Here is a 57,671-nt window from a genome sequence, read left to right as displayed (position 1 = left end):
TGCTGAGTAAGCATGGGCTAGACTTCTCAGTTCTAGCTAAGCTAACACTTTCACCCTCTTTTAACTCTCCAGAAATAACCTTATAACCTATTTCCTCCCAAAGACCATAATGCTCAAACATCTGAATCATTGGCCTTCTGTAAATCCCAAAACCTAGAGCATGAGCAGCGCTAAGAACTGGCCCAGGGTTCCTATAACAAGTATCTAGAATCAAATCTTGGGATGATTCTTTAAATGAAACTATAGGATTAGAGTTTTCATCCAGACCCCAGATATCCTCAGGCGAAGGCATAGAGCTGTCACCTAAGTTCTGAAGTTCATCATACGCATAAATTAAACGTTTTGGGTGATCAAGTAATGAGTAACATAACCGAAGAAAATCTGGTGAAAAGTCTTGAGCTTCATCTATTAAAATCAAATCAAACAACTTTTTGTCTTGTTCAATTTCCTCATTTAATTTTTGACATACAAAGTCAAAAGCTTCACCACCCGAACCACACTGATTTCTAGCTGCATTGAAGTCCAAGTATTCTGCATTATGAAGTTTACACGCTTCGTAATACATACCATGGTTTTTAGGGCTACCCCAAGCATGTATAATTTGGACTTGTTTCTCTAAATCTGGCTTTTCTCCGTTTGCATCTTCATAAAAAACACTAATAAGTCTTTCTAATTGCTTCTTTAGCGAGCGAGAGTTAAATGTTACTGCAATTTTCCAGCTAGGGTTTTGAGCATGCAAATGAGCGATTTTTCTGGCTAAAACGACCGTTTTCCCTGAGCCTGCTAGCCCTCTTATACGTTGAACACCAGAAACAGTCTCTAAAACAGCGTTGGTTTGACTATCATCTAGAGTAGCAAGCTTATTTTCTAATGCTTTTAAAACTGAACCTTTAGAGTCATCACGTTCAACATAACCACGTTGTCGTCTCTTTTTTAAGGAAGTTAAGGATTGTAAACGCGAGAGGACTATATTAAGTAATTCTGGGTTATTCCATTTTTCCAAAGAAATATTCTGAAAAACATCTTGCTCTGTTCTGGATAACAAAAGTGCTGTTTCTAATTCATTTCCATACTTGTTTGAAGGTATTGATGGTGCAAATACTATAGAATTAACTGGTACAGCCAGTTTTCTTCTGATCGCTAATTCCGGTAACTCTTGAAGTTTTGCAACCACCTTTAAATGAACTTCATCCACAATAGACCTGAAGTCTGAATGTATATCTTTTCCCTCTATAAAGTGAAAAATTATCACTCCGTGCTCTTCACAACATAAAACGCTATCCAGTGTTATAGTTTGCTCTGAAGTTGAAAGAATTGGAAAGCCTCTGTAAAGGTATCCTGTAAGGTAATTGCTTTTTTTCAATATGGCTTCAAGAATCCCAGCTACAACTTGACCTTCTTTCCGAGCACCCAAAAATTTTATCATCATAGTCACTTTATTTTAATAGTATGAATTAACACGTATAAAGTATGCACCAGAAAAAGTGTACATATTTAACACTTTACCATATATAAAAGCTTGTCATACAGTGAAATGCCATTGCCAGCAAATATTTTAGGTAACTTTTGAAGAGTAAGAAGTTGCGTTTGTGAGTTTATGTTCCCACATTACTAAAGCCCTTCTTCTCTTTTCCATATATTCCTGCATATTATAAACGCCCTGCACCCCTTGTAGTTGATGGTTAAGTATTTTTTCAATTACTATCGGGTCTGTACCGATATCATCATCACCCAACCTTGTAGAAACGGTTCTACGTAAATCATGAGGTACAAACTTTGGTACACCCAATTGCTCTTGTTTACGACTGATAGAGCGTGATAGTGAATGCCTATCAATAGGCTGCTCACCTGGACCTGATTTATTGGTTGTTGTGCTCGGGAATACATATTTAGAGTTGAGATAGCCAAATGCTGCGCGTAACTCATCAAGCAAAATAACCATATTTTGAGTAATCGGTACTTTATGAGTTCTTTCGCCATTTTTATTTTGCTTAACGCGCTCGGCTGGGATTGTCCATATCATTTTATCAAAATCAAACTCTTGCCACTGTGCGCCTGTGACTTCTATTGGCCTACAACCAGTTAAAGTAATACACTTCAATGCGTAAATAACTTGCTGGCTGATACCTAGCTTTGGTAGGCGCTCAAAAACTTGAATAACTTCTTCAAATTCGAGCGCTCTGGTTCGCGACTTTTCTAAGCCACCCACGCTTTTCTTTTTCACTGTGCTAATGGGATTACCTTGGATTAAATCTCGCTCAACACCAAAATTAAACATTTGCTTTAGAATGGATAGTGTTTTATTCGCCTGCGTTTTAGCACCTCTATCAGTTATTGGATCAAGCACCTTTTCAAAAATTTCACGGCGGGTTATTTCTTTAAGTTTGTAATTACCAATAAAGGGCAAAATGTCTTTATCAAACATTCTAATAACAGGGTCTACATCTTTACGGTTAGCTTTAATATCTCTTTCAATAAACTCATTCGCAAGCACAGCAATTGTCGGTGAGGCGCTTTCTTGCTTTTCAATAAGCGCTGCTTTCTTATTTTGTAAAAAAACATCAATACCACGCGACACATCACCAATATATTGCTTAGCAAGCTGCCTGGCCTCACTCACTGTTATTACCGATGAGCTGCCTAAGGCTAATCTTCTTTCTCTTGAACCTCGGCCTCCAAGGCGGTAATACAGATAATATACTTGTGAGCGTTTACCCTCCTTATTTGGTCTTCCAACATTGAGATAAAAACCGGAGATCTCAGTGTCATTAATTTTGGTAATTTCCAAAGGAATATTTTTGAGTATTGATTCAGTTAATTTTACTTTAATTGACGCCATTTTTCGCACACCTAGAGTTAACCCAAAATTTTTGTCGCACATTTATCGCACGAGTTGATTTTAGTTCACTAAACTTCACGTTCATTCACTAGGTATAATTTAAAAGCACAATCCTTTCAATAGCAATAAGTTACAATAACTTTGAATACTTCACGATAGGACACGTTAAGCCACTTTTGTACACTAAAGAACACAGGTAATTTTTATGGGGTGGCAGGGGTCGAGAGTTCGAATCTCTCCATACCGACCAATTCATAACTCCCTCCTGTTTCTATAATTAACCTTCAAAAAAGTATTAACCTGAAAAATAAATTTACTTAGAGATTACTTAAATCAGCGGTTAAATGACTACAAATTGCGCCTAAAAAACAGTGCCTATCAATTGGTCCTTACTTAGTATGCAGCAATATCTTAAAACCATCCTTTCGTGTCGACATTTCACCAGGTGCTGATTATTAACTTAATAAAACAACAAAGTAACAAAACCCTTTTTAGTTTTTAAAAGCACATGAAGGCGCTAAATATACTTTAAGTATATTGTTATTCGCTTAAGCATAATCTGGATGAAATATAACAAGCACGGCTAACGATACACGTTTAATTCGCAGAAAATCCCAACAAAACTTTTCATTATAGTAAAGAAAACAAATAAGTCTGCACACTTATTGAGCATTTTATTTAATTAACATATGATAGGGTTTTATTTTTACGGTGTTGAACATGGACTTTTCAGCTGAAGAATTAAACTTTATCTCTGACTTATTTAAGCCAGAAGTTCAGGAAGTAAAACCAAATCATAAGCTTACTTTACAAAGTAGTGTACCCGCAGGCATTGCGCACCTATTAAGTAATGCAAGCTTAACGCTATTAGCAAAAGTTGCGCACTATCAATTGTGGTTTCCGCTTGATTTAGAAATAGATCCCTCTGGGGTTATTAACCCAACACTCAGTGCGCCTGAAGTTATTGATACTAAAGGCACACAGCGCAGTTGGCGTTGGAGCCAGCTCAATATAAAAAGCGAAGGTTTTTATATTGAGTCTATATCTAGCACAGGGATATTTTTAAAACCTCTAAAAGATAACAGCCGACTGGGTAATATGAAAAACGTGCAGTTTACATTACCAAACGAAGAGTGTATTTCAATTGATATAGAGCCTATTAGGCAAAATAAATCAGGAATGGCTGCAAAAATTACGCGTATTAATACTGGAAAAGAGCAGTTAAGAACTTACCTATTTGAAGAGCATAAACGCCAATACTCGGCATTATATGAAAATGGTCAATTAGTAAACGAAATACGTTAATATGCGAGTTATGCAGTAAAGTCTTCATTTATTTAGCCTAAATCGGTTTTTTACCTTTTATATTTCTTAGCCTTGCTTGATGTTTTAACTCATTTTAAATTTTGCAAAAAAAAGCGCTAAACAGCGCTTATTGATTTATATGTAACTAGTGTTTGGGCTTTACACCGTTACGAACCATATCTTGCCCATTAGTATATACATCTTCGGTGATACCGCGGGCCAATAATAACTGCTGTTTATCATCAAATACGGCAATAAAACGGGTACCGTCTGAGTTTTTAGTGGCCATACCAACGCCAGATACCCCTTTTAACCCATAGCCGCCACTTTCAACTTCCAGTAAAAAAGCCTCTAAGTCAGCTAAGTTATCGATTACATCACTTTCATTATTCATTTTAAAACTCTTTTAATTTCTCTGCTTTATGCAAAGTGGTTATACGTAATGCTGGTTATTTTATCGAGCTGGTACTTAAAATCCAAATAATTACGCCTTAAACTTAAAACGACTCGACCACCAGCGATAAATTACTCACAGCACAACCAAATGGTTTGGTGTTTATTCGGTCATAGCGTGTATCAGCATTTGTATTCAGGCTAATTAAAAATTTATCTTGCTGAGCAACCGCACTTTGCTCTTGAGCAAGGCACATAGCTTGTGTCAAAGAGCGTAATTTAGCATCCGTCAATATGCTACCAAAACGCTGAACTGGCAATGGCGGAATTTTTATTGAGGGCAATGTTTTCCCCAATGTGCGCTCGCTCAAAGTAAATGAGTTATTGCTCACATCAATTACACTGCCAGAAGGCCAATAAGAATAGCGGTATTTTTGAGGTTTTGAATTTGTCTTTTGCTCAGGGGGATGCACAGCAATGTTTGTTGCCCCGGGAGTTAAATGGACCACACCATTTTCACCTACGACCGTCATTAAATTACCTTCTGGCGATTTTATGACAACCAAGGCGGTATTCTCGTCTACACCAAAACCATACTGTGATGTAGCTTTACCGTTGCTTAAAGTGTCAATCATCATGGCCAATTTAAAAGTTTGGTTTTGCTCACTAAAGTGCGTACTTAACACACCATAATTAAACGTTGCTAAGCCCTTTTTAGTGGTCAGGGTTTCCCCTTTTAGTATATTTGTACTTGTTACGTTTTTATTTGTAATTAAGCTATTACCTTGTATGGCGCTCCCCTCACCTATTCCCACAATAACCGGGCTTGTTATAAGTGAATTTGTCCATGGGTAAGGCTCGTTTTCATCATTAAATAAAACGCTATGCAATAACGCAGTATCGCCACTATGAAACATAACGCCGGTACTGTTTTTTATTAATGTGGTTAATGCAACTACTCCACTTTTACACAAGCCGTATTCGGTTTGAGTTTGCGAAGGATAAATTGACTCTCGGTTATACACTTGCATAGCGCTGTTTCTTTGTGAAGGCAGTTGATCGCACCGACCCGTGGTTATTGCCTTTGCAAGTGCAGGCGTTAATGCAAGCCACTTGGTACTTATTTGTGATTCTGCTAAAAGAGATGTTGCCGCTTCAGCATACGCGTAGGGATCACGACGCGCTGCAGTAATAACAAGCATGGTCGGTTTAGCGCTATTTACTTTTAGGCTACCAGTAATAAATTGTAAAATATCATTATTTTCATAGCGTGAAGTATTAATTGCTTTGCTATTTATTTTTTTATCATTCTTACTTTCTGACACTTCGAGCATATCAAGCACATAATTGTATTCGTGCACCGATAAGCTTTCTAATTGCAAATTATCTACGTCACGCCACTGCCACAGTAAATTTTGCTTTGACAAATGCTTAGGTTCATTCTTTTGTAATTGCTTTAGCACATCTAGTGTCGCATCTTTATTAGAAAGGCTACTGGTTGGCCAGTTTTTTGCTATGAGCTTTATTTTATTAATAGTAGGTGAGTATAATTTTTGGGTTAAATTTTCAACCTTTTCACTCCTAGTACACGAACTCTCAGCGCACATGCGTGGCTCTGATCCTAATAAAACTAATGTTTGGCTTTGTTGTTGCGCGGCTAAATTAACCGAAAATACAGTACTTACTAGTGTAAAAATCGCTGTTAATAGCATGTATTTATTAAATAAAATTTGATTGCTCATAGTAATAGTCTTAAAAGTGGCAAAATGCGCTGCAAGCTTATCAGTTTAGTGGCTTGGGCTAAATACCTCGCTTACATAACTAACGGTGTATTTAATTCAATTTTCTTTATTACAGCTTTGGATTAGTTTTTTAAGAAGTAACTCAATTATATCGATACATCGCATTAAGTTGCGGGCTATTTTAGTCAGCGTTAAGCTAGCGCTTTATTTCATTAAATATTGATATACCAAGGCTTTATAATGACTGACAACACATACCCAATTGGCACACCCGGTACTAAATGGAACGACGACGATAAAGCTCAATGGCTTGCGAGCCAAGTTATAAAGCGGAGCTACCAAGATGAAGTGTTAACGTTAATTAACGAGCTTAAAGGCACATTAACGGTTGAGCAATATGGTGAGCTTAATTACAACGATGGCTGTTATCCATTATATGCCCTGCAAACACCTAATTTTGATGATACCAAACCAACGGTTTTAATTACCGGTGGCGTGCATGGCTACGAAACCAGTGGTGTACATGGAGCGCTTAGATTTGCAAAAACCTCTGCTTTAAATCATTCAAAACACTTTAATATAATTATTACTCCCTGTATTAGCCCTTGGGGGTATGAAACAATTAACCGCTGGAACCCAAGCGCAATAGATCCTAACCGCTCCTTTTACGAAAATAGCCCAGCACACGAGTCGGCTGCGGTAATGGCCTATGTAAAATCATTAAATATTGATCTACTAGCACATATTGATTTACACGAGACAACAGACTCCGATAACAGTGAATTCAGGCCAGCGCTTGCAGCACGTGAAGGCACAACTAATACAAACTGGAATATTCCTGATGGGTTTTACTTAGTTGCTGACAGTACAAAGCCAGAGCCAGAATTTCAAAAAGTGATTATTGAGGGCGTTGCAAAGGTTACGCATATTGCACCAAGCGATGAAAACAATGCATTAATAGGCGTACCGCAGGAACAATTTGGCGTTATAAATTACGCAGCACGCAAATTAGGTTTATGTATGGGCTTTACTGATGCTCCTTTTGTAACAACAACAGAGGTTTACCCAGATAGCCCTTCAGCCAATAGTGAACAATGTATATTAGCGCAAGTTGCTGTTATTGATAGTGCTTTAAATTATTTACGAAATGAAGGCTAAATTACTAGTTGCTACGTTTATTATAAGTGTGTTTTATTAAACGTAGTAACAAGTCTGTAATATAAATAGAGAGAAAGCCTTGCAAGTAGATAAAAATGAGCATTATGATTTTTCATTAAAAAATGACTATGGCAACGTTAATTTTTATGTAGATAACAACATAATTGTTGCTGAATTTTCAGGTAGCATCGATACCGATATTCTAAGTGTGTATGGTGAAAAGCTCATTAATACTACTGCACAATTTAACGGCAACCCCTGGGGCTATATTAGCGACTCACGAAAGGTATTAGCAGCGACGCCTGAAGCCGAGTTATTGCTCACTAAAATTGGCAAAAAAATGCAAGCTGCAAATTGCTTTATCAGCGCGTATGTAATGACATCGGCCATCGCAATCAGTCAAATGTCGCGGGTTTTAAATAGCGTTGGCAGAGACGGCACTAAATGTATATTTAGTGAGGTTGAAAGTGCCAAGCAATACGTTATTAAGCACCTTAAAAACAGCCAAGCGGATTAATTATTTAATCAACTTGGCGTTTAACTACTTAGTTTTTATAAAACTGACTGTCCTTGGTGATGGTAATACTCGCATCTTCCTGCGCGGTAACTACAAATCTTAATTTACTTACTTTTTGTTTAATATCGTAACCATCAGCGGTAACCGTAACCGGTATTTTTTTCATTAAACCAGGTTGTACGAGTGTTGCCTTTGGACTTTTAAGCGTTGCCCCAGGTAACCCCTCAATAGCGATTGTGTAGTGCATTGATTGCTGTGTTTTGTTAATAATGGTTAGTGTGTATGGGTTTTCAACTAGGCCCTCATAATTTACTCTGTAGAGTGCGTTTCTATCACGAAGCACTGAAGCCTCTATGGGTGTACGCTGCATCATCCATGCAAACATCGATAGGATAAGTAAGGCAGTTAACGCACCATAGCCAACAAGCTTTAATCTAAATGGGTTGGTTTTTTTACCTTCCATCTGTTTTTCACTCGCGTATTTAATTAAGCCTTTGTCGTAGCCAAACTTATTCATTGTGTCATCGCAGGCATCAATACATAAACCACAGTTTATGCACTCATATTGCAAGCCATTTCTTATATCAATACCCGCAGGGCATACCTCCACACATAAATTACAGTCTACACAATCGCCTAGGTTTAATGACTTTGGATCAGCTTTACGCTTACGTGGGCCACGGTTTTCTCCTCGTTCAGCATCATAAGTAACAACTAAGGTATCTTTATCAAACATCACTGACTGAAAACGAGAATACGGGCATGCAATGGTGCACATTTTTTCTCTTAAAAAACCAGCATTACCGTACGTACACCCAGCAAAAAAAAGCACCCAAAATGTGGTAATGCCAGACCAATCAAACGAAAGCATGTTTAAGTATAAATTTTTAGCCGGAATAAAATACGCCATAAATGAGGTCGCTGTTAAAACCGAAATAACTATCCACACGCTGTGTTTAGCTATTTTTTTACGCCACGTGCTAAATGTCCATTTTGACTTATCTAATTTAATGCGCTGATTGCGTGTACCTTCTATTCGTTGCTCAACCCATGTAAACATCAACATCCATATTGTTTGTGGGCACGTGTAACCGCACCAAACTCGGCCAAGCCAATTAGTAACAAAAAATAACGCAAAGGCTCCCACCATAAAAAGCATGGCTAAAATCATAAAGTCTTGAGGAAGAAGTGTTAATCCAAAAATAGTAAAGGTTTGTGTTGCGACATCTAACAGTACAGCCTGCTGACCGTTATATTGAATCCATGGAATGGCAATAAACGTTAACATTAGCAACCAGCCTAAATTACGGCGTATACGTTGAAAAAAGCCTTTTTGCTCGCGAATATAAATTGGCCCTGAGTTATAGGGCTTAATGATCATGTCTTGCTCTTTAATATCAAACTTCATGTTACTTACTTAATTAGAACGGATGTTGTTTAAGTATTTGCAACTTTCAGACCAAACTGAAACTTTATTTAATCTATTGATATTAAATAACTTTATAATTCACGCGCTTTTTATAATCGTGATATATAACGAAAGCCGTTATATATCGCGATTATTTACTAATTCCTAGCTTTCTCATTTTTGAGCGAAGTGTACTTTCAGGTAATCCTAACTTAAGTGCAGCACCTTTACTTCCAGAAATTTGCCCGTTACAAAGTGTTAAAACACGGCTTATATGCAGCCTTTGCGCCTCATCGAGGGTAAGAGACTCGTCAACATTTTGCGTAGTGTCACCATTGAGTGGTTGATTGAGCTGTAAAACAGATTGTTTGGACAAAATGGCTTCTCGCTCCAGTACATTTTGCAGCTCTCTTATGTTACCAGGCCAATCGTAGGCTTGAAGCTTAGTAACTGCTTTTTTACTTAGCCCTTTTAACTGCTTCCCTAAGCGTTTATTTAATTGCTGTATGAGGTTGCTGCATAAGTAAGGAATATCTTCTTTTCGCTCTCTGAGGGCTGGCACTTTAATAGGAAATACATTAAGTCGATAATATAAATCTATTCTAAAACTGCCCTTTTGCACCATTTGCCACAAATCGCGGTTTGTAGCCGCTATAACTCGAATGTTTACACTCAAAGTTTGGCTACCACCAACCCGTTCAAATTCTTGCTCTTGTAGCACTCTTAGTAGCTTACTTTGTGATTCTAGAGGTAATTCGGCTATTTCATCTAAAAAAAGTGTGCCTTTATCGGCCAGTTCAAATCGGCCTTTACGACGTTCGTTAGCCCCCGTAAAAGCGCCTTTCTCATGCCCAAACAGCTCAGACTCCAATAAACTTGGTGTAAAAGCTGCACAATTTACTTTAATAAAGGCATGCTTGCTGCGTTTGCTTAACCTATATAAATTGCGTGCTACTAGCTCTTTACCTGTGCCATTTTCTCCCAGAATAAGCACGGTAGTGTCGGTTTCACTCACTAATTTGATTTGCTCTAACATGGTTTGGAACACATGGCTTTGCCCTACAAGCCCAGAGTCTTGCCAGTCCTGATTTAACTCTGCTATTAAATAGCTATTCTCGTCTTTTAACTGCTCACTCAGCTGCTTTATTTTTTTAAGTGCGTTTTGTAAATCATTTTGGGTTTGTTGCTGCTGCGATATATCACGAAAAATAGCAACGGCACCAATAAGTTGATTTTTTCGATACACTGGGGTGGATGTATATTCAACAGCAAACGAGCTACCGTCTTTGCGCCAAAACACTTCATTGTTAACTTCACGGCGTTTACCATCAAACATGGTACAGTAAATTTGACACTCATCTGCAGGGTAAGGCGTGCCATCGGCACGAGTATGGTGATGATATTGATGTATTTTTTTTCCTAGTAGCTCCTCTGCCTTCCACCCTGTCATGCGCTCTGCTGCTGGGTTTACAAATACAGCGTTTCCAGACAAGTCGAATCCGTAAATTCCCTCACCCACGGCATTAAGTAATAACTTTGGATCGTTTAAAAATTGCTTTATCATAACTACGCCTCGCGAAATATCACGAGTATTATGACAACTTTAACACATTACTGCACCAGTAACTTTGTATCGATATTAGCTCAGCATTTATGCGAAATGACTAAAAAGCGCACGCACATCAATTTTTGCCCCCAAACGAGCAGCTATTAAATACAAACCGGCTAGTTTTCGGTGTATAAACAACGCATCGACGGGTGGAGTGTGCCACTGCTGTGATTGAGCACTAAGTGCAAGCCCAGCATCCTTAATTTTAAGTGCTAACTGGCTATGTTTAAAATCAAATTCACCATCATGCCTGAGCGGTTCGCACGCCATTAAAAACAAGTCGATTACGTTATTTTTATAATTATCCATAATGTCATCTTTAAAATAACCAATTTGCGATGCTGCTTTTAATACGCCCTCTCGGCTGTTATCGCTACCTGCTTTAAATAGTGCCAAATACGCTGAACTCAACTCGGTTGATATTTCTCGCGTTGCACCAAAATCAAATAAAACGATTTTTTGTGTCTCTGTTTGATAATGAAAATTAGCAAAGTTAGGATCCGTTTGAATGAGTTTAAATTCAAACATTTCTTTAAAAAATAAATTAATAAGCTGCTCAGCAACAAAACTTCGCTGGCTTTGTGGCTGCTCTGTGATGCTCTCTATGGGTTCAGCATTAACATATTCCATTGTAAGCACTTGCTGCGTACTGTGCGAAGTGTAAACATCAGGCACTTTAAAGTGAGCATTGCCGTTGAGTGCATTTTTGTAACGTATTAAATAATCTGCTTCTCGCAGGTAATCTGCTTCTGCAAGTAATTGTGCCTTAGCCTCATTCACAAGGGGTTTAATGTCGAGATCTTTAGGTAATAGGCGCGATAGGGTTAACAGCGTAATCACGTTATCTACGTCGCTCTCAACACTCTTTGCAATACCCGGGTACTGAACTTTAACTGCGAGCTTATCGCCATTTTCTTGATACGCTAAATGCACTTGCCCAATAGAAGCCGCTGCAAAAGGTCTGAGTTCAATATGAGAAAAACGAGAAAGCCAGTCGTCCCCCCATTGTTCTTTTAAAACTTCAACCAGCTGCTTATGCGGCATTGGATTTGCGTCAGAGCGCAACAAAGCGAGTAACTGGGCAAGCTCAGGACTGAGCAAATCACCAGCATCCATAGATAGAAGCTGGCCTAATTTCATTGCTGCTCCGCGTAAGTGGGAGAGCTGCACAGCAAGTTTTTCAATATTTTTAGGTTGCAGAAGTAAGCGTTTGTTATCCCACCCTTTACCTGTTAGTGCACTTTTAGCGCCATCAACCAGCATATTACCCGCAACGCCTGTTGCTAATGAGCCTAATTTTGCAAAACGAGAAAGTCTCGATGTGGGCACGTTACGCGGTGCTGCCATAATATAATGAACCTAATTAGCTTATAGTTAGGTTATTTAATACGATTAATTAAGGCAGGCCGATCTGATTAGCCTGGTTATTTATAATCTAGGAACCAGTTTAATTGCACCTTGCGATACTTTCATGTCGAGTGGTAATTTGCTCAATAGCATCATTTTAGGATCGTTCATGTTTAACGTATATACAGGGTTGTTAGCCAAAAAGGTATTGATTACACCCATTGCTTGATCGTCAAGCGCGCCAATGTTGCCTCTAAAGCCACCAGCATCAACGCTTGAGCCCAGTAGTTTAATATTACGCAAAAACACTGCTTTTTTCTCGCTATCGTAAAATGGGCTGCCCTCTATTTGAAGCTTTAAACGAATTGGGTATTTAAGTGCAAAAGCGTTGATCTCTGCGCTAGAGTCAGCGCCAAGTAAAACAACATCACGATTATCTGGCCCTATATCAACACTTAAATCATTAACGTTAAGCTGAACAGGTAATCCCATTAGCTTTACTTTTTCGCTTAACTTTGGCAACTCTTTAGCTAATACGCTTTCTACTTCAGCATTTGTAAATGAATATACCGATACACCTTGCGTGCTATTACAGGCAGTTAAAAAAAGCGTAGTAATAAGTAATAAAAATCTCATGGTAAATCCTTTGTTTGGTTGATATAAAAAGCCGCTATTTAAGCGGCCTTTTAAAGTTTTAATCAACATTTAAAGTAATGTTAATGATTAAGCTGCAAGTGTCGTCTTTAATCGAGCTAGTGTGTCAGGTTCAACTGAACCGTTACTGAGCGCGAGCAACTGTTTTAAATAATAATTTAAATCAGCATGATCGCCACGGTGTTTATCATCAAGCATAGCAACTTGCTCTGCCATTCTAAGTGATGCATTTGGCGAACTCACATTTGCTAAAATTTCCATACGCGTTACAAGTTGCTCTTCGTTAAGCGTTGTTTTTAGCGGTGCTTGATACTGAGCAGGTACTTCTTCATTATTTTGAAGCGCATTAAGTAAGGCATCTAAGTTAGCCTGCTCTGATTTAGTGATAAGCAATGACACTTTTTCATCTATGGCTTTAAGCAAAGTAGTCACTTTTGGCGCAAGCGTTCTGAATTGTGCATAACCCTTTACCTTCGTTTCTAGGTCATGAAGTTGCGCACGTTGTTCAACCGCCTCTAGTACCGCTTCTAATTCAGCAAGCTCTGCAGCGGCTTGCTTGTCTGACTCATTCTGTTCAAGCTTTTGTTGCTCAAATTCAGTGCTGCGCTTACTAAATGCTTCATCGTTATATTGACGAAACTTTTGCCACAACGCATTTTCAGCTTTCAAGCCCGCAAAGCCAATTGTTTGCCATTGCTGCTGCATTTGCTTTAACGTCTGGCAAGCACTTGCTAAGTCGTCACTTTGTGATAGTTGCTGTGCTTGTTCTACTAAATCATTTTTAAGCGCAGCATTACCTTTATGAAACGCATTTAATAAACCAAGCACCTGTTGTTGCTCATTTTTATAGCGTTCATTTAAAACTCGATATGTTTTAGGGTCAACTTTTCCTACACTGCGCCATGCTTTATTTAGCCTATTGTATTGGCTTTCAAACTGTTTCCAATCAAAGCCTTCTTCGCTAGTAGGCTCTGTGCTAAGCACGTGCATATCAGTAATGATGCTTTCACGTTGCAACTTAGCTGCATCGCGGTTTTTTTCTTGCTCGGCAAAGTAACTACGACAAGGTGCAAACAACAATTCAATATGTTCGTCAAACTGAACACCTTGTTGTTTTTCTTCATCTGTATCTAAACGGCCAAGCTCATTCCAACGTGTGCGAAACATTTTTACTTGTTCTGCACGTTGTTGCGGGTCGGTACATTCTTGCTCGGTTAACGCGGCTACTTCTTCAAGTAACGCAACACGCTTTGGTGCAGCGGCGTATTTTTGCCAATCTTTTGCGTCAGCAAGCTGCTGCTCTAGCTCTGCTTTAATATTTTCAAGTGGTTGCTGGTAGCGTGCTGTTAATGTATTAAATAGCTCTTCAAAACCTTTAAATACACCAAATGCCACATTGAACCGGCCTTCTTCAATTAAGCGCTTAACATCACGAGCTTTTCGCTTTGCTTGGCTTTGATTTTTTTCAAGCGGTTTAACTAACTCATTCATTGGTACTAAAAACTGCTTTTTATGCGCGTTTAACTCAGTTTTAAACTTGCCTTGCAGTGCGCTGTCTAACATAGCTATATGCCCACGCGTTTCTTTAAACGCTTGATTAAACGCTGAAATAATATCGTCATATTGCTCAATGCTTTGCGCTGGTTCAATTTTTTGTAAGGCGTTCAATGCCTCTTTATATTGAGCAATTACCGTTGTTAGTTCGGGTAATTTAGCCACTTGTGAAAATAAAGTCTCAAGCCTTGTTATTACCGCTTTAGACTGTGCGCTATTTTCAAGCTCAGTCTCTGTGATCGCTTGTTTTGCTTGGGCTACTTTAGCGTCAAGCCAATCTTGTTGAATTTGCTCTGGGGTTTCTAAACCTAATTGAAGCGCATTTTCAATTTCATCACTTAATGCTTCAAGCGTTGCTAAAGCCAATAATTGACGCTGTTTTAATGCTAAACGTTGCTGTTCTTTGTCGTGCTCAGCTTTAAGTTGCGCTATATGAGTATCAAGCTTGCTGGTAATAGCTATGTACTTTTCATCTAGCGATTTTATACGCTCTGCTGATAGCCATTTAAGCTCTAATGCTTGCCATTGAGCCATTAATTCAGCAGCTTGTGGGTTTACCAACGCAAAGTCTGTTTTTTCACGTAACGCATTAAGTTTTGCTAAAATAACGCGCGTTGAATTTTCAACTTCTTGTGGCATTTCTTTGGCCAGACGCTCATTTTCAATATGCGTATCAAGGGTGCTTTTCGCTTCCCCTCTAGCATGTTTAGCAAGTGGTTTGGTAAGCTGGTGGTTAATAACTAACTCCACTAGCTGCTTTTGTAATTCTTCACTGCCTTCTTTAAAAGCTTTTTCTACTAATTTTGGGTTTGCTAAACGCTTAAGTAGTTTAACGCGAACTTTTAGTTCTTTCTCTGCAAACGCTAGTTTTTCTAATGTTTTTACAGGCGCAAAGCGTTCTATATATTCACTTTTAATTTGCGGTGTTAGTGTGCTTTCACTGTTTAAAACCGCGTTAGATATTTGCTGCTCAGCTATATCCTTCAACGCTTGGTCTTGCTTATAGGCTTTCCACCAAAGTGGTAAATCATTTACCTTTTGAAGCGCTTTTCGGCGTATTTCTGCAGAGCTGTCTTCTAATGCAAGTGTATTTAAAATACTTGCATCGCGCTGCGTATCTAGCTTTTCAATTGCATCAAGACGTACCTGTTGCTTAGGGTGTTTCCATTTTGGCGTAAAAAGGTGCTTAAAGATCATGTTCACTAAACCTAGCTATTTCGTTGTCTGATTTGAATTCTTTTTGTAGTTGCGCTTTTGTCTTTTGGATCATTTCACCATTAGCACCAATCGTAAATTGCTCGTTCGATTGAGCCACCTTTGCTTGATACAACATAACCAACTGCACTGTTTGTTGCTTTTGCTCATCTGATAACACAGTGCCATCTGGCCATTTGCCAGTGGATGCACCATATTGCAGGCGTTCAAATAATTCTGGAGTAATATTTTCTACGAGTTTATCGATATTCATGTCATCTTTTCTTTTTAAGAGTCACTAAAATAATACGGTTAATAAGATACCAAATGCACCCTACGCCAATGGCGATGGTGTAAGCATACCACTCAAGGGTTTCTTTTTGCGGTTGTAAAAAATATAAACAGAAAAAACCACCCAAAAATAAAATAAGTGCTAGGAAAGAGTGATTTATAAACATCTGCTTTTTTTTAATTTGCTGTTCGCGCTGAAGTTGTTGAACCTGCTCGTCATTTAGCTCTGAAATGTTACTTTCGCAATGCGGACATTGCTTGTATTTATCTGAAATTGATTTTGCACATTTTGGGCAACGAATAATCGCCATACATCTCTCCATACTACGCATAAAAAAAGCGCCTTGCGGCGCCTTTATTGTACTTGTTTTATTTGTTGTTGTCTTTTTTGAATTTAAAGCAATAACAGATAATGTAACTTTCTTTTTATTGGTTTAAACCCGTTTATCCAATCAAACTTGCAAGTACACTGTGTATTAAATTACTCAGGATCCTTAGATTGTTTTTCAAGGCGTTTTTCCCAGAAAGTAGCGTTTTTTATACCTAACTTAATTGGGTCAAAGGTAATTTTACCGCCTTTTTTCTTTTGCTCTTCGTAATCGCTTAAACATAACAGTGCCGGTTTTGCGACAAAGAAAATAGCTAAAATGCCTAAGATGTTGATCCACGCCATTAAGCCTACACCTATGTCACCAATGCTCCAAATATACCCAGAGCTATTAACCATTCCGTACGCCACCATAAACATGATCACAAACTTCACAATAACCAGTGGAATACTTCCTTTAAAGTAACGATTTAAGTAAGCAATGTTTGTTTCCGCAATGAAGTAGTAAGCTAAAATAGTAGTGAACGCAAAGAAGAATAACGCAATACCTACAAATGCCTCACCAAAACCGCCAAATACGCTAAACAAAGCCATTTGCGTAAATGCTGCAGAGCCTACTTCAGTTGCTGCGTCAACATTTTGTACAATAAATTGACCAGCTGGTAGCTCGCCAACAATGTTGTATTGTTGTGTTAACAAAATCATCAGTGCAGTTGCTGTACATACGAAGATGGTATCTACGTACACTGAAAAAGCCTGAACTAAACCTTGTTGCGCTGGGTGGTCTACTTCTGCCGCAGACGCTGCATGAGGACCTGTACCTTGACCCGCTTCATTTGAATATATTCCGCGTTTTACACCCCAGCCAATTGCAGCTCCAAATCCGGCTTGAGCTGTAAAGGCGTCGCTTATTATCATAGCAAAAATATCAGGCACTCTATCGATATGTAAAAACACAACGATTAAGGCAAGTACTATGTAGCCCAAAGCCATAAATGGCACAACAATTTGAGTAAAGTTGGCAATACGTTTTATACCACCAAAAATGATAAAGGCTAAAACGATAAGAATAATAGCCAGCGCAACTAGCTTAAAGCTGCCTACATCGCCAAAGCTGGTCGAAACCATAGTACCGTCGCCAAATACTTGAGTAAATGCGTTACCTACCGCATTTGCTTGTACACCTGGTAGGAAAACACCACACGCAACAACGGCAGAAATAGCAAACAAGATAGCTAACCATTTTTGCTTTAAACAACGGTCAAAGTAATACGCTGGACCACCACGATATTGACCGTTTTCTTCTTCTTTATAAATTTGACCAAGAGTTGATTCAGCGAAGGCTGTACTTGCACCTAAAAATGCAACAACCCACATCCAGAAAATAGCCCCTGGGCCACCAAAACCGATAGCAGCAGCAACACCAGCAATGTTACCAACACCGACTCGCCCCGATAGAGACACTGCAAGTGCTTGAAAAGAAGAAATACCTTTTTCAGATGTGTTAGGACTAAAAAGTAATTTACACATTTCTTTAAAATGTCTGACTTGGGCAAATCGAGTTAATACAGAATAAAACAAGCCCGCGCCAAGGCATAAGTAAATAAGGGCATTACTCCAAACAACATCATTAACAGCGCTTACAAAAGCTTCCATGGATATCCTCTATAGTTATATTTTTTATTATGAATTACGAGACTCTGTTTTAGCTACTCAGAATGCGCGACACAAAACGATTAAAAATCGGGCTTAAATACGCCTACCTTTAATTCGATTGTTATTGATATTAACTTAAGTGAGCTAACTTTGTTAACACTTAATTTTCATATTTACAGATAAAACGTGCGCTTCGACGTATTATTTGAGGGTTATTTAACCAGCAATTAGTTTGTTTGAATATAATGGAGGTTTATAGAAAGTAATTTAAATAGACTGCTGGTTGAGGGGTTTATAAAACGATTTTATATATTAACTAATTTTAAATTTGTGTATAAAAAAGGCATCAATAATTGATGCCTTTTATCAGTACTCTATCTTAGCGTATCAACCACATTAACAATGGCTGCTAACGTGTCTTGACCAAACTGATACGAGCGACGATCTGACCAGCCATAGTCAGGATCTGGTAAATCGTTATTGTCTTTAAATGGCATTTCAATCGTGTATGTAAGCGCTTTAAACTCTTCAGCCGTTGCCGACGATGCAACGGTTAATAGAGCTTGGCCTGGCTCATCTTTCGGGTAACCGTGTTCGTCTTGAAACTCCGGTGTTATTGTTAATAACGCCGCTTTAAAGCTGTCTTCTAAATTTTTAAGTCGCTCATCGTAACTTGGAATACCTTCGCTGCCAGCAACAAAGTTATAAGGAATGGCTTCATCACCATGAATATCAAGGTGCATATCTAAGCCTGTTTCGCGCATTTTATTGAGGACTAAATACACTTCAGGGCTATTTTCCATACTAGGTGTTTGCCATTCGCGATTTAAGTTAACACCTTTAGCATTAGTACGTAAATGACCACGTACACTGCCATCTGGGTTCATATTTGGCACGATGTAAAATACAGCCTTTGATAACAATGCGGCAGCATGTGGGTCTTCATCATCAAGTAACTTATGGAGTAATCCCTCTACAAACCACTCTGCCATAGTTTCACCTGGATGCTGGCGTGCTGTTACCCAAATTACTTTTTTATCTTCGCTTGGCTCGCCAATTTTTAATACGCTCATATCGCGCCCATCAAGTGTTTCACCCAATGTTTGAAGTTGGCAAGCACCTTGCGTTTGCGCCCACGACAATAAATCTAAATGGCGGTCATAGCTATATGGTGCGAAGTAAGCAAAATAAACACTGCCGCACTCTGGCTCTATTTCAAAACTTAGCGTGCCATTTTCATAGTTTGATGGAACACGAAACCATGTTTGGCGATCGTAAGATGCGACTGCTTGATAGCCTTCCCACCCATCTGGGTATGCTGATTTTTCAAGCTGATTAATATTAAGCTTATGTAATTGGTAAGGCGTTGTTTCTAATCGAAAGTGAAACCACTGATAAAATTCAGAGTTGTGGTCGTTATTAATCTCTAATTGAATATTAAGCGGATCGGTTACATCAATTACCTTGATATTACCACTGTCGAAATTACTACTGATTTTCATGAAAAAACCTTTAATTTGAATAAGCTCATCTGCATTTTAACTCGCAGAACTAACACCACGAATAATACTACTCGCAGTAAATACAGTGTATTTTATAACTCTAACACGCACTGTATTGGAATAAGCAAAGCGTAGCACAAGGCATACACTTTAAAAATGATTGCACATTAAAAAAGCCAGCTAAACGCTGGCTTTTAAATACTACATATACATTAGCGTGGTAAGCTTGGGAATGACACTTCAGCCATATCTCGCATACAACGTACTACTTGGCAGCTATAGCCAAATTCATTATCGTACCATACGTATAATACAATACGATTATCGTCAACAATTGTCGCTTGTGAGTCAACAACACCTGCATAACGGCTGCCTACTAAATCGGTAGACACTATTTCTGTTGATGCAGTGTAATCAATTTGGTCACGTAAATCTGAGTGAAGCGCTGTATCGCGTAAAAATGCATTTAGTTCTTCAACTGATGTATTAGTTGCTAAGTTTAAGTTTAAAATAGCAAGCGATACGTTAGGTGTAGGAACACGAATAGCGTTACCTGTTAACTTACCTTCAAGCTCTGGCAATGCTTTAGATACAGCTTTAGCTGCGCCTGTTTCAGTTATTACCATGTTAAGCGCTGCGGCACGACCACGACGTTCGGCTTTGTGATAGTTATCAATTAGGTTTTGATCGTTTGTGTATGAGTGAACGGTTTCAACGTGACCATTATTAATACCAAACTTATCGTTTAACGCTTTTAATGTTGGTGTGATTGCATTTGTTGTACAACTTGCTGCACAGACAATTTTATCTTCAGATAAAATATCTTGGTTATTTACACCATATACGATGTTTTTAATATTGCCTTTAGCCGGTGCTGTTAATAATACTTTAGCTGCACCTTTACACTCTAAATGCTGACCAAGGCCTGCTTCATCTTTCCAAATACCTGTGTTATCAACAATTAACGCATTATCGATACCGTATTGGGTGTAATCAATTTCACTAGGTGAATTTGCATAAATAACCTGAATGTAACTGCCGTTCGCTTTAATCGCGTTGCGCTCTTTATCAATGGTGATTGAACCATTAAATGGACCATGAATTGAATCGCGACGTAATAAACTAGCGCGCTTTTCAAGGTCACCTTCTTTACCACCACGCACAACGATTGCACGTAGACGTAAATCGGCGTAAGGACCCGATTTTTCAATTAATAAGCGAGCAAGCAAACGACCAATACGACCAAAACCATAAAGAACTACATCGCGAGGTTCTTTCACTGTTGAATCGGCTATTTCTGCTAATTCATCTTTAACGAACTCTTCAACTGAACGGCCATTAGCAACGTCGCTGTATAAATAGCTGTATGCTAACTTACCAATATCAATGCGAGCAGAGTTTAATTCCATTTTACTGATTGCTTCTAAAAACGGGAAGCTTTCACGTAAACGTAATTTTGTGCCTTCAAATTGTGCAACAGTTTTGTGAGATTTAATAATTTCAATAGTGCTGGCATTTACGAGAGGACGACCATATACGGCAATTTCAATACCACGATTACGGTAAAGTTTACCAATGATAGGTTGCATGCTTTCAGCGTAATCTTGGCGCTCTTGCCAACTATTTGTGTATTCTAACTCGTGAGATGAGGTCATTTTATTTACCTAAGTTTATCATTTTGAACGGATAGCCTTTAAAAGTGCACTATATTTTGAGAGTAATGCACTTCAGGCAAGGCTATTCTAATTTAATCTGAAGTTATTCTCTACTGTTAGGCGTTAAATGATTGCGCTAGAATGGCTGCGTAGATATTTATTTGGGGTTTAGGAATGCTAAAAAGAGCAAGTTTACTACTTGGATTACTAACATTAGCGGGTTGTGAAGAACCTGTGACGCTAGCAAAAGTTTGTAAGGAAACACCCGGCTTTTGTTCTGATTTAAACAAAGACAGCCATTGTAAAGACGAGCGTGCTGAAGTTATCTTAAAGCGTTACAGTGAATACAAAGAGCCAACGGATGAAAATAAATATCAATTATTAAAAGAATTTGAAACATACAACCAATGTATAACACTGGCGGCTAAAATTGAGCACATAAAGCTCAAAGCTAAGAAGACGTCTCGCATAGATGGACAACTCACTAGCATTAAAGAAATGACGCGCCTTTATCAAGACACTATTGATACAAATCACCCCGGTTTACTTTATTACCATTGGTCCAGAAACAATAATCAAGGTGCATTAAATAAGCTATTGGCTATAGAAGACGATCCGAGTGTTACACAAAGTGCTGAAATGCAGTTTTTTTTAGCGTCGTATTACATTAAGTTTGATGACGAAAAAACGATTGATTTGCTCTATAAAACGCTAGAGTTAAATCAAAAAGGGCGCATACCCAATCCTGAGGTGTACACATCACTTATCAGCCTGTTTTATAAACATGATAAATTTAAACATGCATATATATTTTCAAAAGTAGCGCAAATGTCGGGAATCGAAAATATAGATCTATTTGAAATAGAGCAGGAACTCTTAAGTACTGGTAAAAACTTATCTGGACTTGATTCACTTGCCGAGCAAACCTATCAACAAGTATTAGAGGGTGAATTTGTATCACCTAGAGAATTTTAGATAATAAACCCCGCTTAAGCAGAGTTAAGCGAGGAATAAATAAAAAGGCAGCTTTCGCTGCCTTTTTTTATTTTGCTTTGCTGGTGCCCACTTCAACACGAGTCTTTAATTTTTGACCCGGTCTAAAGGTGACAACACGACGCGCCGAAATAGGAATGTCTTCGCCTGTTTTCGGATTACGCCCTGGTCTTTCTTTTTTGTCTCGAAGATCAAAGTTACCAAATCCAGAAAGCTTAACCTGCTCTCCTTTTTCTAGCGCTGAGCGGATTTCTTCAAAAAACGCTTCAACTAAATCTTTGGCATCTTTTTTATTGATCCCGAGCTTTTCAAATAGGTGTTCAGCTATGTCGGCTTTAGTAAGCGCCATATCTAGTCCCTCAACGATGCATTAAACTTTTCGGCCAATTCGGCCACCACGTTATCAACTACTAGATTGATATCTTTCTCTTCGAGTGTTCTATCAACCGCTTGCAGTGTTAGAGCAATCGCCAAACTCTTATAATTTGGCTCAATACCTTTGCCCTTATACACATCGAATAAGTTTAGGTCAACCAATTGATTTCCGCCAACTTTTTCTATAGCGTTTAAAATATCACCAGATTTAACGCTGTCGGCCACTAAAATCGCGATGTCGCGACGGTTTGAAGGAAATTTAGACACGCTTTCTGCTTGTGGTAAATTTCTTTTTTCAATTGCTGACATTTCAATTTCAAATACAAAAGTTGCGTTATTGATATCTAACGACTTTTGCGCTTGAGGATGTAATGCACCAAAAAAACCAACCTTTTTACCATCAACATAAATAACAGCTGACTGGCCCGGATGAAGTCCATCTGACTGCTCTGCTTTAATTTCAAAGCGACTTACATCGTTAGTGATCGCAAGTAATGCCTCAACATCCCCTTTTAAGTCATAAAAGTCGACATTGCGCTTTTCTTCAACCCAATGTTCGCCATGAACCAAACCAGTAATAACGCCACCAATAACAGGCACTTGGTATACACCATTTTCTGCATTTTCATCGCTTATAAATTTAAGACCATGCTCAAATAAACGAATACGTGGTTGTTGACGATTTTGGTTGTATGCAACAGACGCCAATAGACCCGGCATTAAGCTAACACGCATTGCTGACATTTCAATTGAAATAGGATGCGGTAGAACAAGTGCGTCACTTTGAGGATGCAAAATAGCTTGTGCCTTAGGGTCAACAAAGCTGTATGTAATCGCTTCTTGGTAACCACGTGTTACTAACGTATTGCGGAATTTGCTTAGTGCAATGCTCGCTTCGTTATGAGTGGTCATCTTAAGTTTTGCAGTTGGTGCCACATTTGGAATACTGTTGTAACCGTAAACGCGTGCAACTTCTTCTATCAAATCTTCTTCAATGCGAATATCAAAACGGTAACTAGGTATGTCTGCACTCCAGCTCTCATTTTCTACTTTAACATCAAGACCTAAGCGAGTCAGAATATCAGTTACTTTAGCATCATCAATGTGATGACCTATTACGCGGTCTAAACGTGAACGACGCAATCGAACTTCAGTCACCTTAGGTAACTTATCAGCCGCCACGGCTTCTACTACAGGGCCTGCTTGACCGCCCACAATTTCAAGAAGTAGCGCTGTAGCACGCTGCATTGCATCGTGTTGTAGAGCAAAGTCTACACCACGTTCATAACGATGTGATGCATCAGTATGTAGGCCGTAACTACGTGCTTGACCTGCAATTGCTACCGGATTAAAGAACGCACTTTCGAGCAGTATGTCTGTTGTTTTTTCAGTAACACCTGATTGCTCACCACCAAAAATACCAGCAATGGCAAGTGCTTTATCATTATCTGCTATAACGAGTGTAGACTCGTTTAATTTAGCTGTATTACCATCAAGCAGTACTAGTTCTTCATCTGCATTTGCACTACGTACTTTAATGCCACCTTCAATTGCACTTAAATCAAATGCATGCATAGGGTGGCCAAGTTCGAGTAATACATAGTTAGTTACATCAACAACCGGATCGATTGAACGAACGCCACTACGACGTAATTTTTCAACCATCCATAACGGTGTTTCTGCATCAAGATTTATACCTTTTATTACACGACCTAAGTAACGAGGACATGCATCTTCGTTCACTAGCTCAATTGATACTTTGTCGTCAATTGTTGGAGCAACAGCAGGGATTTCTAATACGTTTACATCAATGCTGTTTAAAACGCCTACTTCACGGGCAAGACCTTTAATACCAAGGCAATCACCACGGTTTGGTGTTAAATCAACATCAATAATGTTGTCGTCAAGGCTTAAATAGTCACGTAAATCCGCGCCAATGGGTGCATCACTCGGTAACTCCATGATGCCCTCACCTTCTTCGCTAATGCCTAGCTCATCAAATGCACATAACATACCGTGTGAAGGCTGACCGCGAAGTTTTGCTTTTTTAATTTTGAAATCGCCAGGTAATACTGCACCAACGGTTGCAACCGCGACTTTAATTCCTTCACGACAGTTTGGCGCACCACAAACGATATCAAGCAGCTCATCGCCACCTACGTTAATTTTAGTAACGCGAAGTTTATCCGCATCAGGATGTTGACCACATTCAACAACTTCGCCTACTAACACACCATTAAATTTGGCTGCAGCTGGCTCAACGCCGTCAACTTCAAGGCCAGCCATAGAAAGCTGTTCCGACAGAGCTTGCGTATCAATAGCAGGATTAACCCACTCTCTTAACCACTTTTCACTAAATTTCATTTTATTGCTTCACTCTTAACGGAACTGGTTTAGGAATTTTAAGTCATTTTCAAAAAATGCACGTAAGTCGTTTACGCCGTAGCGCAGCATAGTTAAGCGCTCTACACCCATGCCGAATGCAAAACCAGTGTATTTTTCTGGATCAATACCTACAGACTTAAGAACGTTTGGATGTACCATGCCACAGCCTAGTACCTCTAACCATTTGCCGTCTTTGCCCATCACATCTACTTCAGCTGAAGGTTCTGTAAATGGGAAAAATGATGGACGGAAACGAATTTCCATATCTTCTTCAAAAAAGTTACGCAAAAAGTCATGTAATATACCTTTAAGCTCAGTAAAACTTACATCGGTATCAACCATTAACCCTTCTACCTGATGGAACATAGGTGTATGTGTCTGATCGTAATCGTTACGATACACACGCCCAGGTGAGATGATTCGTAGAGGTGGCTGTTCCGTTTCCATAGTACGAATTTGCACGCCACTTGTTTGTGTACGCAATACTAATTTAGGATTGAAATAAAAGGTATCATGATCAGCACGCGCAGGGTGATGTTCAGGGATATTTAAAGCATCAAAGTTATGAAAATCATCTTCAATCTCAGGACCTGATTTCACCTCGAAACCTAATTCACCAAAAAAGCTTTCAATACGCTCAATTGTCCGTGTTACTGGGTGTAATCCACCTGTAGGCATCACACGCCCAGGTAAAGTAACGTCAATTGTTTCAGCGGCTAGCTTTTCTTCTAGTGCCTTGCTTGCTAAAAGCTCACGTTTGTCGTTAATTGCAGCTTGTACATCTTGCTTAGCCTGATTAATTACCTGGCCTGCTTCTTTGCGTTCTTCAGGAGCAATTTTACCCAGTGTTTTAAGTAAGCTAGTGATTTCGCCTTTTTTACCAAGGTAGTTAACCCTGATCTCTTCTAGTTGCGCGATTTCACTGGCACTGGCTACCGCCTCAAGTGCTTGCGCTAATATATTTTCTAAGTTCATTCGATACCTGATCTTTCACAGAAGGTGATTACAATTTAATTGACTAATGATAACTGAAAGCGGGGTCTAGATTCTAGACCTACTAGAGCTTTAACGTTGATTTTATAAAGGGAATTGTTAATTTTCGCTGTGCGGCCATAGATGCATGATCTAATTTGTCTAATACATCGAGTAAAGCACGCATATCTCGACTTAGACGCGTTAGTAAAAAGCGTGCACATTCATCGCTTAACTCAAGCCCACGCATGTGTGCCCGCTTAACAAGCGCCTGCGCTTTATCATCATCACTCATTGAACGTATTTGAAAGGTGGTTCCCCAAGTCAAACGAGATTCTAAATCAGGAAGTGAGATATTTAACATATTTGGTAACAGGTCTGCTGTTACAACTAGCATTTTACCGGGTTCGTTAAAGCGATTAAAAAAATTAAATAGTGCCTTTTCCCAGGCATCGTTCCCTGCAACTAAGTGGACATCGTCTATACACAATACATCAAGCGCTTCCAGTCCATCGAGGACCATAGGGCCAAAATTGATAACCTCTCGCATAGAAAGTAACATGTTAGAAAGGCCACGTTCTTGCGCTTTTATGCACGTCGCGTATAACAAGTGAGACTTACCCGAATCACCCAATCCACACAAGTAAGTATATTGAAATGAATTTGCCAACTCAGAAAAGCTCGCTTTTAGATGGTTAACTTCTAATGAGTCCTCACCACCAAAGTACGATGCAAACGTCTCGTCATCTGGCAAAGTAACAGGCAACGCCATTTGCATTGGTTCATGACTTAGCACTATGGTTTTATCCATTGATATTCAAGGCTGTTTTTGTCAACAACATGATAAAAAGCGCGTGGATCAACGTAATCTTTAAAAGCAGAATCAAGACCTAGCGCTTTTTTTAAATCTGTAACATCGCCTGTATGATTCAATTTGTATTCAACAAACTCAGTCGTTTTTCGAGCAATCGTAACCTGTGTAACAACACTTAAACTCTGTAAACGTCTCTTAGCTAGTTCGACATCTACAAAATTTTCGGCCCCTTTTAAAGTTAAAATAGCTGAAGCTTGCTCGTAGTATGCATTGGGATCAATTGCATATTCACTTGCTAACCCTCTAGCTAGTGTATCTATCATTTGACTAACAATTTGTTGTTTATCACCAACTAAACGATTTTCATCAAACAAATCATCATTTGTAAATCGCCAATCTAAAACCCAGTTATTACTGTTATTGTCTTTGTACATTTTGGCAGTAATACTTCTTTCAGCACTATACCGCTGAGACGCCTCTTCTATAGGTCCTGAGAAATTACCCCACACCTCGGGTATTCCTACTAAACGTCTGTCTTGTAAATCCAGTAATGGCACAACAACAGGTAAGCCACGTCTTCGAGCATTATCGTAAATTAATTGTTCAAGCTGCGGATAGCTCTCTTGTGTTACTAACTCTCTTCGCCAATTATCTTCAATACCTAGCCAAATAGCGACTAAAGGACGCTGTGAACCCCATAGAGGTAGACTTAATTCTTTTATAAGCGCATTAATTTTACGTGCTTCAAATTTAACAATTAATTTTAACTGACCTTCAGCACGCTCATCGTATTCAAATTTAAGCATGTAATCGGAGATATCTTTAGTGCGCTGTTGAGCTAATCGATTTTGATCCGCCGTTTCATCACCACTTACTTTTACCAAAACATTAAGTAAAGCTTTACGGCTTGCCGCTAATCTACTATCTCTTGATTTATCATCAACTTTTAGAATATCTTGATATAGATCAGTGACTTCAACTGCTGAAACAGAAAAACAAATTAAAATGGATATTATGCTTATTAATAATCTATACACTGTATGTTAGTTCTTGGTTTTAAACTGATTTGATCCTAAATCAAAGCAAGTAACAAAGCAAAATTATATTTGTTACTGTGATATATTGATACTTATAGATTTAGCCTCTCATACAATGTTGATTTAATTAAAACTCTAGATTTATAAACAAATTCACTCAGCCAAAAAGAGAGCAACTAAAGCCAAACCTTCTAAAAAGACATATTCTCTTCAAAGTAATGCCAAAACAACTGTATTAAGTTCTAAAAATATATTAGCTTTTATTCGCTACTGCTAAGGGAAACAGGAAGCTGTTGAATCGTGTCAGCGTTTGAAGGGCTTGCTTTCGCGCAGTTTTGCATGATTTATAGGAATACAAATGCCGGGAGCACAGGCTGTGAAAGAACGACCGCTACTGAGTTCGGCATGGGGTCTTGGCTTTTTGCTAAATCACTTTTCTACAGACGTAAAAAAGCCCGACTATTGCTAGTCGGGCTTTGTACAATTTGAAGCCTGTTAATGTCGTGGTGCCCACAGCGGTAGAGAGTCACAGTGAAATGTTACCTATCATAGGTCAGTGTATTTAATAGCCAAAACACTGTTCACAAAGAGGCGCTTTGCTTAAGAGACGCGACGCTTTAGAGAAGAGAATGCTGAAGATTACTTTTCTGCAGACGTAAAAAAGCCGCTTCATTTCTAAAGCGGCTTTCTACAATTTGAAGCCTGGTAATGTCCTACTTTCACATAGCAAATGCTACACTATCATCGGCGCTGTTTCGTTTCACTACTGAGTTCGGCATGGAATCAGGTGGGTCCAAAACGCTATTGTCACCAAGCAAATTTGGGCGTTAATCCGTATCTCTACGCACTAACTGAATTTGGAAAATATCTGATAATATTTTTTAAGTCTTTCTGTCAGTAATATCTACTTTAGTTATTAACTTCTGTCTTAACTGTCACACAAAACGCGTTTGGCGTTGTATGGTTAAGCCTCACGGGTAATTAGTACAAGTTAGCTTAATGGCTCACACCACTTCCACATCTTGCCTATCAACGTTGTAGTCTTCAACGGCCCTTCAGAGACTTTAAAAGTCTAGTGAGAACTCATCTCGAGGCCTGCTTCGCGCTTAGATGCTTTCAGCGCTTATCAGTTCCGAACGTAGCTACCGGGCAATGCCATTGGCATGACAACCCGAACACCAGCGGTTCGTTCACTCCGGTCCTCTCGTACTAGGAGCAACCCCTCTCAATTCTCAAACGCCCACGGCAGATAGGGACCGAACTGTCTCACGACGTTCTAAACCCAGCTCGCGTACCACTTTAAATGGCGAACAGCCATACCCTTGGGACCGACTTCAGCCCCAGGATGTGATGAGCCGACATCGAGGTGCCAAACACCGCCGTCGATATGAACTCTTGGGCGGTATCAGCCTGTTATCCCCGGAGTACCTTTTATCCGTTGAGCGATGGCCCTTCCATTCAGAACCACCGGATCACTATGACCTACTTTCGTACCTGCTCGACGTGTCTGTCTCGCAGTTAAGCTGGCTTCTACCATTACACTAACCGTACGATGTCCGACCGTACTTAGCCAACCTTCGTGCTCCTCCGTTACTCTTTGGGAGGAGACCGCCCCAGTCAAACTACCCACCAGGCACTGTCCGTAACCCCGATTCAGGGGCCAACGTTAGAACATCAAAACTACAAGGGTGGTATTTCAAGGACGACTCCAACAAGACTAGCGTCTCATCTTCAAAGTCTCCCACCTATCCTACACATGTAGGTTCAATGTTCAGTGCCAAGCTGTAGTAAAGGTTCACGGGGTCTTTCCGTCTAGCCGCGGGTACACAGCATCTTCACTGCGATTTCAATTTCACTGAGTCTCGGGTGGAGACAGCGTGGCCATGGTTACACCATTCGTGCAGGTCGGAACTTACCCGACAAGGAATTTCGCTACCTTAGGACCGTTATAGTTACGGCCGCCGTTTACCGGGGCTTCGATCAAGAGCTTCTCCGAAGATAACCCCATCAATTAACCTTCCGGCACCGGGCAGGTGTCACACCGTATACGTCATCTTGCGATTTTGCACAGTGCTGTGTTTTTAATAAACAGTCCCAGCCACCTGGTCACTGCGGCTCCCGTCCGCTTAGAGAGCAAGTCTCATCACAGATAGGAGCGTACCTTCTCCCGAAGTTACGGTACGATTTTGCCTAGTTCCTTCACCCGAGTTCTCTCAAGCGCCTTAGTATTCTCTACCTGACCACCTGTGTCGGTTTGGGGTACGATTCGGTATAATCTGAAGCTTAGAGGCTTTTCCTGGAAGTATGGCATCAGCAACTTCACTACCGTAGTAGCTCGTCTCGTGTCTCAGGTTTAATGTTCGTCCGGATTTACCTAAACAAACGCCCTACTCACTTTCACATGGACAACCATCGCCATGCTTGCTTAGCCTTCTCCGTCCCCCCATCGCAATTATACCAAGTACGGAAATATTAATCCGTTTCCCATCGACTACGCCTTTCGGCCTCGCCTTAGGGGTCGACTTACCCTACCCTGATTAACATGGGATAGGAACCCTTGGTCTTCCGGCGTGCGGGTTTTTCACCCGCATTATCGTTACTCATGTCAGCATTCGCACTTCTGATACGTCCAGCATACCTCCCGGTACACCTTCAACCGCTTACAGAACGCTCCCCTACCACTCATACAAAGTATGAATCCGCAGCTTCGGTGCATAGTTTAGCCCCGTTACATCTTCCGCGCAGACCGACTCGACCAGTGAGCTATTACGCTTTCTTTAAAGGATGGCTGCTTCTAAGCCAACCTCCTGGCTGTCTGGGCCTTTCCACATCGTTTCCCACTTAACTATGACTTTGGGACCTTAGCTGGCGGTCTGGGTTGTTTCCCTCTTCACGACGGACGTTAGCACCCGCCGTGTGTCTCCCGGATATTACTTTACGGTATTCGGAGTTTGCAAAGGGTTGGTAAGTCGGGATGACCCCCTAGCCTTAACAGTGCTCTACCCCCGTAAGTATTCGTCCGAGGCTCTACCTAAATAGATTTCGGGGAGAACCAGCTATCTCCCGGTTTGATTAGCCTTTCACTCCTAGCCACAGGTCATCCCCTAACTTTTCAACGTTAGTGGGTTCGGTCCTCCAGTTGATGTTACTCAACCTTCAACCTGCCCATGGCTAGATCACCGGGTTTCGGGTCTATACCTTGCAACTATTCGCCCAGTTAAGACTCGGTTTCCCTACGGCTACCCTAATCGGTTAACCTCGCTACAAAATATAAGTCGCTGACCCATTATACAAAAGGTACGCAGTCACAGAACAAGTCTGCTCCTACTGCTTGTACGTACACGGTTTCAGGTTCTATTTCACTCCCCTCACAGGGGTTCTTTTCGCCTTTCCCTCACGGTACTGGTTCACTATCGGTCAGTTGGGAGTATTTAGCCTTAGATGATGGTCCACCTATATTCAGTCAAAGTTTCACGTGCTCCGACCTACTCGATTTCACTTAAAATGTCTTTTCATGTACGGGACTATCACCCTGTATCGTGGCACTTTCCAGAGCCTTCCATTAACACATAATAAGCTTAAGGGCTGTTCCGATTTCGCTCGCCGCTACTTTCGGAATCTCGGTTGATTTCTTTTCCTACGGGTACTTAGATGTTTCAGTTCTCCGCGTTCGCCTCGTTAACCTATGTATTCAGTTAACGATACCTGCAAGCAGGTGGGTTTCCCCATTCGGAAATCCTAGTCTCAAGTGCTTTTTACTAGCTTGACTAGGCTTATCGCAAGTTAATACGTCCTTCATCGCCTCCAACTGCCAAGGCATCCACCGTGTACGCTTAGTCACTTAACCATACAACCCAAACGGGTCTTTGTTTTGTGACAGTTTAACTTCGCCAGAAGTTAATATTGAATACTAAAGTAGATACCAATCAATCGACTCATAAGAGTGATTAAATGGCACTGAATGATACTGCTATCATTCTTTTTTACTTTTGAAAACTCTGTACAAATAACAATGTTATTCATACGAATTTTATTATCAGCTTTTCCAAATTTTTAAAGAGCATATTAATTAACTAAGCCAGTGGCTTAACTAACTAACAATCATCTGTGTGGACACTACGAACAAATAAGTTCTAAATCGTATAAGGAGGTGATCCAGCCCCAGGTTCCCCTAGGGCTACCTTGTTACGACTTCACCCCAGTCATGAATCACTCCGTGGTAAACGTCCTCCCGAGGGTTAGACTATCTACTTCTGGAGCAACCCACTCCCATGGTGTGACGGGCGGTGTGTACAAGGCCCGGGAACGTATTCACCGCGTCATTCTGATACGCGATTACTAGCGATTCCGACTTCATGGAGTCGAGTTGCAGACTCCAATCCGGACTACGACGCACTTTAAGTGATTCGCTTACCTTCGCAGGTTCGCAGCACTCTGTATGCGCCATTGTAGCACGTGTGTAGCCCTACACGTAAGGGCCATGATGACTTGACGTCGTCCCCACCTTCCTCCGGTTTATCACCGGCAGTCTCCTTAGAGTTCTCAGCATTACCTGCTAGCAACTAAGGATAGGGGTTGCGCTCGTTGCGGGACTTAACCCAACATCTCACAACACGAGCTGACGACAGCCATGCAGCACCTGTATCAGAGTTCCCGAAGGCACCAATCTATCTCTAGAAAGTTCTCTGTATGTCAAGTGTAGGTAAGGTTCTTCGCGTTGCATCGAATTAAACCACATGCTCCACCGCTTGTGCGGGCCCCCGTCAATTCATTTGAGTTTTAACCTTGCGGCCGTACTCCCCAGGCGGTCTACTTAATGCGTTAGCTTTGAAAAACAGAACCGAGGTTCCGAGCTTCTAGTAGACATCGTTTACGGCGTGGACTACCGGGGTATCTAATCCCGTTTGCTCCCCACGCTTTCGTACATGAGCGTCAGTGTTGACCCAGGTGGCTGCCTTCGCCATCGGTATTCCTTCAGATCTCTACGCATTTCACCGCTACACCTGAAATTCTACCACCCTCTATCACACTCTAGTTTGCCAGTTCGAAATGCAGTTCCCAGGTTGAGCCCGGGGCTTTCACATCTCGCTTAACAAACCGCCTGCGTACGCTTTACGCCCAGTAATTCCGATTAACGCTCGCACCCTCCGTATTACCGCGGCTGCTGGCACGGAGTTAGCCGGTGCTTCTTCTGTCAGTAACGTCACAGATGTGAGGTATTAACTCACACCCTTTCCTCCTGACTGAAAGTGCTTTACAACCCGAAGGCCTTCTTCACACACGCGGCATGGCTGCATCAGGCTTTCGCCCATTGTGCAATATTCCCCACTGCTGCCTCCCGTAGGAGTCTGGACCGTGTCTCAGTTCCAGTGTGGCTGATCATCCTCTCAAACCAGCTAGGGATCGTTGCCTTGGTGAGCCATTACCTCACCAACTAGCTAATCCCACTTGGGCCAATCTAAAGGCGAGAGCCGAAGCCCCCTTTGGTCCGTAGACATTATGCGGTATTAGCAGTCGTTTCCAACTGTTGTCCCCCACCTCAAGGCATGTTCCCAAGCATTACTCACCCGTCCGCCGCTCGTCAGCAAAGTAGCAAGCTACTTTCTGTTACCGCTCGACTTGCATGTGTTAGGCCTGCCGCCAGCGTTCAATCTGAGCCATGATCAAACTCTTCAATTAAAAAGTTTTGTGTCTTTCGACAGCTCAATGAATTCTGAATTTATTTAATATCTTTCGATATTGAATTGACTGTGCTGAATAACTACCTAAGTAATTATTCTGTTGGTCACTCAGTTTCAATTGAGACTCTAATTTGTTTGCCTCACTACCTAAGCAGCTTGGCTGTTAGAACTCAATCTGTACGAGTGCCCACACAGATGATTGCTTTATATTGTTAAAGAACGTTTGAGTTGCCTTAGCGACTCAAGGGAAGCGAACCTTACGCTTTCCTGTGTTTTTGTCAACACTTAATTTTAAATTTTATAAAAATCTAAACTCAAGTTTTACTCGACTCACTAAGTGGTTTGCTTGCCTCGCTAAGCGTTGCCTGCTCTGCCGTCTCAGTGGGGTCGCATTATAGGGAGCCGCGAATTTAACGCAAGCCTTTTTTAGCTAAAAAAGTGATTTAAATTACACCCCAAGCAAGCGCACACCCTAAACACAAGTTACCCACAAACACCTGTTGATAACTCTGTTTTTATGGTCGTTTATTCTAAACACTTGGCCATTCCTATGGTAAGTTGCGGTCACTTTTTTAACGCATGTCTTTAGGTAGTATTTATGGCAGATATAATAAATAGTATAAGTGGTCTCTTGTGGGGGCACGTTCTCGTATACTTATTAATAGCAGCGGGTTTATTTTTCACCTTTAAGTTAGGTTTTATTCAATTTGTACAATTTCCACATATGTTCAAGGTCATGTTTGGATCTCGAAAATGTGCGAATAACGAAATCTCTTCTTTTCAAGCTTTTTGTACTTCATTAGCAGCTCGAGTCGGTACTGGGAATATGGCAGGTGTCGCTGTTGCATTGTATCTGGGTGGCCCGGGAGCTATTTTTTGGATGTGGTTAATTGCATTAATTGGTATGGCGACAAGCTTTGCCGAAAGTACACTTGCACAAGCTTATAAAACAAAAGATGCTGAAGGTAATTTTAGAGGTGGTCCAGCTTACTATATGCAAACCGGCCTAGGTAAGCGTTGGATGGGGGTTTTATTCTCATTGTGTTTAATTTTAGCTTTTGGTCTTGTATTTAATGCTGTGCAGTCAAACTCAATTGCTGCCGCTTTTGAAGTAGCATTTGATATCCCAAAATATATTGTAGGCATTTGTTTAGTTATTGGCTCTGGGATCATCATATTTGGGGGCCTTAAAACAATATCTCGATTTGCTGAAATGGTTGTGCCTTTTATGGCTTTGGCCTATTTATGTGTTGCGCTTTATGTTTGTGCTATTAACTTTTCTGCACTTCCTCATGTATTCATGTTAGTAATTAACAGTGCTTTTGGAATAGAGCAAGCCGGTGCTGGCGCTATAGGTTATGGTGTAATACAAGCGATGATCCAAGGGATTAAACGTGGTTTGTTCTCTAACGAAGCGGGTATGGGTAGCGCTGCTAATGCTGCAGCAACAGCAACACCTTACCCTCCTCACCCTGCTTCACAGGGTTATGTGCAAATGCTTGGGGTTTTTATTGACACAATTGTAATTTGTACTGCGACTGCATCACTTATCCTTCTATCTCAGCAATTAATTCCTGAATCAGGAGTATTGGGTATAGAATTGACTCAAGCAGCATTATCAGAACATGTTGGTAGTTGGGGCACTTATTTTATCGCTATTGCAATTTTATTCTTTGCCTTTACCTCTATTGTTGCTAATTACTCGTATGCAGAAACTAATCTTATGTTTTTAGAACATAACTCCCAAAAAGGGATGTTTATATTCCGCTTGATTGTTTTAGGAATGGTTATGTTTGGGGCCGTAGGTGAGCTCGGATTAATTTGGACATTAGCCGATATATCTATGGGCTTAATGGCTATTGTTAATGTAATCGCGTTATTTATGCTTTCTGGTGTCGTTGTATGGCTTTCAAAAGACTATAACGAACAACGTAAAAAAGGCCTAATCCCCTCGTTTGATAAAAGTAAACATCCAAAACTAGATAAAGAGGTAGACCCTCTAGCTTGGAAATAAAAAATAAAATAGCGAGCTCCGGCTCGCTTTTTTAGTTCTAAAATTTATTTACCCAACATTAAAAACTAAGATTAATTTTTACCACTACTTTATATTTACTACGTATAGGAACAAAAAAAGATATCTAAAAAAGGAAAGCCGATGGATGACATGACAAAAAAATACAGTATCGATACTACTGATTATCAAGTTGGACAAGATAATATTCAAAAATGGGGGTTTGATATACATAATCCTGTATTTGGAATAAGCGCTTTTTTAGTTGTTTTATTTGTATTGCTTAGCTTGGTTTTTGACCCTACCGTTACCCGCGACGCACTAACCTCCACTAAAGACACTATCATAAATCAATTCGATAGTTACTTTATGTTACTTGCTAACGCCTTTGTAATCTTTTGTATTATCTTGGCATTCTCTCCCTTAGGTAAAATTCGTTTAGGCGGTGTAAAAGCTCGTCCAGAGCATGGTTACATATCGTGGCTTGCCATGTTATTTGCTGCAGGAATGGGCATTGGATTACTATTTTGGGGTGTTGCAGAGCCAACAGCTTATTATACAGGTTGGTATCATATGCCTATGGGGGTTGAACCCAATTCACCACAAGCACATTCATTAGCTTTAGGTGCAACTATGTATCACTGGGGTTTGCACGGATGGGCAATTTACGCAGTAGTTGGCTTAAGCTTGGCTTTTTTTGCATTTAATAAAGGCCTGCCTTTGTCTATACGTTCTGTTTTCTATCCCTTATTTGGTGATCGCGCATGGGGGTGGATGGGGCATATCATAGATATACTCGCGGTACTGTCGACTTTATTTGGTTTAGCAACATCACTGGGGCTTGGCGCGCAACAAGCGACCAGTGGTATAAATTACCTTTTAGGCACCGATTATGGCACTGCTTTTCAAATATCTGTTATTGGCTTAGTAACGTGTATTGCTATTTTCTCTGTTATTAGAGGTATTGAGGGCGGTGTAAAAGTACTAAGCAACGTTAATTTAATTTGTGCGTTTATTTTACTGTTAGTTGTTATCGTACTTACATTCTCTGATTCAATTCCTGCTGTTTGGTTTACCCTGGGAGCATACGTAGAACATTTTGTACCATTGAGTAATCCTTTTAATAGGCCCGATGAAGATTGGATGCACGCATGGACTGTATTTTATTGGGCATGGTGGATATCTTGGTCACCGTTTGTTGGCATGTTTATAGCGCGAGTTTCTAAAGGACGAACTGTAAGAGAGTTCTTACTTGTTGTTATAGGCCTGCCAACTCTGCTCAGCCTTGTGTGGATGAGTGTATTTGGCAATATGGCAATTACACAAGTTATAGACAAAGTCGGACCACTTGGACAAAATGGCTTGACTGATATTTCAGTTACTTTATTTCAAGTATATGAACAGCTACCGTTTTCTAGCTTTATTTCTATTATTTCTATTGCTTTAGTTTTAGTCTTTTTTATCACTTCATCTGATTCAGGATCACTGGTGATAGACGGCATAACTGCTGGCGGTAAAATTGATGCACCAGTGCCACAGCGTATATTTTGGGCTACTGTCGAAGGTATGATAGCAGCAGTGTTACTTTGGATTGGCGGCTCGCAAGCCTTACAAGCACTTCAATCGGGTGTAGTAACTACTGCACTCCCATTTTCAATCATACTTATTTTAATGTGTGTTGCGCTTATACAAGGCTTGCTAAGCGAATACCCTACTTATAAGGTTCAAAGCAAACTGCACTAACAATTCATCCGGTATAAGTGGCTCTTAAGAGTCGCTTATACAACTCATTTAAAACTTATTATAGCCACGTCACATTTTCCTCAATCTAGCTCTAGTTACTACTTTTTTATTTTAAAAGAGCAAACCTTACTCTCTTCGTGTTGAAAATATCTGATTGACTAAAAGATAGATAAAGGAGTAATTAAATTACTAATGTTCTGATTTGTTTATTTTGTTATGGACAAGTGCGTTACTCATACAGATTCACATAATTAAGTACTATTTCGGATTGGTATTAACTGAGCTGAGTGAAATAGAGTAATGACGATAAAAATTGGGCCTTGCAAAGGCTAAGTGACAAAATCTTTAAATAGTAAAGTTAAGGAGATATTAAAAATAGATTAGATAAATGAGATTTGAATATATATTAAAAAATTTGTGGTGTGAGTTTTTGTGATTTCGGATTTGGGATTTATATAGAGATGGTGCCCGAGGCCGGACTTGAACCGGCACGACTTGTTAGTCGAGGGATTTTAAATCCCTTGTGTCTACCAATTCCACCACTCGGGCATCGAGTTTGCTAATTAAAGCGTGTGGAGTAAATTATGTGGAGGCGGAACCCGGAGTCGAACCGGGGTAAACGGATTTGCAATCCGGTGCATGGCCACTCTGCCATTCCGCCTTAACGCTTCCATATAATTTGGAGCGGCACACGAGGCTCGAACTCGTGACCTCGACCTTGGCAAGGTCGCGCTCTACCAACTGAGCTAGTGCCGCATAAAACATTATCAGTAATTTGTCCGTTTGTTCGCGACCGTGTCGCGGTAAAACGTTCTGGTAACTAAACTAATGCCAAAAATACTAATTTATCAACTTCAAATTACCTTGGTATGATAATTTAAAGTGGTGCCCGAGGCCGGACTTGAACCGGCACGACTTGTTAGTCGAGGGATTTTAAATCCCTTGTGTCTACCAATTCCACCACTCGGGCATCGAGTTTGCTATTTAAAGCAAGTGGATAAAACTAATATGGAGCGGCACACGAGGCTCGAACTCGTGACCTCGACCTTGGCAAGGTCGCGCTCTACCAACTGAGCTAGTGCCGCATCATATTAATTCTACTATTACATTTTAAAAGTTATATGTTGGTGCATATAACTAAACCACAAAGTGGTGCCCGAGGCCGGACTTGAACCGGCACACTCTAAGAGCGAGGGATTTTAAATCCCTTGTGTCTACCAATTCCACCACTCGGGCATCGAGTTTGCTATTTAAAGCGTGTGGAGTGTTGATTGGAGGCGGAACCCGGAGTCGAACCGGGGTAAACGGATTTGCAATCCGGTGCATGGCCACTCTGCCATTCCGCCCCAGCACTGGGGTTATAACCTTAGATAACTTGGAGCGGCACACGAGGCTCGAACTCGTGACCTCGACCTTGGCAAGGTCGCGCTCTACCAACTGAGCTAGTGCCGCATTTCGTTATCTTGGGGGCTATGCCCTCTCAACACGGACGCATTCTACAGAGATTATTAAACGCGTCAATACAAAAAATGCTAGTTTTGAACTGTTTGCTTGTTTTTTATCTAAAACGGTGCGTTATTATACATTTACAGTTAATTTTTGGTCAATTCACTCCATGCAGCCTTCAAATATTGCAGCATAGAACTCAGGGTCAAAAAGGTTGCTATATAGAGTAGCCCAAAACTTAAATAATTCATCCAGGTGTCATATTGCCAAATCAAACCAATGATGGCTAACATTTGCGCGGCAGTTTTAATTTTTCCCATATTAGATACAGCTACATTGCCACGCTTGCCCTGCTCAGCCATCCATTCCCTTAATGCTGATATAACTATTTCTCGACTAATAATAATAAGCGCAGGAATGGTCATATACATTGACTGATATTGATCAGAGAGAGCAACAAGTGCAGCACACACCATTACCTTGTCTGCAACAGGATCTAAAAAGGCTCCAAATGGCGTTGATTGTTCTAATTTTCTTGCAAGGTAGCCATCAAGTATATCGGTAATTGATGCAAGCCAAAAAATAAAAGCGGCAGCAAAAAAAGCCCAGCTATAAGGCAAATAAAATATCACCAAAAAAATGGGGATAAGAAAAAGTCTAAATGTTGTGAGTGTGTTTGGAATATTCCACATAACTACTTGGATATGTCTTTTCTTTTATATTCGCATGAAGGGCTAGCCCTTGTCATGTAAATGGTTAAATATCTTCTCAGCCATATCAGGGCTGATCCCGGGAACTTTCTTTAATTGTTCTATATTAGCAGCTTTTACCCCCTGCATGCCCCCTAAATATTTTAATAATGTTTGGCGACGTTTAGAACCTACTCCATTAATTTCTTCCAACAATGATTGTGTTCGCTGTTTTTGGCGCTTATTACGATGCCCAGCTATTGCAAAACGGTGAGATTCATCTCGTATATGTTGTATTAGGTGAAGTGCAGGCGCATCAGAATCCATCGGAATTGTTTTACGCCCCCCATCTATGAGTAATGTTTCTAGGCCAGGTTTACGGCTCGTTCCTTTTGCAACTCCGACTAGCAGAGGCATTTTAGAATGAGACCAATTAGAAAAATATTGCTCTGCACGCCCTAACTGTCCTTTACCGCCATCTATAAATATTACATCTGGGATTTTGTCTTCATCCACTAATTTGTTGTAACGCTTATTTAAAGCAAACTCCATGGCTGCATAATCATCACCACCGGTTATACCGGTTACATTATAGCGCCTGTATTCTTTTGTATTTGGGCCTTGCGAATCGAAAACAACGCAACTTGCTACCGTGTTTTCTCCCATAGTATGGCTTATATCAAAACATTCCATTCGCGCTATATCATCTAGGCGTAATGTTGCTTTTAATTGGGCATAGCGCTTATTAATAGAGTCTTGTGTACTTTGTTTGACAGCAATACTGTTTAACGCATTTTTATTTGCTAGTTGAAGGTATTGCGCACGCTCTCCACGTGTAACCACTTTAAGCGCCACTTTACGATCGCTTATTTGCGTCAGTGCTTCGCTTAACGCACTGCTCTCTTCTATTTCAAACGGGAGTATAATTTCTTTAGCAATGCGTCCTGTTGCACCTGGTGCTAAATAATATTGACCTAAGAATGAAGTTAAAATTTCTTGCCCGCTTGAATCTTTTGGTACTTTTGGAAAGTACGTTTTACTGCCGAGCACTTTATGATCGCGAATCATTAATAAATGTATGCCGTTTAATCCATTTAAATGCGCGAAGCCCACCACATCCATTTCTGCAAAATTACCTGAAATAGACTGCTGCTCCTGCATTTTACGCAGTAGCATTATTTGATCACGTACTTTTGCGGCAAGCTCAAAGTTGAGCTCCGCACTGGCCGCTTCCATTTTTTTTATTAGTTCGGCAATGACTTCATCCGATTTACCCGTCAAAAATTTGCGAACATAGTCAACTTGTTCACTGTAGTCTTGCTCGGTAACTTTGTTAACGCATGGCGCAGAGCAACGCTTGAGCTGATACTGCAAACAAGGGCGACTTCGGGCACGATAATAAGCATCTTCGCATTGACGAACGGGAAATATTTTTTGCATTAAACGCAAACTTTCCGAGACCGCGCCTGCACTCGGAAATGGACCAAAATACTCACCTTTTATTTTGCGGCTACCTCTATGGAACGCTAACCGCGGATGCTTATGGTTTGTTAATAAAATATAGGGATAGGACTTATCATCTCGCAGTAGAATATTATAACGAGGCTGATATTTTTTTATGAGGTTATTTTCGAGCAGTAGCGCTTCGGTTTCTGTGTTGGTCAGTGTGACTTCAATATCATTAATGTTACTGACTAAAACACGGGTTTTGCTGTCGGTAATGTTGGATCTAAAGTAACTGCTTACGCGTTTTTTTAATTGTTTAGCTTTACCAACATAAATAACTTGGTTGTCACTATCAAGCATGCGGTAAACACCGGGCTCGCTTGATAGCGTTTTTAAAAAATGTACGTGATCAAATTCAGACATATAAAAGGGTTAGTACGACACGTCTATGTCAATCATCTTATGACGAATAGCTAAATGTGTAAGTTCAACATCGCCACCTACATTCAATTTTTCAAACATTCGGTAACGATAGCTATTAACTGTTTTAGAACTGAGGTTTAAGCGCTCTGCAATATCTTGTGCTTTTTCACCTTTGGTGATCATAAGCATTATTTGAAGTTCGCGCTCTGATAAGCTCTGAAACGGATTTTCGTCTGTACGACCAGTAACCTGTGCCAGTGCTATTTGTTGTGCAATTTCAGGCGCAATGTAGCGTTGACCTGCATGGACTGAACGAATGGCACGAACCATTTCATCAGAGCCAGCTCCTTTAGTAAGAAAGCCGTGTGCACCAATTTGCATTACTTTAGACGGAAATGGGTCTTCGCAATTAACAGTAAGAACGATAATTTTTACATCTGGGCAATAGCGACAAATCTTTTTAGTTGCCTCTAATCCACCCATGCCAGGCATATTCATATCCATAAGTACAATATTAGGTGTGTGCTGTCGGCAAAACTGAACAGCGGCTTCACCGTCTTTTGCTTCACCTACAACTTTAAACCCACGCACATCATCTAATATGCGTCTGATCCCAGTTCGTACTAGTTCATGATCATCAACTAAAAGTACATTAATCAATGCAATACCCTCATTAACTCAACTACACACGTCTAAATAATTTAATTTGTCACATTAACACAGTTAAAGCGAAACAATAACTAATATTATCGCTCTCACTCAGGCACGTTAACTAAAGTTAAAAGTACTGAAATCAATGTGCCCAGCGATTTAAGAGGCTGACTTTTCACTAAAACGGTCAACCCATAATGCAATAATACCATCACCGGTAACATTACATGCCGTACCAAAGCTGTCTTGTGCTAAGTACAGTGCAATCATTAATGCCACAGCCCCTTCATTAAAGCCAAGCATGCTTGTTAAAAGCCCAAGCGCAGACATTACCGCACCACCCGGTGCACCTGGCGCTGCAATCATCACAACACCGAGCATAAATATAAATGGCAACATGCCCATTAACGATGGCACTTCCATACCTGGCGATAAAAACATAACGGCCATGGCACACGTAACAATAGTAATCGTTGAACCCGACAAATGAATGGTGGCACATAAAGGTACAGTAAAGTTTGCTACGTCTTCTTTAACATTATTTGCTTTACTTGATTGCAACGACACAGGAATAGTTGCTGCACTCGACATAGTACCTAATGCAGTAAAATAAGCCGGTAGCATATTTTTAACTAATTCAAGTGGATTACGCTTCAATAAAATGCCTGTTACAATATATAGAACACTTAACCATAGCCAATGCATTACAAGGGCTGCAATGAGCACCACGCCAAATGTTTGCAGCGTATCAACCACTGTGCCTGCTACAGTCATTTCAGCAAATACACCGGCAATATAAAACGGTAATGCCGGAATAATCACTTTTGACAATAACGCATCTATTACATCACGACCCTGATCCGATACTTTTTTTAATGTGTCTAATTCAAGCTGGCTCATACCAATACCAAATATGAAAGCCGTAGCAAGCGCAGTCATCACCCCCATTAATGGTGGGATTTCTATATCAATAAAACTGCCTATTTCCGTGGCTACTTCAGCTTCGAATGTAATACCCCCACTTAAAAATGGGATAACAGCACTGACTAATAAAAAAGCAAGCGTGCCGGCAATGACGGTAGAGCTATATGCAAATCCAACCGTTTTACCAAGTAAGTGGCCAGAACCTTTAGGAAGCCCTGCAATACCAGAAGCAATAAAAAACAAAATAATAAGAGGAATAGTGAAGGAAATAATTTGACCAATTAACTCTTTAACCGTAAATAAGAGTTCAACACCTGTCAAAGGCACATAAAAGCCTACCAATATACCAGCCACAATGCCGGCAATTAACTTTAAAATTAACTTCATTTTTATTACTCAATTATTGTTAGATAAACGTTTTTATCATGTTTTGGTTAGCTTGTGTCATAAAACCGCTGAACTAAAGTTTGTTTGCATAAATAATCATCAATAAAAAGTGCATTTGACCTCGGTAAAGTATCATATTCAAAAATCACTCAATTTATTAGCCGTTAGGCCGCATGAGTGTCTGCGCCTATTTAAATATTTAAGCTTCTCTTTATTTTATTTATAGGTAAAAAGCCGACATAACAAACAAAAGCGTCTTATCATTAAATTAAATGTGCGCACCTAATAACAAAAGGCACAGCTAATATAGATTTTTATTTCACTTAGTTATAAGCTCAATGGATATATCTTATAGCCAAACTTTACTTTTATTTTTTTAAACTCTCAGTAAAGTGTCAACATATAGTTAGTAGCAAAGGCTATTAGCACGTTGATCAGATTGTATCCAAAGGAACATTATGTCTACTATTTTTGAAGATAACTCACTTAGTATCGGTAATACACCACTGGTAAAACTTAAACGTGTTACAGGTGGGAATGTATTCGCTAAAGTGGAAGCGCGTAACCCAAGCTTTAGTATAAAATGCCGCATTGGTGCATCGATGATTTGGGAGGCTGAAAAAGCAGGTCAGCTAACTGAGGGTAAAGAACTTATCGAGCCTACATCTGGTAATACAGGTATTGCATTGGCCTTCGTTGCCGCAGCACGTGGTTATAAACTAACGCTTACTATGCCTAACACTATGAGCTTAGAGCGTCGTAAACTTCTAAAAGCGTTGGGTGCCAACCTTGTGCTTACAGACGGTGCTAAAGGTATGAATGGTGCAATCCAAAAAGCAAAAGAGATTCAAGCCACCGATCCTGAAAAGTATATCTTGCTACAGCAGTTTGAGAATCCAGCAAACCCAAAAATACACTTTGAGACTACAGGTCCAGAAATTTTTGATGCTCTTGACGGTAAAGTGGATTACTTTGTAGCAGGCGTAGGTACTGGCGGGACTATAACAGGTGTTAGTCGTTACCTTAAAACAGAAAAAGGTCTAAACGTTAAGTCTATTGCTGTTGAGCCAACTAATTCGCCAGTGATCAGCCAAACACTTGCCGGTGAAGAAGTTAAGCCAGGGCCACATAAAATCCAAGGTATTGGCGCAGGATTTATCCCTGGAAACCTAGACATGAGCCTAATAGATGCTGCAGAGCAAGTATCTAACGAAGATGCAATTGCTATGGCACATGAGCTAATGAAAAAAGAAGGTATACTAGTGGGTATTTCATCTGGCGCTGCTGTAGTGGCAGCAAAACGCATTGCTGAAAAACCAGAAAATGCCGACAAAAATATAGTTGTAATTTTACCAAGTGCCACTGAACGTTACTTATCAAGCCCGCTATTTGATGAGGAATTTAGTGACCAAGAGCTTGTTCAATAATCATAGCTAACCATTTTTTGAAAGGATGCCTAGGCATCCTTTTTTATTATTTACTCTGCAATATCTTTTTATTTACCTTCCATGTCTTTACATATTAGCTAATTCACCACACACTTAAATAAAACTAACTAACAAAAATTAACATGAAAAAAATAACCTATTTAGTCAGCCTTATTCTGTGTTTGTTTTTAGTTGCCTGTGGCGATGATGTAAAAAAACTTGGCGATTCACCGGGTGACACTGCAACAGCCTACTTTGATGCCTTGTACAATCAGCAAGACCTTCAAAAAGCAACAACCATGGCAACACCCAACCTTACGCGAATCATGAAGTCGTACGGTACAGCTAAACAATTTACTCGTAACTTAGTTAACATGCAGTACGATGAGGTTATTATTGAAGTTGATATGACCAATATGAGTGTACGCGAACAGTATGGTGACAATGCTAAAATAAATCTTATTTTCACCGGTTATTTAAATGGTAACAAAATAGATGATATGCGTAGCGTAAAAATGCTACGTAAAAAAGGTAAATGGTATATCGACAAAATAGTTGCCGACCCATACGCACGTTAATCATTATATTAAAAAAGGCCTTACACATGTAAGGCCTTTTTTTTATTTCCTCTTCACATAATTAGCTACAACTCGCCTTGCTGAAAGTTATCAACCGCTATTGCTTGCTTACGTAGCTTATTGGCATGGTGCATAGCATCGGCATCGGTTTGCGTTACTAAATCATTGTCTAATGCAAAGTTAATCGCACCTTCAATATCGAGCGTTGCAGGAATATTGCCTTTGCGCTGCCATTGTTTTAAATCTTTGAATTGAGCCTGCATATCGTGCATGGCTAAAAATGCATTTTCCATTACCCCTGTACCTGCGTTTTCATCTACATAACACAAATGAGTTAAGCGATTTCTAAACACACCTGGTTGTGTCATATGCTCGCAAATACGTTGTGCAATTTCATCGCTTGGTTTTTCGTAATGATTACCAATTGGAAATACAATACGCTTAAGCACAAAATTAATAATTGGGTTTGAGAAATTTTTGAAAAAACCATCAAACGCTTGGCCAATTTCAAATAACGATGTTTCTATCGCATATTTAACAAAAGGTAAGTCTGCTTGTTGACGACCTTCGTCTTCGTAGCGTTTTAAAACCGTAGAAGCTAAATACAACTGGCTCAATACATCACCTAATCGGGCAGATATCATCTCTTTGCGTTTGAGCTCACCACCTAACATTAACATGGCTACGTCAGTACAAATAGCTAAGCCTCTGCTCATTCTGCTTAGGTGCTTGTAATAAACTGCTGTTTCGCCGCCAACAGGCGCTTTTGCAAAGTAACTACGTGTTAAACCATGTATAAATGCCATGCTGGCATTACTTACAGCAAATAATATATGGTTCATTAATAAACCATCAAATTGATTCAGAGCAGCATCGTCGTCTTCAAGTGCAGCGGCCTCCATTTCTTTTAGAACAAAGGGATGACAACGAGTCGCTCCTTGGCCAAATATCATTAAATTTCGAGTTAAAATATTTGCGCCTTCTACCGTAATAGACACCGGTATTCCCATATAACCATGTGCCAAATAGTTATTTGGCCCCACCTGAATGCCTTTGCCTGAATGAATATCCATCGCATCATTCATGACTGTACGACCCATTTCCGTCATATGGTATTTGGCAATAGCGGTGACAACCGAAGGGCTAAGTTTTAAATCGATTGCGCCAGCCGTCATTAACCGACATGACTCTAGTGTGTAAGTTAAGCCACCAATGCGAGCAAGCGCTTCTTGCACACCTTCAAATTGCCCAATAGATACACCAAATTGTTGGCGAACTACGGCATATGCTGAAGTCATTTTAGCCGCTAGGTGACCGGTTGCAGCACTTAAAGCCGGCAGCGAAATACCACGCCCTGCACTTAAACACTCCACCAGCATGCGCCAGCCACGCCCCGCACACTCTTGTCCACCAATAATCCAGTCAAGCGGAATAAACACGTCTTCACCATAAGTTGTACCGTTCATAAATGCCATATTAAGTGGGTAATGGCGCTCACCTGTTTTAACTCCAGGGTGATCGGTTGGAATAAGTGCGCACGTGATACCAAGCTCTTTTTCGTCTCCTAATAAACCATCGGGGTCATACATTTTAAAAGCAAGGCCTAACACGGTGGCAACGGGTGCAAGGGTAATGTAACGTTTTGACCAGTTTAAACGAAGGCCAATTACTTCTTCACCATTGTGCTCTCCTTTACATACAACGCCAGAGTCTGGAATGCTACCGGCATCAGAGCCTGCTTCTGGGCCTGTAAGTGCAAAGCATGGAACATCTTCACCATTGGCAAGCGTTGGTAACCAGCGATCTTGCTGCTCTTTAGTACCGTAATGCAGCAATAGCTCACCCGGCCCTAAACTATTTGGCACCATTACGGTAACCGCCGCAGTTAAACTCTTAGTCGAAATTTTTGAAACAATGGTTGAATTAGCAATCGCCGAAAACTCTCGCCCACCAAACTTTTCAGGAATGATTAATGCAAAAAAACCTTCTTTTTTTAAGTAATCCCACACTTCTATTGGCAAATCTTTATCTTTTTGCACTATTTGGTAATCATCTAGCATCGCCATTAGGGTCTCAACCTGATTAGCCATAAATGCGTTTTCTTTTTCGCTCAATTCTGGCTTTGGAAAATTGTGTAATTTTTTCCAATCAGGGTTACCACTAAATAGTTCTCCATCCCACCAAACATCGCCTGCTTCCATAGCCTCTCGCTCTGTTTGCGAAAGCGGTGGAAGTACTTTTTTAAACATTTTAAACGTGGGTCTACTGATCAGGTTTAAGCGGATATCTTTAACAGCAAAAATAACCACCATAACAACCAGTAAAATGATAAATACCGACATGCCTACATTCCTTTAACATTAGAAATTAATAACCTAAGTATGACCCATCTTAGTTTAAATACAATCATTGCAAATACGCTGTCTACTAAGCCTGTAAATTAGGTAATAAAGAATAAACTAGTCTGTAATTATTAATTTTGATATGGGTAAAGCAACTAACAAATAAAACGTATAAGCCTTATCAATACAAAAGCCCGCTGCATGAGCGGGCTTATATTTTAATTAAGCTGAAAACTTAAATTGTGTTATTAATTAAAACTGAAAACGCATGTTTGCAAAGTAAGCATCATTATCAGAGTCATCGGCATTGTTCTCGTAACCTACTTTAAGGCCAATATTTTTGTTAATGAAGTGCTGAGCACCAAAGCTGTAGGTATCTTGTTTATCGTAGCTTGCAAATACAGAGGTCGCTTTTGAAAAATAGTAATTCGTTTCTGCCACCCATTGGTTTTCAGCATCATCAATGCTTTCGTATTTACCTTCAAATGTTAAGTAATTACCTTGCTGTAAATCAATAAAGTATTTAGCAGCAACGGCGCGGTAATCAAAATCATCATCCGCAGTAACAGTTACACCTACGTAATCGGTACTGTTAAGCATATGGTTATACGCTAAATCGAATAAAGCGAAGTCTTCGCCATCTTTATTTTCAACTAACGTCACTTTTGCAAGCAGGTCTGGGTTAAAAAAGTAACCGCCTGAAATTGTATATGCTTCGTTGTGATTACCAACATCAAGGTTTGTGTATGACGCACCAATAACAAATTCATTAATAAAGTACTCACCACCAACTAACGTTGTATCGCTAAAGTCGTCATCAGCGTATGCGCCGTAAATGTTGCTTTGTTTATTAATGTATTCAAATTGGTCGTATGGGCCTAATGTTTTTTTAGGTGATAGATAATAAATAGAATCTACAGCAACGGTATCGTTATTGTCGCTGTCTTTGTAACTTAAGTTACTGATTGAGTTATAGCTGTCTGCAGCAGCCGCAGTGCTAGATAATAAAATGCTTGAAATAATAACTGCTAATTTTTTCATTGTAAGACTTCCCTTTGTACATTGCGTTTTATGCTTTAGCTAAATTACTAAAGTGGGCACATGCTAACGCTGGGAAACTGAATGAAAACTTAATTAAACTATTGTATTTGTTAAGTTAATTGTAAGTAGGTGTAAGAAACTGTAAAATTAAAGTAGTTGTTACATCTTGTCAACAACTACTTAAAGTAGTTGTACGATTATAGAGCGTGTTGGCTAATTACTCTATAAACTTCATTAATGTTATCGCCTGCTTTAAACTCTTTTGTAAGTGGCGTTGGGTCAGAGCCAATCCAAATTTTAAGTTCAGCATCCAAATCAAAGTGCCCTGCACTCTCTTTACTAAACTTGGTAATTTTAGAGTAAGCAATACTCACCATTTCCATTTTAGAACCAGTTACACCTTGCTTATCAATTAAAATTAAGCGCTTGTTTGTAAAAATGAACATATCGCGAATAACTTTATAGGCTTTTTCGACGTGCTCACCCTCAATTAATGTATTAGCGAGTACTTTTTCTAAATCAGAATCATCAACTTCGCTTGCGTTACCCATTAATCCGCTTAATAAACCCATTATGCTTTCTCCTGTTTAAAAATTTGATTTTCTAATGTATGGCCATTAACCAATTGCCTGTATTGCCAATTATGTTGGTGGCAAAACTGTAATAGTGCAATATCAAGTGCCTGCTCAGATTGTGTGTATTCAATAACATACTCTTTGTGTTGGCTCATATAAACAGAGCTTACACCATTGAGTAACTGTAACTGTTGCTCAACGTTTTCATACATCTCGTTTAGCATTAATGTGTAAAAGTGTTTGTCGGTTTGATTTACTTTTGTTTGATGCTCACTCAATACGCCTTTATCTAAATGCAGCACTTGGGAACATAACCGCTCAAGCTCAGTTAAATCGTGCGAACTTAAAATAAAGGTTGCTTCAGAGCTCAACGTTGACACCAACTCACGTACTTCTCTGGCATGAATAGGGTCAAGTCCTGCGGTTGCCTCATCTAGCATAACAATTTGCGGCGAACCAATTAGAGCCTGCGCTATGGTTACACGTTTGCGCATACCATGCGATAAATCACCTGCACGGTTTTTAGCAATTTCACGCAGCCCAACTAAATCAAGCACGCGCAATGCTTCTGTTTGGCTTTGCTTGGTACTCATACCTTGTAATTTGGCGTAAAAAGCAAGTTGTTTATCTATATTAAAACGCGGATCGAGCTGCGCATCTTGTGGTAAAGCACTGACCTTATTAAATAAGGCGGCACTGCCGGGTTTATGGCCGAGTATTTCAAGCTCACCATTGCTGGGCGTTATATAGCCGCATAACAAACTAAATAATGTTGTTTTACCCGCACCATTTGGGCCAACAAGAGCAACAGGAGCACCTTGCTCAATTTCAAAGTTCACATTATTAAGCGCAAGTTTAGACCCATACGACTTACTTAAATTACGCCCTGTAATTAATGGATTCATAGTGAGCTCCTTGCAAAAATACGTTGAGCCACTGCCAGTAACACAGCAGTTTGTACAAGTGGTATTCCCACGGCACTTAATAATGGCAGGTTTTGACCGGCGAGTTGCTCTATTTGTACACCCGGGAATAAATAATCAAGCACGCTTAATGCAGGTATTTGCCACTGTATTAAACCCACTACAATTCCACCCGCTGTAAAATATAAAATAGCGAGTACAATTGATAACCGCGATGAACGTGCAAAAGTATTAATTAAAGTCATTAACGCCACAAACGGTGCAAATGTAACGATAAGAATTAAAAATATCGACAGTGCGCGGCCAACGCCCCCTACCAACAAACTCGGATCGCGATACCCTAATACCGCTAACGTGGCCACTAGAGTAATTGCTACCAAACACGTTAATACCGCTAATTGCCCTAAAAATCGGCCAAACAATATTTCAAATCGGGTTGAACGCAATGATAAAAACCTAAGTGTACCGCGCTCTCTGTCACCCACTGTTTGGTCACTACAAATAAATAAACTAAAAACAGGGAAGCTATACAATGCAATAAGCCAATACATAGCAAACTCGGCTTCAGGCCAATCAAGAAGTTTACTCAAGCCAATTGAGCCTGAAATATCGCGGGCTATTTGCTCAAAGTTTGGGGAGCTAATAATGCTCACAGCTTGTCCTATCGGGTAGCGTAAAATAATTAACCAAACAAGTGCAAATGCCGCAAGAGCTATAAGCCCACGTTTAGTTAAAAACATACGTACAAGCTCAAATCCCGCAATTTGCGTTAATCGCCCTACGTTTATTGGTAATGGTGTTGCCATTGACTATCCTTAATGACGTTGCTCATGCTTTAGTTTAAAGCCTAATATAACAACCCTAAGTGTAAACACCTTGAATTACCAGCAAAAAAAAGCCCACTAAGAGTGAGCTTTGTAACAAACCATTAAAATGTAACAAGCGCATAGTTATAAATGCAGCTTGTATACCTCTAACGCTTGGCTTAAATCAGCTATTAAGTCGTCGATATCTTCAAGGCCAATATGCAATCTAATAACCGGTCCTAAATCCCACCCGGTGGTTGAGCGCAACCCTTTCATGGTTAAATTAGCGGTAACTAAACTTTCAAAGCCACCCCACGAAAAACCCATCTTAAAATGCTGAAGGCTATCTAAAAATGCATCTATCGCTTTTTGATTCCCTGTTTTCATAACAATTGAAAACAAGCCATTACTGCCGTCAAAGTCACGCTTAAAAAACGCATGGCCTGGGCAGGTTTCAAAGGCTGGATGGCGAATATGATCAACTAACTCATGCTGTTCAAGCCATTTTGCTACCTTTATCGCCGCCTTTTCATGCTGATTTAAACGCACGCTCATCGTGCGTAAACCGCGCAGTGCCAAATATGCATCATCAGCACTTGTACACTGCCCTAGTAAGTAAGAATGTTCGCGAAGCGTTGGCCAATATTTTTTATTTGCCACTGCAACTCCCATCATTACATCTGAATGACCAACAATGTACTTTGTTGCCGCTTGAATACTAATATCGACGCCATGCTCAAGCGGTCGGTAATGAAGGCCGTTTCCATAAGTATTATCCAGCATGGTCATAACGTTATGTTCTTTGGCTACGTTTACCATGGCTGGTACGTCTTGAATTTCCATAGTTATAGAACCAGGAGATTCTAAAAATAACACCTTGGTGTTTGGCTTAATATAATCTTTTATGCCTGCACCAACTGTTGGCGGGTAATAAGTAGTGGTAATTCCTAGCCCTGCTAAAATTTTATCGCAAAAATCGCGAGTAGGCTCATACGCGTTATCAACCATTAAAATATGGTCACCACTTTTTAAAAACGACAATAGCGCTTGGCTAATTGCAGCAGCCCCACACGGATAAAGTGCGCACCCTTCACCGCCTTCTAACTCGGTAATGGCCTCTTGCAATGCAAAATGTGTGGTTGTGCCACGACGCCCATAAAAAAGGGTTTTATCGCCGCGTTTTTTTGCCGCTTCTTTAAGTTCTGCAACCGAATCAAATACCACCGTTGATGCGCGCTGCACAACGGGGTTTACTACACCATGGGTGTAAGCTTTTTTGCGCCCAGACGACACAAGCTGAGTATTTTTATTACTGTCACTCGACATGGTTATTCCTTATGGATTAGTACGCCAATGTTCAATTAAATAGCGAGAAATAGAATCAGTACGAGGAAGTTTTAAATGCTCTCCTTCGTCATGCCAATTACCAAAGTTTGCCAAATCTTCACGGCTAAACCACTTAGCATCGTCAAGTTCGTCCTTATCTACGTTAATTTGCTCAGACGTTGCCTTTGCAAAAAAGCCAAGCATAATAGATGAAGGGAATGGCCATGGCTGAGAGGCCACATAGGTTACGTCATCAACGTCAATCCCTGCCTCTTCTTTTACCTCACGGGCAACAGCTTGCTCTAAAGTTTCACCTGGGTCTACAAAGCCGGCTAATGACGAATACATTCCCTTAGGCCAAACTGCTTGGCGGCCAAGCAAACATCGCTCAATGCCATCGGCAAACGTTTTAGTTACAACCATGATTACGGCAGGATCGGTACGAGGAAACGTGGGGTGTTTACAGCGCTCGTTTTCACATAAACGAGAATGCCCCGCTTCAACTAAATGGTTTTTACTGCCACAACGCCCACAAAAACGATGAGTTGCATGCCAATAACAAAGCCCGCGGGCAAGTGCAGCAATAGACCCCTCTTTTATATCAACAAGTGGGCCCTGTTTACGAATATCCATAAACTCTGCGCCACTTATTATGGGGGTAAGTGTTGTGTCATCAATAGTAGATACATCGAGGGCAAACACCCCCTGTTTTGTGGTGTTTAAGCCTAAAAATAGCGCATTGGTTAAGTTTAGCTGTGCAATTTTTTCGTACGGTAAAAACTTTATTTGAGGCGTATTTTTAATAAATAATGTTTCGTTGTTTTTTACCAAAAGCCACAAGCTTTGCGACGACAATTGACCTTTGAGCCATTTTGGGTCTTTTCGCACATTGGAGCATCTATCAAGTGGCATATCACTGTAGTTGAGCATGTAAATCCTTAATTACTCGTCATCGCTTAAAATTAACATAACCGACGAGCAAACCCAATTTATTACAGCAACAATAAAGCCTATATTAAACTATATAGGCTCTGTATTAAAAACTCTCATGTTGCAGGCACTTAGCCTCTCTTTTTAAAGCTTTAAAGTAATAAACTATCATCAATCAAATGAAACTGCTCTGCACTTTGTTTAAGTACTTCGGCGGTTAACTTATCTGCCCCGTATACATCACACGGCACATTATATTGATTTTTTAAATGCCCAAGTAACAGTGCAAAATCACCGTCGCCAGAGAGTAAAATCACCTTATCGATGTTCTTTCCATGCTCTAGCATATCTATCGTTATGCCTACGTCCCAGTCGCCTTTGGCACTGCCATCTCGACGCTGAATAAACGGCTTTAGCTTTACATCAAAGCCAATGGCGCGCAAAATATTTTGAAACTGATTTTGCTTTTCATCTCCACGATAAATAGCGTAAGCAAACGCACAATCTATTTCGTACTGCTCCTGGATAACTCGCCAAAAAGCATTGTAATCAAAGTTTTTGCTATAGCTTTCTCTACACGTGTAATAAATATTTTGTACGTCAACAAATATACCTACACGCGGTTTAATGTTTTGCTGCGAGTTAAATGAAGTCATGTAATGCCCTAGTTAGAATAATAGCCATAGCGAAATAATTTAAACTCAGTGTACCTTGCTATTTGCTTTTAAGTAACCTAAATTAGTTACATAACGCTATGTAACCATTTTTGGTTACATTTTAAAAAGTAACTAATTTGGATTGTTATGATTGGTGTGATCAGCGGCGATATTATTAAATCGCAAACTATTCCTAAACAGCAATACGATGCCATGCTTTATGAGCTAGAGCAAAGTTTACGTTGTGTATCGGGCGAGAGTACACTTTGGAATATTTATCGAGGCGACTCTTTTCAATTACAAATTAATGACCCTGAGTATTTGTTTAAGCATGCCGTTTTAATTTATTTATATTTGAAGGCATCAGGGTACGAAGTCAGACAAAGTATGGCTATTGGGGAAATAGATAACCCGCGCAATGATATAAAAACAGCTACAGGTTCAGCATTTACTCTTTCGGGTCATGGCCTTGATAAAATAGCCAATCAACGGTTTTTATTTAATACGCCCCCTCAAAGCATTCATGAAAGTTTAAACCTTACTTTAGCCTTTGCTGATGTACTACTAACTAAAATAACACAAAAACAAGCTAATGCTTTGTACGCCTATTTAACCAGTACCGATAATAGCCATGCAGCTTTAGCAAAAGATCTTAAAACCAGCAGAGAAAACGTAACTAAGCTACTTAATTTAGCCCATTACCAACTTATCGAACGGTTTTTAGAGCATGCGAGCAACATCATAAAAAATATAAATCAAGGGAGAAGCTAATGGCTTTTTCGCTTTTACTCGTAGCCCTAATTATTGGCCATTTATTGGCTGATTTTTACTGGCAACCTATGAGCTGGGTTAACGACAGAAACTCCCGCCACTTCAAGGCAACTAAACTGTATTTTCATGTATTGGTCCATGGGGTCACTAGCGCAATAATTATTAGCGCTTGGGAATACACTTATGGCTGGCAACAAATTAGCAGTGTTGTAATAGCAACCGCCGTTATTATGCTTAGTCATTACGCAATTGATATAGCCAAATCTTACTCAAGTAAAGGTGTCGTGCCCTTTTTATTGGATCAACTTGCCCACATAGCCGTAATAATCTACTTAAGCGTATGGCTGAGCGATAATACACACTTTTTAGACACCCTATATTCACTTGTCACTAACCCAAATGTGCTGTGGGTTGTGTGCGGTTATTTAATTATTTTAAGCCCAAGTGCAGTATTTATTAGAATGATGCTAGAGCGTTTAACGGGTAACTTTAGCAGTAAAGGCAGCTTAGTACTTGCAGGGCAAAGTATTGGCATGTTGGAGCGCGTATTAATGCTGAGCTTTATTTTACTCGATCAATTTGCGGGGGTTGGATTTTTATTAGCGGCTAAGTCGGTCTTTAGGTTTGGCGATTTAAGCGCCAGTAAAGATAAAAAGCTCACCGAATACGTAATGTTAGGCACACTACTTAGCGTAAGTGTAACTTTGTTTGTAGGTTTAATAGTAAGGTATTTAATACATTAAAAAACGCGCTACCATTTAAAGTAAGCGCGTTTTTATTAAAACTAACTAAACCTAATTAGTCATTATTATTTGGACGGCGACGGCGCTGACCGTTTCCGCCTACCGACTGGCGCTTTGCCCAGGGATTTTGTGCGTTATCATCTTTTTTAGCAGCAGGCTTTTTAGAGCCACCGCGACGAGGGCCAGTACCGTTGCCGCCATTATTTGGCTTTTTACTATTTGGCTTACTGCTATCAGATTTAGGCTTGTTAAAAGGTTGCTTTTTCTTTGGCTTTTTAGCAGGTAATGGGCGTGCGTCTAATGCGCGTTCTGCTACTGGGTTTACTGGTTCAAAGCCCTCTTCTTCAGCACGAGGAATAAGCTCACCAATAAAGCGTTCAATACCGTATAAATCCACTGCATCATCAACTGTAACAAACGAAATTGCATGCCCTGATGCACCCGCACGTCCTGTTCGGCCAATACGGTGAACATAATCTTCATACACATTTGGTAAGTCGTAGTTAACAACATGCGGAAGCTCAACAATATCAAGGCCACGTGCCACAATATCGGTCGCTACAAGTACACGTACTTCGCCACTTTTAAAACCATCTAACGCTTTTACACGGGCCCCCTGTGATTTATTACCATGAATAGCTGCGCCTACGATATCGTCGCGCTCAAGTTGTTTAACCAATCGGTTTGCACCGTGTTTAGTGCGGCTAAATACTAAAACTTGCTGCCAATCGTTACTACGAATTAAATGACTTAGTAAAGCTGTTTTACGGCCTTTATCTACCGCGTAAACGCTTTGCGTTACACTTTTAGCTGTGGTGTTTTTTGCAGCGACTGAAATTTCAACCGGATCGTTTATTAATCCTTTAGCTAACGCTCGAATATCATCTGAAAACGTAGCCGAAAACATGAGGTTTTGGCGCTTAGCAGGCATTTTAGCAATAAGGCGTTTAATGTCGTGAATAAACCCCATGTCGAGCATGCGGTCGGCTTCATCTAAAACGAGCACTTCTACGCTATCAAACTTAACGGCATTTTGATTATGTAAATCAATTAAACGCCCAGGCGTTGCCACTAAAATATCGACGCCTTTACGAAGGCGCTGCATTTGCGGGTTAATTTTAACCCCACCATACACAACAAACGAACTCACGTTTGAATGCTTAGCGTACTCTTCAACGTTTTCACTTACCTGAAGTGCAAGCTCACGCGTAGGTGCTAAAATAAGCGCACGAACATGGTTACTTTTTGCCTTTGGGCCTGTTGATAAACGTTCGATAAGTGGCAGCGTAAAACCCGCTGTTTTACCTGTACCGGTTTGTGCTGCCGCCATTACATCGCGACGTTCAATAATTGCAGGAATTGCTTGAGCCTGAATTGGCGTTGGCGTTTCATAGCCCTTTTCTAAAACCGCATTAACTAAAGACTGTGATAAACCTAGACCGTCAAAACTCATATAAACTCTCTTTTAAATAAGGCCAAAACGGCCAGTTGCGCGCATTATACCTGTCGTGGGCTAGAATGCATGCCATTATTTACTTTGCGCTCAATTGAAGCCCTATATTGCTAAGCCTAAAACGCAAAAAACGGCTAAAAGCCGTTTTTTGTTAATGCTTAAAAACCTAAAAGTAGGCTTAATTAAGCTTAGGTATTACTTAACGCCTAGCTCGCGTAAACGTTCTTGCAAATAGCTATCTGCGGTGTAACGCTCTGAAAGCACAACGTCTGGGCGCGGGTGTAAAAACAACGGTAGTGAAATACGCGACTTAGTAGACGCTTTACCAGTTGGATTAATAACACGGTGAATAGTAGACGGGAAATAACCGCCAGATGCTTCTTGCAGCATATCGCCAATGTTAATAATTAAGCTACCAAAATCACATGGTACATCTAACCAACCGCCGTCTGTCTTTTGAACTTGTAAGCCTGGCTCGTTTGATGCTGGTAATACGGTTAATAAGTTAATATCGCCATGTGCAGCAGCACGAATAGCACCAGGCTCTTCATCACCCGTCATTGGTGGGTAATGTAAAATACGTAGCAATGTTTGATCAGAGTCTGCAATCATATCTTTAAGATCGATCGAAAACTTAGCACGCACATCAGCAGGCGCCTCAGCTTGAACCCAGCTTAAAAGTGTTGCAGCAAATTCATTTGCTAAGCGGTAGTACTCACGTACGTCGGCTTCAAGCTCAGCAGGTACACGCCCATTTGGGTAAACATGAAAGTACTCTTTAATGTCTTTGATGGTAAAGCCTTTAGCTACTTCAGACACTGAAGGCGGAAAGTAACCGTCTTGTGTTTCTTTAGAGTATAAAAAGTCGTGCTTTTGCTCTGAGTTAAAAAAGTCTTGCCAGTTCTTGTAAATAGACTCAACTAAAGACTGTGGAATTGGGTGATTTTTTAAAACACCAAATCCAGTATTTC

43 protein-coding genes, 8 tRNA genes and 3 rRNA genes (2 of these 54 cut by a window edge) are annotated in these 57,671 nt (G+C 40.2%); 10 read left to right on the top strand and 44 right to left on the bottom strand.

Annotated features, from left to right (window positions below):
• Nucleotides 1–1,429, bottom strand: the 5' portion of a protein-coding gene (locus PS1M3_RS05850) for a DEAD/DEAH box helicase (RefSeq protein ID WP_203986699.1). The gene continues 686 nt to the left of window position 1, outside the view; only the first 1,429 of its 2,115 coding nucleotides appear in the window; it begins with the start codon at nucleotides 1,427–1,429; its stop codon lies off the left edge, out of view.
• 126 nt (nucleotides 1,430–1,555) lie between these two features.
• The gene (locus PS1M3_RS05845; RefSeq protein ID WP_203986697.1) at nucleotides 1,556–2,839 is read right to left on the bottom strand and encodes a site-specific integrase; all 1,284 of its coding nucleotides are present in this window, start codon (nucleotides 2,837–2,839) and stop codon (nucleotides 1,556–1,558) included.
• A 720-nt stretch (nucleotides 2,840–3,559) separates the two neighbouring features.
• Here PS1M3_RS05845 and PS1M3_RS05840 point away from each other — a divergent pair.
• Complete coding sequence (locus PS1M3_RS05840) at nucleotides 3,560–4,144, top strand: hypothetical protein (RefSeq protein ID WP_203986695.1); 585 nt, start codon at nucleotides 3,560–3,562, stop codon at nucleotides 4,142–4,144.
• 145 nt (nucleotides 4,145–4,289) lie between these two features.
• Here the strand turns inward: PS1M3_RS05840 and PS1M3_RS05835 are convergent, their stop codons facing one another.
• Both PS1M3_RS05835 and PS1M3_RS05830 read right to left on the bottom strand, forming a co-directional pair.
• Nucleotides 4,290–4,538 (bottom strand): hypothetical protein, encoded by a 249-nt coding sequence (locus tag PS1M3_RS05835; protein ID WP_006794483.1) that lies wholly within the window; start codon nucleotides 4,536–4,538, stop codon nucleotides 4,290–4,292.
• 103 nt (nucleotides 4,539–4,641) lie between these two features.
• Entirely contained in the window at nucleotides 4,642–6,279 is a 1,638-nt protein-coding gene (locus PS1M3_RS05830) for a cyanophycinase (protein ID WP_203986693.1), read from the bottom strand.
• Nucleotides 6,280–6,519: 240 nt separating this feature from the next.
• Between PS1M3_RS05830 and PS1M3_RS05825 the strand changes: the two genes are divergently transcribed.
• Nucleotides 6,520–7,437, top strand: a complete 918-nt coding sequence (locus PS1M3_RS05825; RefSeq protein ID WP_203986691.1) for a M14 family metallocarboxypeptidase — start codon at nucleotides 6,520–6,522, stop codon at nucleotides 7,435–7,437.
• 79 nt (nucleotides 7,438–7,516) lie between these two features.
• Nucleotides 7,517–7,954, top strand: coding sequence for a hypothetical protein (locus PS1M3_RS05820; RefSeq protein WP_008132022.1), 438 nt, complete (start codon nucleotides 7,517–7,519; stop codon nucleotides 7,952–7,954).
• 28 nt (nucleotides 7,955–7,982) lie between these two features.
• Here the strand turns inward: PS1M3_RS05820 and ccoG are convergent, their stop codons facing one another.
• From ccoG to PS1M3_RS05770, 10 genes are all read right to left on the bottom strand, one after another.
• Nucleotides 7,983–9,362, bottom strand: a complete 1,380-nt coding sequence (ccoG, locus tag PS1M3_RS05815) for a cytochrome c oxidase accessory protein CcoG (RefSeq protein ID WP_008132023.1) — start codon at nucleotides 9,360–9,362, stop codon at nucleotides 7,983–7,985.
• Between the two features lie 151 nt (nucleotides 9,363–9,513).
• The gene (locus PS1M3_RS05810; protein WP_203986688.1) at nucleotides 9,514–10,926 is read right to left on the bottom strand and encodes a sigma-54-dependent Fis family transcriptional regulator; all 1,413 of its coding nucleotides are present in this window, start codon (nucleotides 10,924–10,926) and stop codon (nucleotides 9,514–9,516) included.
• 87 nt (nucleotides 10,927–11,013) lie between these two features.
• On the bottom strand, nucleotides 11,014–12,318 hold the full coding sequence (locus PS1M3_RS05805; RefSeq protein WP_008132025.1) for an AarF/ABC1/UbiB kinase family protein: 1,305 nt from the start codon (nucleotides 12,316–12,318) through the stop codon (nucleotides 11,014–11,016).
• Nucleotides 12,319–12,399: 81 nt separating this feature from the next.
• Nucleotides 12,400–12,954: a DUF1439 domain-containing protein gene (locus PS1M3_RS05800; protein ID WP_033025795.1), complete on the bottom strand. Its 555-nt coding sequence runs from the start codon at nucleotides 12,952–12,954 to the stop codon at nucleotides 12,400–12,402.
• A gap of 87 nt (nucleotides 12,955–13,041) precedes the next feature.
• Nucleotides 13,042–15,723 carry a DUF349 domain-containing protein gene (locus tag PS1M3_RS05795; RefSeq protein WP_008132027.1) on the bottom strand — a complete coding sequence of 894 codons (2,682 nt, stop codon included), beginning with the start codon at nucleotides 15,721–15,723 and terminating at the stop codon, nucleotides 13,042–13,044.
• Nucleotides 15,713–15,994, bottom strand: coding sequence for a YeaC family protein (locus PS1M3_RS05790; protein ID WP_006794492.1), 282 nt, complete (start codon nucleotides 15,992–15,994; stop codon nucleotides 15,713–15,715). Before PS1M3_RS05790 ends, PS1M3_RS05795 begins: the two co-directional genes overlap by 11 nt.
• Before the next feature lies 1 nt (nucleotide 15,995).
• Nucleotides 15,996–16,322 (bottom strand): hypothetical protein, encoded by a 327-nt coding sequence (locus PS1M3_RS05785; protein ID WP_008132029.1) that lies wholly within the window; start codon nucleotides 16,320–16,322, stop codon nucleotides 15,996–15,998.
• A 170-nt stretch (nucleotides 16,323–16,492) separates the two neighbouring features.
• On the bottom strand, nucleotides 16,493–17,995 hold the full coding sequence (locus PS1M3_RS05780) for a sodium:alanine symporter family protein (RefSeq protein ID WP_008132031.1): 1,503 nt from the start codon (nucleotides 17,993–17,995) through the stop codon (nucleotides 16,493–16,495).
• A 374-nt stretch (nucleotides 17,996–18,369) separates the two neighbouring features.
• Nucleotides 18,370–19,497 carry a M14-type cytosolic carboxypeptidase gene (locus tag PS1M3_RS05775; protein WP_010557231.1) on the bottom strand — a complete coding sequence of 376 codons (1,128 nt, stop codon included), beginning with the start codon at nucleotides 19,495–19,497 and terminating at the stop codon, nucleotides 18,370–18,372.
• 212 nt (nucleotides 19,498–19,709) lie between these two features.
• Nucleotides 19,710–21,152 (bottom strand): glyceraldehyde-3-phosphate dehydrogenase, encoded by a 1,443-nt coding sequence (locus PS1M3_RS05770; RefSeq protein WP_006794496.1) that lies wholly within the window; start codon nucleotides 21,150–21,152, stop codon nucleotides 19,710–19,712.
• A 174-nt stretch (nucleotides 21,153–21,326) separates the two neighbouring features.
• Between PS1M3_RS05770 and PS1M3_RS05765 the strand changes: the two genes are divergently transcribed.
• On the top strand, nucleotides 21,327–22,127 hold the full coding sequence (locus PS1M3_RS05765) for a DUF2989 domain-containing protein (RefSeq protein ID WP_010557230.1): 801 nt from the start codon (nucleotides 21,327–21,329) through the stop codon (nucleotides 22,125–22,127).
• A gap of 67 nt (nucleotides 22,128–22,194) precedes the next feature.
• Here PS1M3_RS05765 and ihfA read toward each other — a convergent pair whose 3' ends face one another.
• The 8 genes from ihfA to PS1M3_RS05725 all read right to left on the bottom strand — a co-directional run bounded on the left by ihfA (nucleotide 22,195) and on the right by PS1M3_RS05725 (nucleotide 33,407).
• Nucleotides 22,195–22,494: an integration host factor subunit alpha gene (gene ihfA / locus PS1M3_RS05760; protein WP_002960690.1), complete on the bottom strand. Its 300-nt coding sequence runs from the start codon at nucleotides 22,492–22,494 to the stop codon at nucleotides 22,195–22,197.
• A 2-nt stretch (nucleotides 22,495–22,496) separates the two neighbouring features.
• Nucleotides 22,497–24,884, bottom strand: a complete 2,388-nt coding sequence (pheT, locus tag PS1M3_RS05755) for a phenylalanine--tRNA ligase subunit beta (RefSeq protein WP_203986685.1) — start codon at nucleotides 24,882–24,884, stop codon at nucleotides 22,497–22,499.
• Between the two features lie 15 nt (nucleotides 24,885–24,899).
• The gene (gene pheS, locus PS1M3_RS05750; protein WP_006794499.1) at nucleotides 24,900–25,880 is read right to left on the bottom strand and encodes a phenylalanine--tRNA ligase subunit alpha; all 981 of its coding nucleotides are present in this window, start codon (nucleotides 25,878–25,880) and stop codon (nucleotides 24,900–24,902) included.
• Between the two features lie 82 nt (nucleotides 25,881–25,962).
• Nucleotides 25,963–26,673: a DnaA inactivator Hda gene (hda, locus tag PS1M3_RS05745; protein WP_008132045.1), complete on the bottom strand. Its 711-nt coding sequence runs from the start codon at nucleotides 26,671–26,673 to the stop codon at nucleotides 25,963–25,965.
• The gene (locus PS1M3_RS05740; protein WP_203986682.1) at nucleotides 26,673–27,728 is read right to left on the bottom strand and encodes a DUF2066 domain-containing protein; all 1,056 of its coding nucleotides are present in this window, start codon (nucleotides 27,726–27,728) and stop codon (nucleotides 26,673–26,675) included. Before PS1M3_RS05740 ends, hda begins: the two co-directional genes overlap by 1 nt.
• A 700-nt stretch (nucleotides 27,729–28,428) precedes the next feature.
• Nucleotides 28,429–28,543 (bottom strand): 5S ribosomal RNA (gene rrf / locus PS1M3_RS05735).
• A 145-nt stretch (nucleotides 28,544–28,688) separates the two neighbouring features.
• Nucleotides 28,689–31,575, bottom strand: a 23S ribosomal RNA gene (locus tag PS1M3_RS05730).
• Between the two features lie 296 nt (nucleotides 31,576–31,871).
• Nucleotides 31,872–33,407 (bottom strand): 16S ribosomal RNA (locus PS1M3_RS05725).
• Together the 16S, 23S and 5S rRNA genes form the textbook arrangement of a ribosomal RNA operon.
• A 600-nt stretch (nucleotides 33,408–34,007) precedes the next feature.
• Between PS1M3_RS05725 and PS1M3_RS05720 the strand changes: the two genes are divergently transcribed.
• Together PS1M3_RS05720 and PS1M3_RS05715 are read left to right on the top strand one after the other, a co-directional pair.
• Nucleotides 34,008–35,423, top strand: coding sequence for a sodium:alanine symporter family protein (locus PS1M3_RS05720; RefSeq protein ID WP_203986679.1), 1,416 nt, complete (start codon nucleotides 34,008–34,010; stop codon nucleotides 35,421–35,423).
• A 141-nt stretch (nucleotides 35,424–35,564) separates the two neighbouring features.
• On the top strand, nucleotides 35,565–37,163 hold the full coding sequence (locus PS1M3_RS05715; protein ID WP_203986677.1) for a BCCT family transporter: 1,599 nt from the start codon (nucleotides 35,565–35,567) through the stop codon (nucleotides 37,161–37,163).
• Nucleotides 37,164–37,625: 462 nt separating this feature from the next.
• Here the strand turns inward: PS1M3_RS05715 and PS1M3_RS05710 are convergent.
• The 12 genes from PS1M3_RS05710 to PS1M3_RS05655 form a co-directional block, all read right to left on the bottom strand.
• A tRNA-Leu gene (locus tag PS1M3_RS05710) sits at nucleotides 37,626–37,712 on the bottom strand.
• Between the two features lie 38 nt (nucleotides 37,713–37,750).
• Nucleotides 37,751–37,824 (bottom strand) — tRNA-Cys (locus PS1M3_RS05705).
• A gap of 19 nt (nucleotides 37,825–37,843) precedes the next feature.
• Nucleotides 37,844–37,919, bottom strand: a tRNA-Gly gene (locus tag PS1M3_RS05700).
• Between the two features lie 127 nt (nucleotides 37,920–38,046).
• Nucleotides 38,047–38,133, bottom strand: a tRNA-Leu gene (locus PS1M3_RS05695).
• Nucleotides 38,134–38,172: 39 nt separating this feature from the next.
• Nucleotides 38,173–38,248: transfer RNA gene (locus PS1M3_RS05690), tRNA-Gly, on the bottom strand.
• 65 nt (nucleotides 38,249–38,313) lie between these two features.
• A tRNA-Leu gene (locus PS1M3_RS05685) sits at nucleotides 38,314–38,399 on the bottom strand.
• Nucleotides 38,400–38,435: 36 nt separating this feature from the next.
• A tRNA-Cys gene (locus tag PS1M3_RS05680) sits at nucleotides 38,436–38,509 on the bottom strand.
• A 30-nt stretch (nucleotides 38,510–38,539) separates the two neighbouring features.
• A tRNA-Gly gene (locus PS1M3_RS05675) sits at nucleotides 38,540–38,615 on the bottom strand.
• A 140-nt stretch (nucleotides 38,616–38,755) separates the two neighbouring features.
• The gene (gene pgsA / locus PS1M3_RS05670) at nucleotides 38,756–39,301 is read right to left on the bottom strand and encodes a CDP-diacylglycerol--glycerol-3-phosphate 3-phosphatidyltransferase (protein ID WP_058429426.1); all 546 of its coding nucleotides are present in this window, start codon (nucleotides 39,299–39,301) and stop codon (nucleotides 38,756–38,758) included.
• Nucleotides 39,302–39,343: 42 nt separating this feature from the next.
• On the bottom strand, nucleotides 39,344–41,167 hold the full coding sequence (gene uvrC / locus PS1M3_RS05665; RefSeq protein WP_203986675.1) for an excinuclease ABC subunit UvrC: 1,824 nt from the start codon (nucleotides 41,165–41,167) through the stop codon (nucleotides 39,344–39,346).
• A 9-nt stretch (nucleotides 41,168–41,176) separates the two neighbouring features.
• Entirely contained in the window at nucleotides 41,177–41,827 is a 651-nt protein-coding gene (gene uvrY / locus PS1M3_RS05660; RefSeq protein ID WP_006794015.1) for a UvrY/SirA/GacA family response regulator transcription factor, read from the bottom strand.
• A gap of 150 nt (nucleotides 41,828–41,977) precedes the next feature.
• Nucleotides 41,978–43,129, bottom strand: a complete 1,152-nt coding sequence (locus PS1M3_RS05655) for a dicarboxylate/amino acid:cation symporter (protein WP_203986673.1) — start codon at nucleotides 43,127–43,129, stop codon at nucleotides 41,978–41,980.
• Between the two features lie 458 nt (nucleotides 43,130–43,587).
• Here PS1M3_RS05655 and cysK point away from each other — a divergent pair, with 458 nt between their 5' ends.
• Nucleotides 43,588–44,556: a cysteine synthase A gene (gene cysK / locus PS1M3_RS05650; RefSeq protein ID WP_006794017.1), complete on the top strand. Its 969-nt coding sequence runs from the start codon at nucleotides 43,588–43,590 to the stop codon at nucleotides 44,554–44,556.
• Between the two features lie 143 nt (nucleotides 44,557–44,699).
• Complete coding sequence (locus tag PS1M3_RS05645) at nucleotides 44,700–45,134, top strand: hypothetical protein (RefSeq protein WP_006794018.1); 435 nt, start codon at nucleotides 44,700–44,702, stop codon at nucleotides 45,132–45,134.
• Between the two features lie 65 nt (nucleotides 45,135–45,199).
• On the opposite strand, the gene PS1M3_RS05640 is transcribed toward PS1M3_RS05645, so the two are convergent.
• From PS1M3_RS05640 to PS1M3_RS05605, 8 genes are all read right to left on the bottom strand, one after another.
• Entirely contained in the window at nucleotides 45,200–47,476 is a 2,277-nt protein-coding gene (locus PS1M3_RS05640; RefSeq protein ID WP_138741099.1) for an acyl-CoA dehydrogenase, read from the bottom strand.
• A 252-nt stretch (nucleotides 47,477–47,728) separates the two neighbouring features.
• Complete coding sequence (locus PS1M3_RS05635) at nucleotides 47,729–48,517, bottom strand: putative porin (protein ID WP_008132234.1); 789 nt, start codon at nucleotides 48,515–48,517, stop codon at nucleotides 47,729–47,731.
• Between the two features lie 197 nt (nucleotides 48,518–48,714).
• Nucleotides 48,715–49,089 (bottom strand): PH domain-containing protein, encoded by a 375-nt coding sequence (locus tag PS1M3_RS05630; protein WP_006794021.1) that lies wholly within the window; start codon nucleotides 49,087–49,089, stop codon nucleotides 48,715–48,717.
• Nucleotides 49,089–49,997, bottom strand: a complete 909-nt coding sequence (locus tag PS1M3_RS05625; RefSeq protein ID WP_203986671.1) for an ABC transporter ATP-binding protein — start codon at nucleotides 49,995–49,997, stop codon at nucleotides 49,089–49,091. The genes PS1M3_RS05630 and PS1M3_RS05625 overlap by 1 nt, the downstream gene beginning before the upstream one ends.
• Nucleotides 49,994–50,821 carry an ABC transporter permease gene (locus PS1M3_RS05620; RefSeq protein WP_203986669.1) on the bottom strand — a complete coding sequence of 276 codons (828 nt, stop codon included), beginning with the start codon at nucleotides 50,819–50,821 and terminating at the stop codon, nucleotides 49,994–49,996. The genes PS1M3_RS05625 and PS1M3_RS05620 overlap by 4 nt, the downstream gene beginning before the upstream one ends.
• Nucleotides 50,822–50,965: 144 nt before the next feature.
• A complete protein-coding gene (locus PS1M3_RS05615) occupies nucleotides 50,966–52,147 on the bottom strand; it encodes a cystathionine beta-lyase (RefSeq protein ID WP_203986667.1) in 1,182 nt (393 codons plus the stop codon).
• 9 nt (nucleotides 52,148–52,156) lie between these two features.
• Nucleotides 52,157–53,077, bottom strand: a complete 921-nt coding sequence (gene nudC / locus PS1M3_RS05610) for an NAD(+) diphosphatase (RefSeq protein ID WP_203986665.1) — start codon at nucleotides 53,075–53,077, stop codon at nucleotides 52,157–52,159.
• A 152-nt stretch (nucleotides 53,078–53,229) separates the two neighbouring features.
• Nucleotides 53,230–53,733 (bottom strand): NYN domain-containing protein, encoded by a 504-nt coding sequence (locus PS1M3_RS05605; RefSeq protein ID WP_203986663.1) that lies wholly within the window; start codon nucleotides 53,731–53,733, stop codon nucleotides 53,230–53,232.
• 147 nt (nucleotides 53,734–53,880) lie between these two features.
• On the opposite strand from PS1M3_RS05605, the gene PS1M3_RS05600 reads away from it, so the two are divergent.
• On the top strand, nucleotides 53,881–54,504 hold the full coding sequence (locus tag PS1M3_RS05600) for a hypothetical protein (RefSeq protein WP_203986660.1): 624 nt from the start codon (nucleotides 53,881–53,883) through the stop codon (nucleotides 54,502–54,504).
• The gene (locus PS1M3_RS05595; protein ID WP_008132224.1) at nucleotides 54,504–55,247 is read left to right on the top strand and encodes a DUF3307 domain-containing protein; all 744 of its coding nucleotides are present in this window, start codon (nucleotides 54,504–54,506) and stop codon (nucleotides 55,245–55,247) included. The genes PS1M3_RS05600 and PS1M3_RS05595 overlap by 1 nt, the downstream gene beginning before the upstream one ends.
• A 55-nt stretch (nucleotides 55,248–55,302) precedes the next feature.
• Here PS1M3_RS05595 and PS1M3_RS05590 read toward each other — a convergent pair whose 3' ends face one another.
• Both PS1M3_RS05590 and PS1M3_RS05585 read right to left on the bottom strand, forming a co-directional pair.
• Nucleotides 55,303–56,700, bottom strand: coding sequence for a DEAD/DEAH box helicase (locus tag PS1M3_RS05590; RefSeq protein ID WP_203986658.1), 1,398 nt, complete (start codon nucleotides 56,698–56,700; stop codon nucleotides 55,303–55,305).
• Nucleotides 56,701–56,895: 195 nt separating this feature from the next.
• Nucleotides 56,896–57,671: the 3' portion of an isopenicillin N synthase family oxygenase gene (locus PS1M3_RS05585; RefSeq protein WP_058552807.1), read on the bottom strand. Its footprint extends 64 nt past the window's final position; 776 of the gene's 840 nt are visible here — the last part of the coding sequence; its start codon lies beyond the right edge, outside the window; the stop codon is at nucleotides 56,896–56,898.

Source organism: Pseudoalteromonas sp. PS1M3 (assembly GCF_016865405.1).
GTDB classification, from domain to species: domain Bacteria; phylum Pseudomonadota; class Gammaproteobacteria; order Enterobacterales; family Alteromonadaceae; genus Pseudoalteromonas; species Pseudoalteromonas marina.
The sequence above is the reverse complement of the archived record's forward strand: the minus strand, read 5'-3'. Positions and strand labels throughout refer to the sequence as shown.

Bases quoted from the DNA above. Each gene is read 5' to 3' on its own strand.
- PS1M3_RS05845 (WP_203986697.1), bottom strand. From the start codon at position 2,839: ATGGCGTCAATTAAAGTAAAATTAACTGAATCAATACTCAAAAATATT.
- PS1M3_RS05840 (WP_203986695.1), top strand. From the start codon at position 3,560: ATGGACTTTTCAGCTGAAGAATTAAACTTTATCTCTGACTTATTTAAG.
- PS1M3_RS05835 (WP_006794483.1), bottom strand. From the start codon at position 4,538: ATGAATAATGAAAGTGATGTAATCGATAACTTAGCTGACTTAGAGGCT.
- PS1M3_RS05830 (WP_203986693.1), bottom strand. From the start codon at position 6,279: ATGAGCAATCAAATTTTATTTAATAAATACATGCTATTAACAGCGATT.
- PS1M3_RS05825 (WP_203986691.1), top strand. From the start codon at position 6,520: ATGACTGACAACACATACCCAATTGGCACACCCGGTACTAAATGGAAC.
- ccoG (WP_008132023.1), bottom strand. From the start codon at position 9,362: ATGAAGTTTGATATTAAAGAGCAAGACATGATCATTAAGCCCTATAAC.
- PS1M3_RS05810 (WP_203986688.1), bottom strand. From the start codon at position 10,926: ATGATAAAGCAATTTTTAAACGATCCAAAGTTATTACTTAATGCCGTG.
- PS1M3_RS05805 (WP_008132025.1), bottom strand. From the start codon at position 12,318: ATGGCAGCACCGCGTAACGTGCCCACATCGAGACTTTCTCGTTTTGCA.
- PS1M3_RS05800 (WP_033025795.1), bottom strand. From the start codon at position 12,954: ATGAGATTTTTATTACTTATTACTACGCTTTTTTTAACTGCCTGTAAT.
- PS1M3_RS05795 (WP_008132027.1), bottom strand. From the start codon at position 15,723: ATGATCTTTAAGCACCTTTTTACGCCAAAATGGAAACACCCTAAGCAA.
- PS1M3_RS05790 (WP_006794492.1), bottom strand. From the start codon at position 15,994: ATGAATATCGATAAACTCGTAGAAAATATTACTCCAGAATTATTTGAA.
- PS1M3_RS05785 (WP_008132029.1), bottom strand. From the start codon at position 16,322: ATGGCGATTATTCGTTGCCCAAAATGTGCAAAATCAATTTCAGATAAA.
- PS1M3_RS05780 (WP_008132031.1), bottom strand. From the start codon at position 17,995: ATGGAAGCTTTTGTAAGCGCTGTTAATGATGTTGTTTGGAGTAATGCC.
- PS1M3_RS05775 (WP_010557231.1), bottom strand. From the start codon at position 19,497: ATGAAAATCAGTAGTAATTTCGACAGTGGTAATATCAAGGTAATTGAT.
- PS1M3_RS05770 (WP_006794496.1), bottom strand. From the start codon at position 21,152: ATGACCTCATCTCACGAGTTAGAATACACAAATAGTTGGCAAGAGCGC.
- PS1M3_RS05765 (WP_010557230.1), top strand. From the start codon at position 21,327: ATGCTAAAAAGAGCAAGTTTACTACTTGGATTACTAACATTAGCGGGT.
- ihfA (WP_002960690.1), bottom strand. From the start codon at position 22,494: ATGGCGCTTACTAAAGCCGACATAGCTGAACACCTATTTGAAAAGCTC.
- pheT (WP_203986685.1), bottom strand. From the start codon at position 24,884: ATGAAATTTAGTGAAAAGTGGTTAAGAGAGTGGGTTAATCCTGCTATT.
- pheS (WP_006794499.1), bottom strand. From the start codon at position 25,880: ATGAACTTAGAAAATATATTAGCGCAAGCACTTGAGGCGGTAGCCAGT.
- PS1M3_RS05720 (WP_203986679.1), top strand. From the start codon at position 34,008: ATGGCAGATATAATAAATAGTATAAGTGGTCTCTTGTGGGGGCACGTT.
- PS1M3_RS05715 (WP_203986677.1), top strand. From the start codon at position 35,565: ATGGATGACATGACAAAAAAATACAGTATCGATACTACTGATTATCAA.
- pgsA (WP_058429426.1), bottom strand. From the start codon at position 39,301: ATGTGGAATATTCCAAACACACTCACAACATTTAGACTTTTTCTTATC.
- uvrC (WP_203986675.1), bottom strand. From the start codon at position 41,167: ATGTCTGAATTTGATCACGTACATTTTTTAAAAACGCTATCAAGCGAG.
- PS1M3_RS05655 (WP_203986673.1), bottom strand. From the start codon at position 43,129: ATGAAGTTAATTTTAAAGTTAATTGCCGGCATTGTGGCTGGTATATTG.
- cysK (WP_006794017.1), top strand. From the start codon at position 43,588: ATGTCTACTATTTTTGAAGATAACTCACTTAGTATCGGTAATACACCA.
- PS1M3_RS05645 (WP_006794018.1), top strand. From the start codon at position 44,700: ATGAAAAAAATAACCTATTTAGTCAGCCTTATTCTGTGTTTGTTTTTA.
- PS1M3_RS05640 (WP_138741099.1), bottom strand. From the start codon at position 47,476: ATGTCGGTATTTATCATTTTACTGGTTGTTATGGTGGTTATTTTTGCT.
- PS1M3_RS05635 (WP_008132234.1), bottom strand. From the start codon at position 48,517: ATGAAAAAATTAGCAGTTATTATTTCAAGCATTTTATTATCTAGCACT.
- PS1M3_RS05630 (WP_006794021.1), bottom strand. From the start codon at position 49,089: ATGGGTTTATTAAGCGGATTAATGGGTAACGCAAGCGAAGTTGATGAT.
- PS1M3_RS05625 (WP_203986671.1), bottom strand. From the start codon at position 49,997: ATGAATCCATTAATTACAGGGCGTAATTTAAGTAAGTCGTATGGGTCT.
- PS1M3_RS05620 (WP_203986669.1), bottom strand. From the start codon at position 50,821: ATGGCAACACCATTACCAATAAACGTAGGGCGATTAACGCAAATTGCG.
- PS1M3_RS05615 (WP_203986667.1), bottom strand. From the start codon at position 52,147: ATGTCGAGTGACAGTAATAAAAATACTCAGCTTGTGTCGTCTGGGCGC.
- nudC (WP_203986665.1), bottom strand. From the start codon at position 53,077: ATGCTCAACTACAGTGATATGCCACTTGATAGATGCTCCAATGTGCGA.
- PS1M3_RS05605 (WP_203986663.1), bottom strand. From the start codon at position 53,733: ATGACTTCATTTAACTCGCAGCAAAACATTAAACCGCGTGTAGGTATA.
- PS1M3_RS05600 (WP_203986660.1), top strand. From the start codon at position 53,881: ATGATTGGTGTGATCAGCGGCGATATTATTAAATCGCAAACTATTCCT.
- PS1M3_RS05595 (WP_008132224.1), top strand. From the start codon at position 54,504: ATGGCTTTTTCGCTTTTACTCGTAGCCCTAATTATTGGCCATTTATTG.
- PS1M3_RS05590 (WP_203986658.1), bottom strand. From the start codon at position 56,700: ATGAGTTTTGACGGTCTAGGTTTATCACAGTCTTTAGTTAATGCGGTT.